Here is a 55,181-nt window from a genome sequence, read left to right as displayed (position 1 = left end):
TCACCGACGTCGCCTCCACTGAGGCCCTCGCCCAAAGGTGCGCCGACTTCGGGCAGGGGAGCATCGACGTCGTCCTTAATAACGCCGCCATTTACGCCACGGTGACCCGGACTCCGTTCGAGGAGATCGACCCGGCCGAATGGGACCTGGTGATGAATGTGAACCTCAAGGGCCCGTGGCTGGTGACCCGCGCCGCGAGCCCGTACCTGCCCGACGGCGGCCGCGTCATCAACCTGTCCTCCGCCACCATCTACTCCGGCTCCGAGCAGTGGCTGCACTACGTGGCGTCCAAGGGCGGCGTGGTGGCGATGACCCGGGTGCTGGCCAAGGAACTGGGTCGGCGCAACATCACCGTCAACGCAATCGCGCCCGGCTTCACCCTCACCGAGGCCAGCTACGGGCTGATGGAGAACGCCGAGAACTACGGCGTGGACCGCGGCGCGCTCAAACGTGCCAGCCAGCCCGAGGACATTGTGGGCGCGGCGCTGTTCCTGGCCGGGCCGGACAGCTCGTACATCTCCGGACAAACCATGGTGGTCGACGGCGGCCGCCAGTTCATCTAGGCACTGCAACCGAAAAGGAGAACCCATGCCTACGGTTCATTTCACCGACGCTGAAGGCGCCGTCCGCGACGTCGAAGGCAACCCCGGCGACTCGGTCATGGAAACCGCGGTGCGCAACGGCGTGCCCGGAATCGTGGCCGAGTGCGGCGGCTCGCTATCCTGCGCCACCTGCCACGTTTTTGTCCGCGAGGATATCCTCGACCAGCTTCCGGAGATGGAAGAGATGGAAGACGAAATGCTCTACGGCACGGCGGTGGACCGCGAGGACAATTCGCGGCTGTCCTGCCAGCTCAAGCTCTGCGAGGGCCAGGACATCTACGTCACCACCCCGGAAACCCAGATCTGATCATGGATACCACCACCACAACGACGACGGCGGTGCCCGCCGAGACAGCGGACGGCGCCGTGCGCACGGGACTGCTGATCATCGGCGCCAGCCAGTCCGGTGTCCAGCTGGCCGTATCGCTGCGGGCGCTGGGCTTCGACGAGCACATCACGCTGCTGGGCGAGGAAGACCACCGGCCCTACCAGCGTCCGGCCCTGTCCAAGGAGTTCCTGCAGGGCACGGTGGAGAGCGAATCGCTGATCTTCCGGTCCAACCAGTACTGGGAAGACCACAACGTGGCCCTGGTCAAGGGCGAGCGGATCGAGCGGATCGACAAGGAAGCCGACGGCTCCGGCGTGGCGCACGCGGCATCCGGCGCGGAGTTCCCGTTCCGCCGGCTGGCGCTGACCGTGGGCGCCCGGGCCCGCAAGCTGCAGGTGCCCGGCGCGGAGCTGGAGGGCGTGGTCTACCTGCGCAACGCCGACGACGCGCTGGCGCTGAAGGCCCAGCTGGACGGCGTCCAGGACGCCGTGGTGATCGGCGGCGGCTTCATCGGGTTGGAGGCCGCCTCCAGCCTGCACAAGATGGGTAAGAACGTCACCGTGCTCGAATACGGTCCGCGGCTGATCGGCCGGGCGGTGGGCGAGGAGACCAGCGAGTACTTCCTCACCGCGCACCGCGAACGCGGCCTGGACATTCGGCTCAATTCCCGGATCCAGGAGCTGGTTGCGGGCGACGGCGGCCGGGTGGCCGGCGTCGGGCTGGAGGACGGCACCGTGGTGCCGGCCCAGCTGGTGCTGGTGGGCATCGGCGTGGTGCCGAACACCGAGCTGGCCGAGCAGCTGGGCCTGGACGTGGACAACGGGATTGTGGTGGACCGGCACGCGCTGGCTTCCGACGGCACCACGGTGGCGGTGGGCGACGTGGCGAACATGCCGAACCCGTTGCCGGGCTCGCCGGAGGGCGAACGGATCCGACTGGAGAGCGTGAACAACGCGATCGAACACGCCAAGGTGGCCGCGTACTCGCTGATGGGCCGGCGCGAGGACTACGCGGGCATCCCGTGGTTCTGGTCCAACCAGGCCGACCTGAAACTGCAGATCGCCGGGCTCACGCTCGGCTACGACCAGACCGTGGTCCGCCGCGACGACGAGCGCGGCAAGTTCTCCGTGCTCTACTACCGCAGCGGCCAGATCATCGCCGCCGACTGCGTCAACGCGCCGCTGGACTTCATGGCGGTCAAGAACGCCCTGGCCAAGGGCCAGAACATTCCCGCGGAGGCCGCGGCGGACCCCGCCGTCGTCCTCAAGACCATTGCAACCGACGGCTCCTAAGCCGCCTTCGGCACTGCAACACCGCTAGGAGACCCTTCCATGAGCACGCCCGAGACCCAAGCCCCGGAGGCCGCAGACAAGGCCCCCGCATGGGCCAGCGCGGAGCCGTCCAACCACGCCGATGATCCCCGCGCGCAGGCCTTCGCCGCCGACCATCCGGTCCGGCCGCTGCCGGCCACCGGGACGGTGGACACCACGCCGATCGCGACCACGCCCGCCGCCGTTGGCGACCTGGATCCGATCTGGCAGGCGGTGGTGCGGGAGACCCGCAGCCGCGGCAACGACATCCACCTGCCCATCTCGCTGGCCTTCGCCGAACGGCTCTGCCGGGCCTACCCGGAAGCCGACGCCCAACTGGTCCGGGTGGCCATCCTGCTGCACGACACCGGCTGGGCGCACGTGGACGAGTCGAGGATCCTCTCCGAGGGCTTTACCGGTGACTGGCGCAAGGCCGCCATCCGGTTTGAGCACGAGGCCGAGGGCTGCAACGTGGCCCGCCGGGTGCTGCCGGGCCTGGGCTACGACGCGGAGTTCATTGACCGGGTCTGCGAGATCATCGACGGGCATGACACCCGGCACGTGGCGTACTCGCTGGAGGACGCGCTGGTCCGCGACGCCGACCGGCTGTGGCGGTTTGACCATGCCGGCATTGCGCTGGCGTCGACCTGGTTCGGCATGACGCCCGACGTGTACACCGACCGGTTGGGCGTGGAAATCATTCCGGAACTGATCACCGAGGCCGCCCTGGCGATGGGAACGGCGGACCTGGAGCGTTCCCGGGCCCTGCTGAAGACAGGAGTCATCCGATGACAACCATCCCGAACAGCACCGCCGCGGCACCCGGGGGAGCCCCGGCGCCGTCCGCCATGCCTGCCCTGGCCGCCCGCGAGGCCCTGGACCTGCCCTACACCCATGTGGACGACGTGTTTGTCGACGGGGCCTGGGTGCCGGCGCGGGGGACAGGCCGCAACCCGGTGACGGACCCGGCCACCGGAGAGGTCTGGGGATCGGTGCCGGATGGGACCGTCGAGGACGTCGACGCCGCGGTGGCCGCTGCCCGGCGGGCCTTTGATGCAGGCCCGTGGCCGAAGCTGGCGCCCTCCGAGCGCGCGGCATATCTGCTGCGGATCGCTGACGAGGTGGAGAAGCGGGCCGACGCGTTGTCCCTGACCAACACCCGGGAGAACGGGTCCCCGGTCTCGGAATCCTCCGGCGCTGCGGCCAACGCGGCCGGCATCTTCCGTTACTTCGCCACGCTCGCGGAATACCTGGAACGCGACGACGTGCGCCCCTTCCCGCGCGGCGGCGGCGAGTCGGTGGTGCGCCGCGACCCGGTAGGGGTGTGCGGACTGATTGCACCCTGGAACTTTCCGATCAACCTGATGGTGATCAAACTGGCGCCCGCGCTGCTGGCCGGCTGCACGGTGGTGATGAAGCCGGCCTCGCCCACGCCGCTGTCCTTCCGGTTGATTGTGGATGCCGTGGCCGCCGCGGGGGTGCCCGCCGGCGTGGTCAACCTGGTCACCGGGTCCGGGCGGCTGGGCGACACCTTGGTGAAGCATCCCGGCGTAGACAAGGTGGCCTTCACCGGCTCCACCCCGGTGGGCCGGAAGATTGCGGCGGCGTGCGGCGAGCTGTTGCGGCCGGTCACGCTGGAACTGGGCGGCAAGTCCAGCGCCGTGGTGCTCGAGGACGCCGACTTGCACGAAATGTCCAAGGTGCTCATCCGCTCCTGCATGCGCAACACCGGACAGACCTGCTACATCTCCACCCGGATCCTGGCCCCGGCCGCGCGCTATGACCAGGTGGTGGACATGGTGACCGCGACCATCGCCGCCGGGGTGCAGGGCGATCCGCTGGATCCGGCCACCGTGTTCGGGCCAGCGGCCACCGAGTCGCAGTACCGGACCGTGCTGGACTACCTGAAGTCCGCCCGGTCGGAAGGCGCCCGCGCCACCACCGGCGGACAGCCGGCGCGGCTCGGCGGCGGCCTGGAAGGCGGCTACTTTGTGCAGCCTACGGTCTTCGCCGATGTCACCCCGGAGATGCGGATTTCGCGCGAAGAGGTCTTCGGGCCGGTCATCTCCGTGCTGAAGTACACGGACGTGGACAACGCGGTGGCACTGGCGAACAACACGGAGTTCGGGCTGGGCGGGATCGTGTTCGGCCGGGACCAAGAGGCGGCGCTCGCCGTTGCCGACCGGATGGATACCGGTTCGGTGGGCCTGAACTTCTTCGCCTCCAACCACTCCGCCCCGTTCGGCGGCCGGCACGATTCCGGCCTCGGCACCGAGTACGGAATCGAGGGCCTCACCGCCTACCTGAGCTACAAGTCCATCCACCGCCGGTAGGACGCCCGGCCGGCGCGAGGGCCGTCGCGAGGGCCGGCCGCCGGGCTCACCGCTGACTCCCCGCCCTCAGTGTGCAATGGGGCGGGAAACCTGATCTGCTGGTGGGGGAGGTCGATAGATGAAGAAGTGGCTGCTCCTCGCCGGGGCGATCATGTGTGAGGTGGCAGCGTCGCTGTCGTTGAAGGCAGCGATGGAAACCCCGGCTCTGTACGCTGTGGTCGTCGTTGGCTATGCGATGTCGTTTGCCTTCCTCGCTGCCGTGCTGCGCGCGGGAGTGCCGGTGGGCGTGGCCTACGGGATCTGGGGTGCGCTGGGTGTTGCCCTGACGGCCGCCCTGGCGGCTGTCCTCTTCCACGAACCGCTCACCACCGTCATGGTGGCGGGCATGGCGCTGGCCGTTGCCGGGGTGCTGCTGGTGCAATGGGGCGCGCACCGGGCCGCCGCCGGTATCGTCGAGCAGGCATCCACCTGATGGCATGGGTCTTCCTGGGCATCGCGATCGTTGTTGAAGTGGCGGCGACCCTCTCGCTGCGGGCCAGCATCGACGGACGCAAAAGCTGGCTCGTGGCCGTGGTGGCCGGCTACTTCATCGCCTTTACCTGCCTGTCGCTCGCGCTGCGTGAAGGGCTCGGGCTGGGGATGGCCTACGGAATGTGGACTGCCTGCGGGGTGGCCCTGACCGCGCTGATCGGCAAGTTCCTCTTCGACGAACCGCTGACCAAGCTGATGGCGGCCGGCATCGTGCTCATTGGGGCAGGCGTGCTGCTGATCCAACTCGGTTCATCCTGACCCTCCGAACGGCAGCCGTAGGGTGCCGTGCCGGCCTGCTGAACCAGGCGGCGGGGGCGCGGCTAGAGTTGAGGGATGCCGTCTTTCCGCGCCCAGTTGAACATCACCGGCCTGCGGCCCGGCAACCAGCCTGAGGCGGTGATGGAGGCTGCAGTGGCGGCCGTCGGGTCCGCGCACATCGTGGAGGCCAACCAGTTGGACGTGGTCGCCGGCATCCCGCGAATCACAGTTCGCTTCACCGTTGATGCCAACGCTTACGCGGCGGAAAACCGCCAGGCGCTGCAGGCCGGGGCCAACATGCGGCATGCCGTTGAAGAGGTAGCCACCACAGCCAAGCTCGCGGTGCTGCGGCGCTCCCGCGGCAAATGGGGACCGGTCGGCTGACCCCTCGCCCGGGCAACGGCACCCCGCACCCAGGGCAGCGGCACACCGCACCCAGGGCAGCGGCACCCCGCACCCGGGGCAGCGGCACCGCGCACCCGGGGGACGTCCCGCGGAACCGGACGGCCGCCGTCGTTGGCTGTGGCTGCTCAGTCCAGCGGTTCACCGCGCCGCAGCGCGCGGCGTTCCGCATGCCCCGCCTGGAAATGCCGGGAGATGCCGCAGACCACCACGAAGAACAGTCCGAAGCCGGCGGCCATCGCCACCGGCGCGGACTGCGGATCGCCCAAAAAGCGGTCAAAGGTTAACCAGCCCAGCCCCCAGGCCAGAGCCAGTACGGCAGAAATCCGGCCGCGGCCGGTCATGGCCACCACCGCCCCGGCCAGCGACACGACGGCCACCGCGATGACGGCCCAGAGCTCGCCGCTCCAACCGAACCAGTGGATCCCGCGGACGGTCAGCCAGCTGCTGGCGTTCAGGGCAGCTGCCAGCAGGACCCAGCCGGTATAAAGGCCCAACGGCCCGTCCACCAGCAGCGCGTCCACCCGGTAGGGCGATGGGTAGCGCGTCAGACCGTCAATCACCCAAGCCAGCGCGGCAACCAGCACGAGGATCAGGATCAGGGTCAGGCCGATGTTGCCCGCCTGGGCGGCCAGGATCCAGGCGGCATTGAGCAGCATCGAGGCTGCCACCGCCCACCCGATGCGGCGCTGCCGTTGTGAAGCGCTGTCCGCCGGCCACCACTGGAAGATGGTGTAGCCCAGCAGGCCCAGGTAGATCACGGCCCAAATGCCGAAGGCCCGCGACTCCAGCGCCAGCAGGGTGAAGTCGGGGGCAAAGGCGCCGGAAGCGGCCTCCTTCATGCCGGTCCCGCCCAGCACGCCGGCGCCGTGCATACCGGCCAGCAGACAGAGCAGCAGCGAGCCGGTCACGGCGCATTGCCGGGCCAGGTCCGTCGCCAGCGCGGCCCGGATGGTGCCGGTGATGGGTTGCGCGGCTTTGCTGGCGGGCTGGGCGACGGCGGTTTCCGGTTTCACTCGGCTCCTAGTTCGGGGACAGGGGTGGCGGCGGCCTCGCGGACCGTGAGCGCGCCGCGGAGGCTGCGGCGCCGCCGGAAGCCGATCACCGTGGCGATCACCGAGCCCACCACAATGCCCACGGCTGTACCGATCAGGATGTTAACCCAGAACGGGAACATGGACACCCTGCCAGCCACGAAGCCCAATCCAATCATCCACGTGGCCCACAGCGCCGACCCGGCGGCCGAGGCCAGCAGGAACGGCTTGAACTTCACATCCGCCAGCCCGGAGGCCGCCACCGCCGCGGTCCGGCCGCCCGGAATGAAGCGGGCCGCCACTATCGCAGCGTAGGTGGAGGATTCGCCGGCTTTGCTCAGCGCCAGGGTCACGCCCCGGTCGAACCTCCGGCCCCAGCTATAGCGATTCAGCCAAGTGTTGATGCCGCGTTGGAAGAGCAGGAACAGCAGCAGGTCGCCCAGCCAACTGCCCAGCATCACGGCCAGGACCACCAACGGCAGGATCAGTTCGCCATTGGCCAGCAGGGTGCCGCCCCCGATCACCATGAATTCCGAGGGAGCGGCCGGCATCGCGGCGTCCAGGACGACCAGCAGCAGCGTCATGGGATAGTACACCCACTGCAGCGGCCCCTCCGGAATCTCCATTGGCCCAATCTATCGGGAATCGCGGCGCGGTGGCAGACTGGCAAACGTGGAGATCCGCATCCTTGAAGGCGACATCACGCAGCGCCAGGTGGACGCCATTGTGAACGCCGCCAACTCCAGCCTGCTGGGCGGCGGGGGAGTGGACGGCGCCATCCACGCGGCGGCGGGGCCGCAACTGCTTGAAGCGTGCCGTCGGCTGCGCGCCACCGAGTTGCCGGACGGCCTGCCGCCCGGCCAGGCGGCCGCCACCGAGGGCTATTTCCTGCCGGCCAAGTGGGTGATCCATACGGTGGGGCCCAATCGCCGCGCGGGCCAGACGGACCCGGACGTGCTGGCCGGATGTTTCCGGGAATCGCTGCGGGTAGCCGACGGACTGCGTGCCGAGACCATGGCCTTTCCGGCGATCGGCGCCGGCGTCTACGGCTGGGATGCGGAAACGGTCGCCCGCCGCGGGATCGGTCAGGTCCTGGAGTACGACGGCGGTGTGCAGGTGGTCGAATTCGTCCTGTTTTCTGCCGGGCTGGCAGAGACCTTCCGCCGGGTGCACGCCGAATTGAGCGCCTAACCTCGTTCCGGCCGTCAGGACGGCCCGCGGTCGATGGCTTCCCGCACCGCGGAAGCGATGCCGCTGCTGAAGGGCTCCCCATGGCCGGGTAACACCATGCGGGCATTGGTTTGCGCCAAAACCTGGAGCGAGTCGAGAGCTTGCCGGGTGTCGGCAGTGGCCGCCGCAGCCACGATGTGTGGCCCGTGGGCGCCGGTGTAGGGATCGAGCGTCACCAGCGCATCGCCGCTGATGACGGTGTCTCGCTCTGGGAAATGCAGGGCGCAATGGCCGGCAGTGTGCCCGGGAGTGGGCACGACGACCGGTGAACCGGGCAGCGATGCTGCCGTCCCGCCGTCGAGCGGCCGCAGGTCCGTGATCCCCTTGACCCTGAGCGCGCCGGCTACGGTCATCCGGCCGAGAATGGGAATGCAGCGGGGGTATTTGACTGGGTAGACCAAACGGCTTTTTTCATGCTTGTACCGGTACGGGTGGGCGGCGATGTAGTAGTCGTCGGGGTGGCAGTACACCGGCACATCGAGGTCATGCTGCACCCGGGCGGCGAAACCCAGATGGTCGAAATGTGCGTGTGTCAACACCAGGGCGCTGATGTCCCGGGGCGAGCGGCCGAGCTCCCGGATGGCTGCCACGGTCATCTTCCACATGGCCGGGAGGCCGGCATCGACCAGCATGATCCGATCGCCGTCTTCGACGATGTAGAGGTTCACATCCGCATGGGCGACGCGGTGGATGTTTTCGGCAATGTTGCGGTGGAACATTGGGTGCCTTCCGGGAAGGGGCCATTCCCGCGGCGCAGCGGCCGCGGGAATGCGAGCCGTTATTCCTTGCGGAGCTTGTCTTGAACTGCCCCAGCGGTCTTTTCGACCACGTTGGGAACCTCTGTGGTGCCGTAGAGGCGGGCGTCAGGATGCGTTGGCTTGGGCATCGGGGCGCTGGTGGTGGCGGAGTCGTGGTAGGTGAATTCACCCTTGCCGTCGGGGGTAGGTCCGCTGGCCCAAAAACCTTCTGCGGCCGCAGGACCATCGGAGAAGTTCTGGTACTGGTAGGCCACGTCCCGGTTCTCCTTCGACAGCGGGAAGTTGCTCGGCACGGGCAGGGTCTCGGAACCTTCCTCCTGCAGCTCCCGTGCGGCCGCGATCCACTGGTTCTGGTGCGTGGTGTCCCGGGCGAGCAGGAACGAGAGCATATCGCGGACCCCGTGGTCGTCTGTCATATGGTAAAGCCGGGCGACCTGCAGCCGGCCCTGCATCTCAGCATTGGCGTTGGACGTGAAATCCGCCAGCAGGTTGCCGCTGGCGGTGACGTATCCGCCTGACCAGGGATTGCCGTTGCTGTCCACTGGCCGAGCTCCCGCACCAGCGACGATGGCCTGCTGGACGTCGGTTCCGCCGATGACGGCGGCAATGGTCGGATCGGACTGAACCGCTTCGTCCGCGATGCCCAGCGGCGCCTTCTCCAGCAGCTGGGAGATCATCTTGGCCAGCATCTCCACGTGGCCGAATTCCTCCGCGGCGATGCCAAAGAGCAGGTCCTTGTACTTGCCGGGAATGTGGATGTTCCAAGCCTGGAAGCTGTACTGCATGGCCACGGTGATTTCACCGTACTGGCCCCCAACACCTCTTGCAGCTTTCTGGCGTAGACGGCGTCCGGCTTGTCCGGTTCGGCTTTGTATTGGAGCTCTTGCTTGTGAAAGAACATCTGCGGCGACCTCCGCTTTAAAATGGCCCAGCGTCGTTATTGCCAACTCATCGGTCTGGGTTAGCCCACGTCCCGGCCGGGTCCACCCCACGCTAAGCAAGGAAAATTTAATAAGCAACCTTAGGGAAGCCGCTTGGGGGTCGAGGCCATCGATGAGAGTGCCTCGGCTATTTCTGGTTGCGAGCCGTGGATTTCCGCTCGAGCGTCCGACAGAATGGGCTCACGTTCATCTCAAGCGCGGGAGGTGGCCCGATGAGCCCCGCGACGCTGGCCAACGCACAAGGACTGTTCAATGTGGTTCTGGGCGTGTGGCCGCTGCTGCACTACCGCAGCTTTGAAGCTATTACCGGCCCCAAGGCGGAGCCATGGCTGGTCAAGACGGTTGGCGGACTGATGGTTACCCTGGGCTCCGCCCAGATGCGCGGCGCAATGACCGACGACGGTGTTGCTGGCGCCCGGCGGCTGGGCATTGGGGCGGCGGCCACTTTTGCGGCCGTCGATATCTTCACGGCCGGGCCGGGGCGGATCAGCCGGATCTATTTGCTAGACGCCGTGGTGGAGTTTGCTTGGCTGGCCGGGTGGGCTGCGTCGGCGCGGCACCGGTGAAGGGCCGGCGTCGGTCCTAGGGGAGCCGCCGTTTCATGCCCAACCAGCAGCCGGCTACGGTCAGCCCTAGGAAAGCACCTCCGGCCAAGAGGCGGGTGCCTGCGGAGCGCCAGTCGCCGTTGACCCTGTTTGACGGCGGATCGGGAGCGTATACCGTACCTGCTGTCGGTGCAACGCCGCTTCCGTGAAGGGCCACGGTGTTCATGAGTGGCCGGGAGAAGCGGTCGTAGAGGCCCGGGATCCTGTGCTGGAACGGAATGAAAAGTCTTTGTGTCCGGCCTACCACAACCTGTCGTCGGGGTTTGTGCGCAAGGCGGGCAATAACCTTGGCTACCCGGTGCGGACTTGCCACCGGCGGGAGCGGACGCACTTTGCGGCCGGTGTAGTTGGCGGCATGCTGGAAAATCGGGGTGTCGATGGTGGCCGGGAGCACGGTGCAGATGTGCACGTCCTTCTCATCCAGCAACTCCTGCCGCAACACATTCGCCAGCCCCAGTAGTCCTGATTTGCTGGCAACATAGGCGGACACATAAGGCGTGGTCATCTTGGAGTAGATCGAGCCGACCAGGATCAGGACGCCATGCCGCTGCCGGCGGAACTGTGGCAGAACGGCGCGAATACTGCTGGCTTCGCCCAGCAGGTTGGTCTCCACCATCTTCCGGAACACATCAGCAGGCGTTTGCTCAAACGTTCCGTAGCCATACACCGACGCCGCCCCGATCCACACATCGAGGCGCCCGAACTCCTCTACCGCGGCCTGAACCAGTCTTTCCGAGGCCCCCTCTTCAGTGATATCAGTGGGGACTGCGATGGCGCGTGCACCGAGTCGGACACATTCGGCTCTCACTTCGTCAAGGCTCGAACGGCTTCGAGCAGCTAGCACCAAGGAAGCACCGCGCTTGGCCAGCCTCGTGGCCGTAGCCCTGCCGATTCCGCTTGAGGCCCCGGTAATCACCACTACCTTCCGGTGGGCTCGGCCTCGCCGCAGCCCCATCTATCGATACCCTTCGCTCTGGGTCTGTTCGTCCGCCACTCTGACCCCATAGTGATAAGCCAGCGTGCCGCCGAGATATCCGGAGGCGCCGAGCAGGGCAAGGCCAACGAGGCTGATGATGAAGGCGGTAATGCTGACCGTCTCGTAGTCGGCCGCGAATCGGATGAAAAAAGCGATGACGAACAGCGCAGTCACCGTTAGGTTCAGCACCATGTGCAGGGTGGCTGTCTTCCTGACTCGTGTGCCTGGGGCCAACTGCACATAGTCGAGGAGTCCCAGTGCGGCTGCGACCAGGGCGCCGATAATGCCAATACCTGTCAGCCACAGTGCGCCGCGCGCAAATGTCGCAGCGTCATCAGTGAAGATGCCTGCCAGGTCGAAAATGACCACGGCAATCCACGTACCGATCGGCACCGTCACGAGAATCGGATGGAATGGGTGTCCGTAGGTTCCGGCCACCATGCTGCGTGGGTGTTTGGCCCGCTGTTGGGCTGCCTTGTCTGTCAATGCTCCTCCTCGGCAAGGTCCTGCAGAGACTCATGTGACTGGCCTTAGCGTAGACGGTGGTGCCGCGGCTGGCTAGGAGCCCCGGCTGGCGTGCACTGTCGCTGGGATGACGGCGGTTCCTGACGCGACCATTGTGGAGTTGCTGCCTAACCGGATCAGCGCGCGCTTTCGGGGTGAGGACCCGCTGGTCCCGAACGCTGGCGTTCCACCTTGCGGGCCGGCGGGAGCCGCTAGCCGTCATCGCGGTGCCCCCTCGCTGAAGCATTTGCTGCCGCCAATTCGCTTGGCTCGGGCTGACCTCATCCTCAGGAGTGGGCCTCTTAACTCCTAAGCAGCCTTATTGTATCCTTGTGGGTGTCAAGAGCCATATCTACCGACGCCCAGAGGCCGCACCTGGCCGACGGCGCCAGACGGGAAGATTGCCATGACTGCTGAACGAAGCGTCCAAGCGCGCGGGAGGACCCCTGTCCAGTTGACGGCGCTGATCTTTGGCGCCGTCTTCTTGCTGATAGGAATACTGGGATTCATCCCCGGGATCACCTCAAACTACGACCAAATGATGGCCGCCGGCCACCAGTCCGAGGCCATGTTGCTGGGTATCTTCCAAGTGTCCATCCTGCACAACATTGTCCATATCTTGTTCGGCATCGCGGGACTGGTGCTGGCCCGGAGCGTCCCTGCTGCCCGCAACTACCTGATCTGGGGAGGCGTGATCTACCTGGTGATCTGGCTGTACGGGCTGTTCATTGACCAGCAGAGCGCAGCCAACTTCGTGCCCCTGAACACTGCCGATAATTGGCTGCACTTCCTTCTGGGCGTAGTCATGATTGCCCTAGGTCTGCTGCTGGTCCGCAAACGGGACACCGGCCTTCGGGGGACCCTTTCAGGCCACGCCTAGCCGGTTTTCGGGTCGCGCGCCTGCTTGGCTCTGGGGTGCTGGCTGGCTTCAGGCCGCGCCTCGCCAGGCGGGCGCTCCGGTGCAGACGGCGCCGCTCCTATCGTGCCGTCGGCGCGGACTGCCCATTCGGACAGGTCCAGCCGGCTGCGGTATTCCACCGGTTCGCCGCTGATCGGGTCGGTGAAGGAGATGCCGCGCGCCAACAGCTGCAGCGGTCGCTCGAAGTCGTCGGGGGCTTGGTCCAGCAACACTGGGTAGAAGGGGTCGTGCAGGATCCCGATGCCCAGAGAGGCCAGATGCACGCGCAACTGGTGCGTCTTTCCGGTAAGCGGTTCCATCTTGTAGCGGCCCATCCCGCCACGCTGTTCCAGCAGTTCGATCCGGGTCTCAGTGTTGGGTTCGCCGTCGACCACTTGGGCCAGCAGGTAGGTGCGGGACTTGGCCATCCGGTTCCGCACCGTCTGCGGGAAGTGCAGCTGCGGGTCCACCGGCGCGATGGCCTCGTATTCCTTCTGCACCAGGCGCTTTTCAAACAGCACCTGGTACTGGCCGCGGGTGGCGGGGTTGGTGGAGAAGAGCAGTACCCCGGCGGTGAGGCGGTCCAGCCGGTGCATAGGGATCAGGTCCGGGATATCCAGTTGACGGCGCAGCCGGACCAGTGCCGACTCCTGAATGTAGGTACCGCCGGGGGTGGTGGGCAAGAAGTGGGGCTTATCCACCACCAGGATGTGTTCGTCTTGGTGCAGGATGTTGATCTCCACCGGCAGCCGCTTCTCGCGGGGCAAGGTCCGGTAGTACCAAATGAAGGTGTGGGCATCCAGCGGGGTGGTCCGGCTGAGCACGGAGCCGCCTTCGCCCACAATTTCGCCGCGGTCGAACCGGTCCCTGATGCCGTCCGGATCCACATGGCCCCACCGGTGCAGCATGTAGTCCATCGCGGTTTCCCACGGGCCCTCGCCGGGCAGACGCAAGCGGGTGGCATTGACGCCGTCGCGCACGGGGAGCGGGGATTCCATCACCCATCAAGGGTACCCGCTGGCCGCCACGGGGCAGCCGGCACTGCTGAGGGGCAGCCGGTCGCTAGAGGCAGTCGGTGACTTAGGTGCAGCCGGTGACTCGATAGAGCTTGGCGTCGCCTTCGGAATCCACCAGTTCGAAACCGTTGGCCTCGGTCAGTTCCTGCAGGCCCGGCACGGATGACTTTTCGCCGGGATGGACGGAGCGGCTGCCGAAGTCCAGCACGAACTGCACATTCTGCGCCTTCACGGCCGGGCAGACGGCCGGATCGGTTCGCATCTGGTCCAGTTTGTCCATGATGAGCTTGCCGTCCACGCTGGGGGAGGTGGTGCCCGAGGGGACCAGCGCGCGGCGTCCGGTGTAGGCGTAGGCAAGCGAGGCCCCGGTCAGCGGATCGCCGGCGATCACCGCGCCTTCGGGCACCCGGTCAGGAAGCCGCTTGATCAGCGCGAGTTCATCGGCGGTGAGCAACTGCGATTTGTCCGTGAACCGGTACTTGGCGGCGGCCTCGGAGATGCCGCGCTGCACCGCAAACATCGGTACCACAACGAGGCTGATGACCACCAACACGCCGGTGGCAGCGGGGCGTAGCCATGCCGGCTGCTTCTTCTCGCGGCGGGCCAGCGACGCGCGGAAGAAGGAGCGCGCCGTTCCGGCCAGCGCGATGCCGCCGATGGACGCAATCAGCAGCCCGGCCACCGGAAGCATCGCGCTGATCCGGAAGAAATCGTTGTACCAGATGCCGGCCACCCACCAGCGCAGCTCCGGCATCGTCTGCCAGTTGCCGATCACGTACAGGGCGGCGCCCACGGCGTACATGGCCAACGCGAAGCGGTTTTTGCGCAGATTGAAGACGACGGCGGCGCCCACGATCGTCAAGACGGTCGCCAGGATGGAGATGGGGCGGTCGAGCGGCGAATTCAGCACCACGTCGACCAGGGCGCCCGCGGCATTGCCCATGTGGTCCCAGTTGGCGCTGCTGCTGCGGGCGGGACGGAGGTTGATCCACAGTGCCACCAGAACCACCAAAAAGGCGCCGGTGCCCACCCAGGCACGCAGCCGCCGTCGTCGTTCTGGGGCGCGCAGTGCCGGGTAGGCGGCCGCGATGACCGGCGGCACGGAGAGCGCCAGCAGCCCCATGATGGTGGCGGGATGGGAGAGCGCCATGCCCGGCAGCAGCCCGATCAGCAACAGCACGTTGCCTTCGGTGGACACGCGGGTGTGCACGCCCAAACGGAGCAGCTGGAACACCACGCCCAGGGCGGCCGGAAGCATCGCAATGGAGAGCATAAATGGATAGACGACGCCGAATTCCAGCAGCAAGTACGGGAAGCTGCTGTACGAGAGCGAGACCACCGCAGCGACCAGCAGCTGCATGGTGCGCTCGCCGGTGATGCGGCTGACCATGAACAGGCAGCCGGTGCTCCAGATGCCGGTGATCAGCACCAAATTGGTGATGTTGATGGCGGCCGCCGGCTGCAGTCCGGCGGTGATCATCACCAGCGAGACCACGTCGTGCCAGCCCGCCGGGTAGAAAACGCCCCGGTCCGTGGTGCCCAGATAGCCCAGCGTCAGCGAGGAGGCGTTGCCCGAGTCGGAAATGTAGCGCAGCGCGTTGAGATGGAAGATGTTGTCGTGCGACTGCGCAATGTTATCCGGGGCGCCGAAGATGAAGATCATGGCGGCGGCCAGCGGCACCGCGGACACCGCCCAGGCCAGCGCGACCGCCCGCCAGGGCGCCGGAACGCTCGGCTTCTCGGGATCCCGGTGCAGGCGGTGGCCCAGGCTGCGGCGGAGCAGCCAGAGTATCGCGGCGACCAGCACGGTGACGGCCACCAGTTGCGGCCACGCCCACCGCAGCCCGACCAGGCGGCCAAGTTCGGCGGCGAGCACAATGGCGGTGACGCCAAACGGGCCGGCTAGTGCCACCAAGGACAGCCGGCGCAAGCCGAGCACTGCGCCCCACAGCAGGCCGGGTCCGAAGACGAGGACGATGGCCACCAGCATGGCCGGAATCGTCTGCAGCCAGCTCATGGGCCCCCTTCGTCTCTCGTCGTCTCCATATTACGGTTCGTACTGCCCGGCCGCCGCCAGGACAGGCGGGAAGGGGGTGTGAGCGAGGTTTCACAGCCGGAGCAAAACAAGGGATCTGAGCGGGGTTTCGCGCGGCGGGAGCAGATCAAGAGGTGAGCGGGGTTTTGCGGGCAGGAGCAGATCAAGGGGGCCGGGGAACGCGCCGAGATACTCCCCCCGCAACCTCGGATCTCGACGCTATCCGGTGATCTCGAAGCCTGCCGGTGATCTGGGCGGCAGCCCCTGACTTGGGCGGCGGGAGGGCCAGGGCCGGCGCGCGGGTCACGACGCACGCACGCCTGTGGATTATGCCGCCGCGAGACCGGGCGGCAGCGGCTGGCAGTGCGGGCAGAAGTAGACGTCGCGCTGGTCGGCGTCGGTATTGCCTTGGAGGTCGTGGGCTATTGGGGTGCCGCAGCGCCAGCAGGGACGGCGGGCCCGTCCGTAGACCCAGAACGATTCGCGGCGGGTGGGGGATCCGGTGGTGCTACGGCTGCCGCGATCCTTGTTGACCTCCAGCAGTTGCTTGGACTTCAGCACCATGGCCGGGAGATCCGGCACCTGGCCCACCGGGGTGGACGGGTGCACCCGGGCGATGAAACAGACCTCGCAGCGGTAGACGTTGCCGATCCCGGCCAGATTGCGTTGGTCCAGCAGGGCCAGCCCGATCGGCCGGTCAGGCTCCTGGCGCAGCCGACGCAGGGCTTCATCGGCGTCCCAGTCCGGCCCGAGCAGGTCCGGGCCGAGATGCCCCACCAGGTTGTCCTCGTCCGCCCGCGGCACCACATCCAGCGCCGCCAGCGCGAAGCCGACCGCCGTCGTCGTGCTGGTCGAAAGGATGAGGCGAACTTGGAAAGCGGGTTTCCGCCAGCGCTCGCCGGGCTGGTAGACCTGCCAGCTGCCGTCCATGCCCAGATGGGAGTGCACGGTCAGTGCGCCGATCCGCATCAGCAGGTGCTTGCCGCGGGACCGGACTTCGTCCACTGTCTGCCCGGACAGGTCCAGTGTGGCATAGCGGGGCACCCGGAAGTCGCTGCCGGTGAGCTCCTGCCCGGCCAGCGCTGCGTGCAGGCGCCGGGCGGCACGCCAAATGGTGTCCCCTTCAGGCACGGAACCTCAGTCCCCGCGGCGTGGAGTAGAAGCCGGCATCCATCAGCGCACGGGCCAGCGGGGTGTCCAGAATGGGGCCGCCGTTGACCTTCTCCACCGCCATCTTGTCCGCGGCGCCGCGCCGGATCACCTGCACCAAGGCCCGGCCGCACAAGGCCAGCGACTCCTCGTCCTCGGTGAAGGCCAGCAGCGTCTTGCCGCCGCGTTCGGAATACAGTGCCAGCTCGCCGTCCACCAACACCACCAGAGCGCCCGCCTTGCGGCCCGGCCGGTGTCCCGACTCCTGCGCCGGCCAGGCCAGGGCCGCACCGTAGGGATTGGCTGGATCGGTCGCGGCCAACGCCACGGCCGACGGCGCCTGCTCGCCCAGCTGCGCGTCGCGGCTGAAGGAACGCAGCCGGTCCACCGTGGGGGAGACGGCGAACTGGGCCGCGCCAAGATGTTCAATGAAGTACCCGCGGCGGCAGCGGCCGGTCTCCTCCAGCTTGCCCAGTACCTTGTACATCAGCCCGAAGCCGCCGGGCACCGATTCGGCGGCAACCGAGCCGCGCGTGACCACCCCGTAGCGGTCCAGCAGCAGTTCGGCGGTGGCGTGTGCCCGTATGGTGGGGTCGGCTTCCGGGGCCGGCAGCAGCGACCACCGGCCGGCGGCGTTCGGCGGCGCGGTCCGCGGCCGGCCGGCGCCGGATCCAGCGTCCGCCCCGGCGCCCGGGCGCAGGCCCGCCCCGCTCAGTCCGTGCATGCGTCCGATCCTTCCCAGCCGTGCCGACCGTGCCCGCGGCGGCGCGTTGCGCTGCCTGTGGGCCGTGGTGCCGCCGGCCAGCAGCGTACGCACCGGGGCGAAGGTGTCGTTGGTGATCCGGCCGGCCCAGAGCAAGTCCCACAGGGCGCTGACGACGGCATCGTCCCCCGGCTGGGTGCCGTTGGCCGTCAGCACATCGGAGAGTTGGCGGAAGAAGTAGGCGCCGCCGTAGCCGCCGGCGCCGGAGAGCGCGCCCAGCAGTTCGTATTGCAGGACGCTGGGCTCGAAATCGGACTGTGGATTCAGCGTCAGCGGCGCGGTGTCGGCCAGATGCAGGCTGATCCAGCCGTCGTTGCCGGGCATCGAGCCCGCGCCGGCGATCAGGATTTCTCCCGTTGCGGTCAGCTCGTCCAGCATGGCCGGCGCGTAGTCGGACACGCGCGACGCGAGGATGAGCGGTTCCCATGCCGACGCCGGGATGGGGACTCCGGAGAGCTGGTCCACCACCGTGGCGACGCCGTCCAGTCCCCGCAGCTTGGCCCCGACGTTCTGCCAGGCCGGGAGGAACCGGCCGTAGGTAGCGGGGTCGACCGGTTCGACTTCCTTGCGCAGGGCGGCCAGCGACCGGCGGCGGATCTTGCGCAGCACTTCGACGTCGCACCACTCGGTCTGGCGCTGGTCCGCTGTGCCAGCCGCTGTACGCTCGCCGCTGACCGAGCCGTCGCCGTCGTTAGCGTCCGGCGCGCCGCCGGGCCGGAACTCGCCTTCCACCACGCGGCGGTCCTTGAGCAGGCGCTGCAACGCGGTAAGCACGACGGCGGGGCCCAGCCCCAGCCGGCGGGCGCACTCGGCGGCGGTGAAGGGACCATGGGTGCGGGCGTAGCGGCTGACCAGGTCGCCCAGCGGGTCGGCCACCGGCTCGATGAAAGCCAGCGGCACGCCTACCGGCAGCGGGACCCCGAGGGCGTCGCGGAGACGGGCGGCGTCTTCCACTGCCGCCCAGCGCTCGACGCCGGCGACGCCCACCTTCAGGACGCGGTTGGCTTTGGCCAGTTCGGCGATCAACGGCTCGACCGCGGTGGTCGAAGGAGGCACGCCGGGGACGGGTAGAGACCCGTCCACAGGGTTGCCATCCCCGGTGGTCGAAGGAGGCGCGCCAGCGCCGAGTAGAGACCCGGTCTCCGCGCGCTCGCTGGCGCTCGCTTTGTCGACCACCGGAGGCTGGACGCGGGCGGCGATCTCCGCCGTCGTGAGCGGTCCCAGCAGGCGCAGCAGGTCCGCGATGCCTTCGGCGCCCTTGACCTTGCGGTCCTCGGTGAGCCGCTGCAGTTCCCGCTCGGTCTGGGCGATGATGCCCTCGTCCAACAGTTCCCGCAGTTCGGCGCGGCCCAGCAGGTCGTTGAGCAGGCCCGGATCCAGGGAGAGCGCGGCGGCCCTGCGTTCGGCCAACGGGGAATCGCCCTCGTACAGGAAACTCGCCACGTAGCCGAAGAGCAGCGACCGCGCGAACGGCGAGGGCTGCTGCGTGGTGGTCTCCACCAAACGGAGCTCGCGGCGTTCGATGCCTGCGGCAATGTCCTTGAGTGCTGGCAGGTCGTAGACGTCCTGCAGGCACTCGCGCACCGTCTCCAAGATGATCGGGAACGTCGGATACTTGCGCGCCACATCCAGCAGCTGGGCGGAGCGCTGGCGCTGCTGCCAGAGCGGGCTGCGCTTGCCCGGGTTCTGCCGGGGCAGCAGCAGCGCGCGGGCGGCGCATTCGCGGAAGCGGGAGGCGAACAGCGCCGAACCGCCCACCTCCGCGGTGACTATTTGGTCCAGTTCCTCGGCGTCGAAGAGGAACAATTCGGCGCCGGGCGGTTCGTCCTCCATCATCGGCACCCGCAGCACAATGCCGTCGTCGGCGGCCATCGCGGACCCGTCCAGGCCGTAGCGCTGATGCAGCCGTGCGCCGACGGCCAGCGCCCAGGGGGCGTGGACCGGCATGCCGAACGGGCTGTGCAGCACCACCCGCCAGTCGCCGAGCTCGTCGTGGAACCGCTCCACCACCAGAGTGCGGTCGTTGGGAACGTCGTTGGTGGCTTGTTGCTGTTCGGCCAGGTAGGCCAACAGGTTCCCCGCGGCCCAGTCGTCCAGCCCGGCGCCGGCCAGCCGCTCGCGTGCCGGTTCCTCCGCGGCACCGGAGAGTTCCCGGACAAAGCGGCCCAGCGCGCGCCCGAGTTCCACCGGCCGGCCCAGCGAATCACCCTTCCAGAACGGCAGCTTGCCCGGCTGCCCGAAGGCCGGCGAGACCAGCACGCGGTCGTAGGTGATGTCCTCGATCCGCCAGCTGGTCGCGCCCAGCGCGAAGACGTCGCCGACGCGGGACTCGTAAACCATCTCCTCGTCCAGCTCGCCGACCCGCCGGCCGCCGCGGTTCTTCTCGTCCTCGGACCCCACCAGGTAGACGCCGAACAGCCCGCGGTCCGGGATGGTTCCGCCGGAGGTCACGGCCAACCGCTGCGCGCCAGGGCGGCCGGTGATGGTCCCTGCCAGCCGGTCCCAGACAATGCGAGGCCGCAGCTCGGCGAACTCGTCGCTGGGGTAGCGCCCGGCCAGCAGGTCCAGGGTGGCCTCGTAGGCGGAGCGCGGAAGCGTGGCGAAGGGCGCGGACTTGCGTACGACGTCGAACCATTCCTCCACATCGACGGCACCGAGCGCCGTAGCCGCCACGGTCTGCTGGGCGAGGATGTCCAGCGGGTTGGTCGGGATGAACAGCGGCTCGATCCGGCCGGCGAGCATCCGTTCCACTGTGACGGTGGTGTTGACCAGGTCCTGCCGGTGTTTGGGGAACAGCACGCCCTGGGAAGTTTCGCCGACTTGGTGCCCGGCGCGGCCCACCCGCTGCAGGCCGCTTGCCACCGACTGGGGTGATTCCACCTGCACCACCAGGTCCACGGCGCCCATGTCGATACCCAGCTCCAGGCTGGAGGTGGCCACCACGCAGCGCAGCCGGCCGGACTTGAGGTCGTCTTCGATCTCGGCGCGGGCCTCCTTGCTAACCGAGCCGTGGTGGGCGCGCGCCAGCACAGTATCCGCGCCGGACATCGACCCGGCCTGCGCCATGATCTGGGCCGGCGGTGCGGTCTGGGTGGTGGTACCAGCGCCGGTACCGGAGACGGTGCCGGGGGCACCACCGCCACCGGACCCCGGGCCCTGGCCGGACTCAGGGCTCTGGCCGGGTGCAGGGTCCCAGACGCCGTCGTCGGCTACAGACAGGGACTGGCGTTCGCTCCAGATTTCGTTGAACCGGGCGGTGAGCCGTTCGGCCAGCCGGCGGGAATTGGCGAAGACGATGGTGGACTGGTTCTCGGCGATCAGGTCGACGATCTTCTCTTCGACGTGCGGCCAGATAGATGCTGGCTGCGCGCCCGGACCCAGTTCTTCCTGACTGGGCGAGGCCAACGCCGTCATGTCCTCCACCGGGACGGTGACCGTCAGGTCCCACGACTTCTTGGCGGGCGGCGCAACAATCTCCACCGGTGCGTTGCCGCCGAGGAACCGGGCAACGGTATCCAGCGGTTCGACCGTGGCGGAGAGGCCGATCCGCTGTGCCGGCCGCTGCAGCACTGCGTCCAGCCGTTCCAGCGTGACCGCCAGGTGGGCGCCACGTTTGGTCCCGGCCACGGCGTGCACTTCATCAATGATCACGGTGTCCACCGAGGCGAGGGTCTCCCTGGCCTTGGACGTCAGCATCAGGAACAGCGATTCGGGGGTGGTGATCAGGATGTCCGGCGGATGCGTGAGCAGCCGGCGGCGCTCATTGGCCGGAGTGTCTCCGGAACGAACGCCAACAGTGATGGACGGGGCGGGCAGATCCAGCCGTTTGGCGGTTTGCGTGATACCGATAAGCGGCGCCCGCAGGTTCCGCTCCACGTCCACGCCCAGTGCCTTCAGCGGGGAAATGTAGAGCACACGGGTGCCGCGGGATTCCTTCTGGCTCCGTCCCCGCTTGGGCGCCGGCTCCGGCAGATCAAGCGGAAGCGCCGGCTCGGCGTCCGCAGCGGCAATGAAGGTGTCCAGTGCCCAGAGGAAGGCGGCCAACGTCTTACCGGAACCGGTGGGCGCCACCACCAAGGCGTGGGAACCGGCGGAGATGGCGTCCCAGGCACCGGTCTGCGCGGGGGTGGGCGCGCTGAAAGCGCCGGCGAACCACTCGCGGGTGGCCGGACTGAAGCGTTCGAGCACAGACGTCGTCATACCGATGGTTTGAGCCTAACGCCCGACGCCGACAGCGTGCAGTTCCGCGGCGGCGGAACAGCGGTTACGGGGCCTGGAACGTGGCCACCGTCATCAGCACCACCGAATCATCCGAGCAGCCGACGGTCTCCTGCTTGGCGATCAGAGAATCTTTGCGGTTCGGCGGGTAGACCTTCACGCCTGCCACATCCGTGAGCCCGCATTCTTCACCGTAGTTCTGCGCGTTCGTCTGGCGCAGCTGCGCCGCGGCGGTGCCGCCCGGCGCCACCGTGACCGTTACCGTTGTGGCGTCCGGGTCCCGATCGGCGGCGGCACCCACTTGCTTGCCGTTGCCGTCGACGTAGGAGACACCCGGATAGCCGGCCAGGGTGCAGGCCTTGTCGCCGGTGTTGGTGAGCACCAATGTGCGGTAGACGCTGCCGGCGGCGCCGCCGCCGGGTTCGGTTTCGATGGCAGCGGAGAGCTGGCCCGCGCTGCAGGAACCGGCATCGGCGCCGCCGCTGCTCTCCGGCACCGCGGCGGGGCTTTCGCTTCCGGCTGCGCTTTCGGTTGCCGGTGCCGGGGCCGGTGCCGAGGACGACGGCGCTGCGCCCGTTGGGCCGGCGGACGCCGGCGCTGTGCCGGGTTCCTGGGCCGCTTGGCCGCAGCCGGCCAGCAGCAGGGCGGAGCCAACGAAGAGGGCCGCGGCGGCCGGCCTCAGCCGGAAACGATTCATCATGCTCACATTAAACACCTCCGGCCGGTGGTCTGTCCGCAGTGGATAGACAACCGGCCGGAGGCGGCGCTACATGTGGACGATCAGCCCTTCTTCCGCGTCCGGGCCAGGGCAGCCACTCCGGCCGCCAGGCCGAGCACGCCGGCACCCAGCCCGGTCCAGCCGGCCACCGCCGCCGCTCCGTTACCCGGTGCCTCGGTGCCCGCCGCTCCATGACCCGCTGCCGAGGTGGTTTCGGCAGCGGGGGAGGCACCGCCGTCGTGCCCTCCGTGGTTGTCAGTGGATGCTTCGCCGATCACGAACGAAGGAGCCGGGGACTCCAGATCATGCGGGTCCTGGCCCTCCGCGGGGATCTCGGCCCAGTTGGTCTCGCCCTTCTCGCAGGTCTGCAGGACGGGGAACGCCAAGGTCTCGCCGGCGGACTCGGGCAGCAGCACCTGCAGCTGCAGCGTGTCGCGCAGCCCGTCGGCCACCGGTTCCTTGGCGGTGTAGACAACCTGGCTGACCCGCTCGGTGACGGTGGCGCCGCTGTCCAGGGTCTTGGGCGCATCGAAGGTTTCGCTGGCCTTCTCAACGTCCCAGCCGGGGTGCACGGTGGGCGTGGCGTCGACCAACTGGTCGGGCAGTGAGATCGCGATCTTGGTGGTCGGCGAGCCTTCGCAGCCGTGCGCGAAGGCGAAGGTCAGCACCGAGCTGCTGCCGGCGGCGTTCTCCTCCGGGGTGACGTGGACATGCGCTGAGGCGGCGCCGGCGCCAGCGGCCAGCAGGCCGGCGGTGGCCCCGCTGGCGAGGACGGTGCGGAGGGTAGTGCGCTGGATGGTTTTCACGAGGGTGCCTTTCAGGAGGCGCTGGGCAGGTTGCGGCCGCAGCACCGGAAGAAGTGGGAATTCAGACCAAGTGTCGGTCCGGAAGCGGAGAACTCACCGGCACCGGTGGTCCGCGGAGCGGCACCAGCGTGACCAGATACGCGGTGTGCAGCGGCAACGGTGCCTGGTCGGTGACGGGTAAGAAAGCGCGGACGGGCACCGCGGGGACGGCGGGCAGCTGGACCAGCGGACGCAGCCAGGCGGCCAGCGCCCACAGCGCGGCCTCGCCGCGAGCCAGCATCAGCGCAGTCAGGGCGGTCGCCAGCAGGTGGGCGGCAAGCATGCCCGGCGAATTTCCGGTGTGCGACGCGGCCACACACTCCAGTGCCACCGCCGCGTGGCCGGCGTGGCCGGCGTGCTCGGTCACGCCGGACGGCGCGCACTGGACCGTTCCGAACAGCTCAAAGGCCTGGTGCAGCGCCAGTTGGCCGCCGGCCAGTACCGCCAGGATGGTTGCCGGCGCCAGCTTCCGTCCGGCCAGGATCATCACCGGCAGCCAGGTGAGTGCGCCCAGCGCCAGGACGACGGCGGGCGGCGGTAAGGCGCCGCCGGCGGCGGTATGGGCGGCGGCGGCGAGACAGAGCACGGCGGCGGCGACGACGGCCGACCGGCCGAAGCGTAGTGCGCTACCCACGGTTATTCATGGTGGTAGGGCCGGCCGCCGGCAATCTCCTGGGCGCGGTAGAGCTGCTCCATGACGATCAGCCGGACCAGCTGGTGCGGGAAGACCAGCTTGGAGAGGGACCAGACAAAGTCTGCGCGGCGGTGGATCGAGTCGTCCACGCCGTAGGCGCCGCCGATGATCAGCGTGACGTTGCGGGAGCTGTCCAGCGGCTGCTGCAAGGTGCGGGCCAGCGTGGGCGAGTCGATGTTCTTGCCGCGCTCGTCGAGCAGGATCACGAAGTCGTTCGCGTGCTTGCCGGTGAGCTTGGCCAGCAGGGTTTCCGACTCTTCCCGGCGCGCGGCGTCATGCTCCCGGGCGGAATGGGGAATGGGCTGCCAGCTGACGTCGAAGGGCTTCTTCATCCGCTTTTCGTAGCGGTCGATTCCCTCCGCCACCCACGACTCGTGCTTGCGTCCGATGGTGAGGATGCGCAGGCTCATCCGCCGGCTGCCGGGAACTTGCGGACGGTCAGGATCTGCGCGGCGCGGCCCACCGGACCCTGTTCATCGAACAATGCGGTGTCGGTCAAGCCCACGCCCCCGGCGCCAAACGTCACGCGGGTGTCCAACCCGGTCCATTCGCCGTGCGGCTGGCGGAACAGGTGGATGGTCAGATCCACGTTGGGGAACATGTACTCGCGCGGGTCCTGCCGCACGGCCACACCGTTCGCGGTGTCCACGATGCTGACGAAGCGGGCCAGCGGGTGGATGTCCTCGTCCTGGACCAACGGGTGCAGCGGGCGCGCCCACACCGTGCGGTTGCCGGGCCCGCGGTCAGCAACGGTCCGGAACTCGGTGGCGCGGATGAAGCCGCCGTCCCAGACGCCCTGCATGGGCGCCGTCGGCAAGCCGTCCGGACCCGGCAGGCCCGGATGCACGGGACCTGCGACCTCCGCGGTATCGCCGGCCAGCAGCCGCCAGGCCTGGGCGCGGATGGCAGTGCGGCCCTGGGCGCTGAACGTGGCCTCCAAGAGTTCGATCGTCCGGCCCGGCCGCAGCACCCGGGTCTGGATCTCGAACTCGCCGCCGTGGATGATGCCCAGGATCTCGAAGTTGATCCGGCTCATCACCATCTCCGCGTTCGGATGGTTGCGCAGGAGTTCGTGCACCATCAGGCCGGACGCCGGGGCCATGTGCTGTTCGTGGTCGTTCCACGCGCCCTGGGAGTGCAGGGTGGAATGGAAGCGCCCGCCATCCAGCCGGACATAGTAAGCGTCCGGGACCGCACTCCCGTCGACACCCAGATGCTCGACGGCGGCAGTGGCAGTGGAATCGACCATGCCACCACTCTAACTAAATCCGCACGGGCCCATAGTCTATGGGCCGGCACGCTTAGCGCTGGTCCTTCGGGCGGGGATCGGCCGGGGTGGCCGGGGCAACGGGTTTGGCCGGCGGCGCCCAGTCCAGGATGGCCGGCACCGGTACGGCGGCTTCACAGTCCACGGGCTCAGGCTCTGCGGGCGGCTCCGGCGGATCCTCGTCGTTGTCCTCCGCCTCGTCCACGGCGTCCTGGTAGTCCTCTTTCGCTTGGCGGTAGTCCTGCTCCGCCTCACGGTTCTCCGCTTCGCAGGCGGCCAGGGCATCGCGGTAATTCGCCCGGGCGTTGTCCCGCCGCGCGAAGAACGCCGAGCGTTCCGCCAGTGCCTGTTGGTAGATCGCATATTCGCCCCAGTAGTCATCCCACTGCGCCGCGATCTTGTCCCAGGCCTTGTTCACCTTCGCCACGGCGGCGGCGTAATCCTTATACTCCTCCACTTTGGATTGGTACCGGTGGTAGGCGGTCCAGTAGTCCAGCACGCTTTGCTGCCATTTTTCGACGCCGGCGGCGAGCTTTTCCTCCGCGGCCTGAGTACGTTTCCGATTGGCGGCTGCAGCGGCGTCGGCGTCGAAAGGCACCGCGGCCATTCCGGTGAAGTTCCAACCACAGCCCGGGCCGACGGCGTCTCCGGCCAGCACCCTGACCTTGGCCGACGTGGCGGGCTGGTCCGCCGGACTCTGGGGAGGCTGGGGCACCTTTCGGGCCTCCGGCATCCGCGGCCAGACGGGATAGCTCGGCTCAGCCGCCGGGCTGGCAGCTTTGACCTTCAGGTCCGGCGCGGGCATCGGCACGGCGTGGTAGCCGGCGTCTGAGGGTTCCTGCGGGGGCGACACAGCGCGGATGGCCACCGTGCTGGTGCGGGTGAACGGCTTGTACCCTTGCGTCGACCACGGCGAGCGGGCGGCGTCGCCGGAGTCGGACTTCTGGTCGGTGCAGACGTCTTCCAGCGTGACGGCCAGTTTCTTGTCGAGTTGCCCGGCCAGCTTCCGCAGCCGCGCGTCGGCCTTGCCAACGACGAAGGTCAGCACGTCGCCGCGCCGGAAGGTCACCACCTGCATGGTGCGGCCGCCCTTGGTGGTGTAGGCCCGGTGCGCCTGGACACCGGGAGTGTCCAGATCCTCGCCGTCGACGTCGACCGAGCTCCCGGCACAATCGGACGCGTTGTCCAACATCTTGTCCATGGCTTCGGCGCCCAGGCCGGCGGTGAAGGCAGCGCTGACCACCTGCACTTTGACCTTCCCGACCCTGAACGAACGCGCCAAGGCGACGGACGGCGCCTCCCCGATCTCGCACGCGTACGGCACCGGCAGCGCAACTCCGCGCTCCAGCGGGCCGTCCGGCTTCCACTTTTCCGGTGGTTCCTCCAACAGTGTGGTCAACGACGTGGACGCCGGGCTGTCCGCGAGCACGGCGCTGATTGCCACCGGTGACGCTGCCTCGGCCACCGCCGGCGCCGGTTCGCGGGGGAGGACCATGGGCATGCCGGACAGCTGCAGTGCCACCAGCCCGGAGGCGGTGACGGAAGCCAGACATAGCGCACCGACGGCGAGGGCCACAGCCGGATGCTTCTCGAAGATGGACATCGGGGCTCCTACTGCTGGTCGGGGACCGTGATGGCGGTGTTGCTGCCAGCACTGAGCGTGATGGTCACTTCCTGTCGGTAGGCCAGGCTGCTGCCCGGCGGGGCCGACTGTTTCGTCACCACGTTCCTGCCGATTCGCGAATCCGGTTTGGCCGTCTTCTCTCTAATCACGGGAACCAAATTGTTGCGCAACAACACCGTGATGGCTTCGTTGACACCCAGACCGCGCAGATCGGGCATCGATCGCGACACGGCCACGCTGCTGGTCAGCGGATCGGCTTCCGGCATCGGCTCGGCCGGCAGGCCCTTGTGCAGGCCCTCCATGGTGTCCTTCCACACCGGGCCGGCCAGTTCGGAGCCGGTGAGGTCGCGGAAGATTTTGCCGTAGGCTTTCACCTTCTTCAGCGGGTACTGCGCGCCGCCGCGCGGATCGCCCAGCCACACCGCCGTCGCATACTGCGGCGTAACGCCCACAATCCAGTTGGCGGCGAAGTCATTGGTGGTGCCGGTCTTCGCGCCGGCCTTGCGGCCCTTCGGCATGCCCAGGGCGCCGAGGGTGCCGGCGGGGTTGAACGGTTCCTTGAGCGCGTCGGCCACCGTGGCGGCCACCGAGGGGTCGATGGCCTGGTGGCAGCCGGCCTCGGGAGCCGGGATCTTCTCGCCGGTATCGCTGCGGACGCCTTCGGTGATGGTGACCGGCCGGCAGAGGACTCCGCCGCTGACGAACGTGGAGTAGGCGTTGGCCATCTCCAGCGGCGAAATCTCGTATGCCCCGAGAGCCAACGACGCCTCCTTGCCGTGCAGATTGTTCGTGGGGATGGTGGTAATGCCCAGCTTTTCGGCAAGCTCGGCCACCTCCTTCACTCCGGTACGCTCGATCAGCCGCACGAAGTAGACATTCACCGAGGCGCGGACGGCCTGGTAGGCATCGATAGAGCCGTAGTTCGTGTTGCCGTAGTTGTGGAAGCCGCCCGGCGGGTTGTCCAAGCGGGAGTAGTAGGGGCCGTTGGCCAGCAGCTTCTCCCGCGGTGAAATCCCCTGGGTCAGCGCCGTGGCCAGAACAATCGGCTTCATCGCCGAGCCGACTTGGAAGGGACTGTCGGCGAAGACCACTTCGGTCTTGCCCTTGCCCTCGCCCCACGCGCGGTTCTGCACCACTCCCGCGATGTGCCCGGTGCCGGGCACAACGACGGCGGTGCCCAGCGCTGCGCGGTTCTTGTTGCCCATCGCTTTGCTCACCGCTTTCTGCGCCGCGGCCATCGCCTTGCGGTCCATCGCCGTCGTGAGGGTCATGCCGCCGCGGGAGAGCCGGTCCGCCCGTTCTTCCTGGGTCTGGCCGAAGGCCGGATCGGAGAGGATTTCATCCCGGACCAGGTCGCAGTAGAACGGGTAGTCGGAGTCGGCGCAGCCGGACGGCACGGAGCCCGGGTCGAGGCCCAGTCCGCTCTGGCGGGCCGCCGCAGCTTCCGCAGCCGTGATCGCCCCACGTCCCTGCAGCACGTCCAGCACAGTATTGCGGCGGTCAACCGCCCGGTCCGGGTATTTCATCGGATCGTAGTAGCCCGGGCCTTTGAGCAGTCCGACGAGCAGCGCCGACTGCGGCAGGTTGAGTTTGTCCGCCGTCGTGTTGAAGTAGATCCGGGCCGCCGCCTGGATTCCGTAGGCGCGGTGGCCGAAGTAGACGGCGTTGACGTACATGTTCAGGATTTGGTCTTTGCTCAGCCGGTTTTCCAGCTGGACCGCATACTTGGCCTCGCGGATCTTGGCGTTGTAGGTCTCGCCCACCGCCACCGACTGCTCGGTTTCGTCGCGCGCGTTGTTGACCAGGATGTTCTGCACCAGTTGCTGGGTGATGGTGGAACCGCCTTGGCGCTCGCCGCCCACGGAGTTGGTAACCATGGCGCGGGTGACCCCCAGCGCGTCCACGCCGTGGTGTTCGTAGAACCGGGCATCCTCGGTGGACAGCAGGGTGTCCAGAAAGGTCGTCGAGACGTGGTCCAGGGCCACATCGATCCGGTTCTCGCTGTAGAAGCGGGCGAACTCCTTGCCGTCTCTGTCCAGCAGGACCGTGTGTTGCGGCAGGGCGGTGTCCAGCGGCAACTCGGCCGGCAGTTCCTCCCACAGGTCCAGGACGGAATCAGTGGCTGCGGAGAAGGCGATCGCCCCCGGTGCGACCAGGGATCCTGCGCTGAGTGCCACCACGGCGACGGCGCCGGCCCAGGCGGCGAAACGCATCGCAGTGCCGTGCCGGGGCTCCGGTTGGGAAGCAGGCGACAGCAGGTCGTCCAGCCCCACGGTGTCTTTCCGGCGGCGCCACCACGGTTTCCGGTTGCTCTGCGCGAGCGCGGGATCCCGGTCCGGCGGCGCTGGTGCTTGCTTGGCGGGGGTATTCCCCGCGTCTCGGTTGGCGCCGTCGCCCTCCGGATCGCCCGTTGATTCGTCCACCTGCGGTCCCCCGTCCCCCTGAGCAGGCCCCGGACGTCCCCCAACGTCACCGTTCCCAACCTGCCGACGAATTACCTCCAGGAAGCCGCTTGGTGTACGCCGCCGCTCCCGGAGAGGTGGTCTTAGCGTACGGCTTAACAGCCCTGCCGCAACCCCTTTTTCGGGCGGTTTGCGATCGCTGCAGAAATGTGACGCCGATTACCTTTTGTGACTGATGTGAAAGGTCAGATGTGGCCCGAAAACGTTGACAGGACCGCTGCCTGGTACTAGGGCAGCGGCCCTGTCGGCAAGGGCGGAGCGCGCGTTAGCGGCGTTCCGCCGGGCGAAGCGATCGGGCCTCGCGGTAGGCCTTAATGGTGGCCAGTTGGTCCCACACGGTGACCGCCCAGATGAGTACGACGGCGGCGCCCTGGTACCAGCCCGGCTCAGATCCGGAACCGGTGAAGAGTGCAGGGTCGAGCACATCTTGGCTGAGGAATGCAGCGGTCAAGAAGACCGCGAAGGCAACGTCAGCCACGATCATCGTGGCGAGCATCGCCGTCGACCAGCGGCCGGAGGCCAGCCGCCAGGTTTCGATCAGTGCGAAGACCACCAGGAAGCCGAGGTAGGCCGGAATCCAGCCGTCCCACAGGCCCGGGTTGAGGAATCCGCCGCCATCGTTGAGGTGGCCCACGTAGAAGAAGGAGGTCGGCAGGAAGGGCACCAATGCCATGAGCGCAAGGATCACCAGCGAGGCGATCGGCTCCGGGCGGGCGATCTCCCGGACGGCCGGCTCGCGGATCAGGTCATCAACGCTCCATTGGGAGCGGGTGGCCGGTGCTGCCAGTTGGGCCTTGTCCTTCTCGGAGAGAATTCGTTCGGCCAGCGCCAGCAATACGGTGACAACGGCTAGGGCGATCAGGACCGCCAGCACGCCGTTGCCGACCATCGCGCCGATCATGCCGCCGACCGCGGGCTCCGGAGTCGCCAGGACATAGACCAGGGCGTTCACGGCCAGGGCCGAGACCGCTACGATCGGCAACAGCCACACCGTCAGCCGGGTGAAGACAGGAAAAAGCTCGGGCCCGATCACGTACCGCGGCGATTCGCTGTAGCGCAAAGCCAGGCGTGAGGGATCGCCGAGTTCTTCAAGGGCCGCCCGCTCGGCTGCTTCGGCTGAGGCAGGCGGCGGGTAGCCATCCCCGGCAAGCCGAGCGTCGGCCATGTCGGAGACGGTGGCGGTGATTTCGCGGGCAATGTCCGCCCGGTTGCCCTCGGGCAGGCGGCGCACCACCTGCGCGACGTATTTTTCGGTCAGGGAGCTCATACGGAATCGTCCTTCCACAGCGTGGTCAGGCTTCTGGTGAGGTCGGCCCATTCGTCGCGAAGTGAATTGGCCATCAGGCTACCGAGGTCGGTCAGCGTGTAGTACTTGCGAGGTCTGGCCTCGTCGGTGTTCCACTCGGCCTTGAGTAGTCCTTGTTTCTCCAGCCGCCGCAGCAGCGGGTAGAGGGTGTTTGCTTCGATCTGGAAACCGGCGTCGGTGAGGGTGCTGAGCAGTGCATATCCGTAACGCGGCGTCCGGCAGGCGGCCAAGCTCGCCAGGACAATGGTGCCGCGCCGCAGCTCCTGTTCATGGGTGGCAAGGGTGGCGGCGTCGTCGGTATCCATGCGTGACACGATAGTGTGTGGCACACACCATTGCAACAGGTCTGCGTGAGTAAATCGTTCCCGTTGGGCAAAGCAGTTGCCGCCCGGGTCCGGACAGTAAAAACCCCGCCGGCCGTGACGGCAGGCGGGGCATCTTGTTCGCTGCTGCGGTCGCTAGACTGCCCGCTGGTGAACGGATACAGACCCATCGGCCGGCACTTCGATCGGTTGTCCAACTCCCTGCAGGTAAACCACGAACCCCTTGCCGTCCTCGGTGCGGCGGAAAGCAGCCAGGGCACCTACGTACTCGTCCCCGTTGGCTTTTGTCACCGAAACGATCCGGCCTATGGTGGTCGGCTTCAACGTCTTGGCTGGGTCGGCCACGTTCTTACCTCCTGTGCGCGGACTTTTATGGACCAAGGCTACGCCCGCTGTGGCGGGTGGAAGCATCCTGGTGCTGAAAGTTCCCATTCAGCCGTCCACGGCTGGCTCCGCCGGAGGGTGTGCGTCCAGTGTGACCAATCAGATAGCGATCGGGCTGGACAGCACCGTCCGACTCAGTGTTTGAATTAAAAGGAACTATTCGCCGCCGGCACGGAACGGCGGGCGCTGAGGCGCCCGCATGTGGGGGAGTCGATCTGCGGGCGGGCGTTCCTGCTGTCCGCTGGGCTGCTATCACCACCTTCCTTAGCCTTCGCGCGCCACGGCGCGTGCCAGGAGTACCTCCATGAACTCGATGTACTACTACGACAACCACGGCCATACCTCAACACGGCCTGCCCTCATCCGGGTCTTCCCCGACGTCGCGCCCACTCCGCCAACTCCCGCCCCGCGCAGGTGGAACCACCCGGTCGGACTCCTGCTCGCCGCGATGTCCTTCGCAGTCGCGCTGACCTTAATCCCGGGCCTTCCGCCCCTGGCCGGGGTGTTCACCGCTCTGATCGGCTTCGCGCTTGCTGTCCTGAGTTTGGTTAGCCGGTGGTGGTGGTGGGCCGACAGCCGGGAACGCGCGGTGGCCGAGGGGGTGTGGGTAGCACGCCAGTCCGGCTACCGGGCAGACGCGGACGGCAACCACCTGCGGTGGCTCGATCAGGACGGCAAGGTCAAGCGCGCGACAATCGTGCTTGGCGACCGCGGCTGGAACCTGATGCTTTACGGTCTCGCGGCCGACGGCACCCAGCGTGGCTGACCGGCCGCTCTGACGCATCCCGGACGAGGTTCGCGCGCCTGTCGCGAGGCTACGAGAAACCGCGAGGCTATGAGAAACCGTGAGGAAATACAGACGCCCTCGCCACACAGGTATAAACTTCCCCTAGAGAACCGAAGCTGGGCGGAGTCGCCCGTTTGACGTCGGTGCGAGTGAGGCCACGCTTTCGTTCTCGCCGCAAGTCATGTCCTCCTGACCGACGACGCCCCGCGCGCCGACGGCCAGGTACAACCGGCGGTTTGCTTAGCGGACCAGCGCGGTGGGGACCGCCTCAGGGCCGGCTTCCTCACACAAAGTCGAACCCGTCATGATCGAGGCCGACTCAGGGAGCCCCGAGGTGCACGCATCGACTGGAACATAACTTTCGGTCGGCCCCTGGGCGAGGGCGCGGGGGAACGGCCTCTTCACCTTTGGACATCGCATGCGACCTCTCGTCATTCGCAGTGCTATCGTCGCCGCGCTCGGCGGCCTGATCTTCGGTTTCGATACCGCCGTGATCTCGGGGACCACAGTAGCGCTCGCCCAAGAGTTCAACCTCAGCCCGGCGGGCCTTGGATTCACCGTGGCCACCGCGCTCATCGGTACCATTCTGGGCGCCCTGACTGCCGGGATACCGGCGGACAGGTACGGGCGCAAGAAAATGCTCTTTGTGATCGGTGCGCTGTTCGTGGTCGGCGCGGTGGGCTCCGCATTGGCCACGAGCGAGATAATGTTCATCATCTTCCGGTTCCTCGGTGGCGTCGGGGTGGGCATGGCCAGCGTGTGCGCACCCATCTACACTGCCGAGATTTCTCCAGCCGCCCACCGGGGGCGTCTGGTGGGCCTGGTCCAGTTCAACATTGTGCTGGGCATCTTGCTGGCGTATCTGTCGAACTTCCTGATCCGGTCAGCACTGCCTGCCGATGTTGCGTGGCGCTGGATGTTCGGCGTGATGGCAATTCCGGCGATCGTCTTCCTGCTGCTGCTGTTCACCGTGCCCGAAACGCCACGCTGGTTGTTCAGTGTCGGCCAGGACCAGCGGGGCAACGAGATCGCGCGCCGACTGTCCTCTAACGAGGCCGAATTCGAGCTCGAAATCAGCGAACTCCGCGCCTCGCTGGCTGCGGCCGAGAATTCCCCCAATGTCCCGTTCTTCACCGCACAGCACCGCAGGGTCATCCTGATGGCCGTGGCCATCGCCGCCTTCAATCAGCTGTCGGGCATCAACGCGATTCTTTACTACGCTCCCGCGGTCCTCATCAAAGCGGGTGCGTCCACGGACACCGCCTTCCTGATGGCGGTCGCAGTGGGCCTGATGAACCTCATCGCCACCATGGCTGCGCTCGCGGTCATCGACCGGTTCGGACGGCGACGGCTGATGCTGGTTGGGTCGATTGGCTACCTGGTCAGCCTTGGCTTCCTCGCAGCCGTGATGTTCTACTACGAGCCGGTCTTCACGCCCACCTCCAGCGTCCTCGTGCTGGTCGGGTTGCTGGTGTTCATCGCTGCCCACGCCTTCGGCCAGGGCGCGGTGATCTGGGTGTTCATCTCCGAGATCTTCCCCAACCGCATCCGTGGGCGCGGCCAGTCGCTGGGCAGCCTGACCCATTGGGTGTTTGCGGCAATCACCTCGTGGGCATTCCCTCCGGTGATTGCGCTGCTGGGCGGTGGTTGGGCCTTCTCGCTCTTCTTCATCTGCATGATCGGGCAGCTGATCTGGGTCCTGAAGGTCATGCCGGAGACTAAGGGCGTGCCGCTCGAAGAGATGGAAGAAAAGCTCGGGCTCGCGCACTGGCGCACTTCCGCCTGAGCAAAATAGCGGAGGCAGCCCATGAAGAATCCACAGGTCCTGTCCCTTGGCGAGGCTCTCATCGACGTGGTTCGGCACGACGGAAAGTCTGAGGAGCATGTAGGGGGGAGCCTACTGAACGTCGGCTGCGGCTTGGCACGATTGGGCCATGACACGACAGTTGGAACGTGGTTCGGCCGTGACAACAGGGGCGAGCGGATCGTTCAGAGGGCACGGGCGGCAGGCGCCCGTCTGCGCGAGGGGAGTGACAGAGCCGAGCACACCTCGGTGGCTTATGCGACGCTGGACGCCGCCGGCAGCGCGTCCTACGACTTCGACCTGACGTGGCAACTTCCTGTGCTGGAGGACCTCGACACCGTCAATCACCTGCACACCGGGAGCATCGCGGCCACTCTCGAGCCGGGTGGCACCCAGGTGGTGCAGACCGTTCGCGCCGTCCGGGACCATGCCACAGTCTCCTACGACCCAAATGTCCGCCCCGCGCTGATGCACTCACCGCAGGCCATGATGCAGCGCATTGAGGAGCTGGTCTCGCTCTCCGACCTGGTGAGGGCATCCGATGAGGACATCGAATGGCTCTACCCAGAAAAGCCGCTACAGGCGGTCATACGCCGCTGGCGCGCCCTGGGGCCTGCCATGATCGTGATCACCCGCGGTCCCTGGGGAGCATGGGCGGCATTGGCGTCGGACAGCGACAACCTGGTCGTGGACCAGATGAACGTCAAGGTCGCCGACAGCGTAGGCGCCGGCGACTCCTTTATGGCAGGACTCATCTCCGGGTTGCTGGACGCAAACCTGCTCGGCGGAAGCCAGGGCCGCGAACGGTTCCGTGAGGCCCGCTGGGCCGACGTGCAGCCGGCCCTCCACCGGGCCGTTGCCACCGCAGGCCTGACCGTCAGCCGGCCCGGTTCCTACGCTCCTGACCGGGCCGAGGTCCAGGCGATGCTTGCGCACCCGCCGGCATTCGAGGACTGACCAGCGAGCATAGGTCGGCGCAACGGCACGCAACCCAGCCGAGTGCATCGGTCGACGCACTCAAACTTCGCTTGTGGCGCGCCAGAGTGCCAACGAGGTTGTAGCGCGGATCGTTGGCACGGGCCCAGTCTGGTCGGGCTGTAATCCGGAGCGAAATAGCCGGCCACATTGATCGATGCGGCCCACCGGTCCGGGTGCAGGACGGAGAACATGGTCGCGCACCAGCCGCCGGCGCTGTAGCCGGTGGTTGCCCAAGCACGCCCGGTTGTCCACAGTGCGCAGGTTTTGCCTGATCCAGTTCACCAGGTCCACGGCCACTTAAGACTCGTACCGTCCGTCGGAGCCGTTCACGCATTCGATGGGCGTGGACCGACTGGCCATGCTGCTGGCCGGAACCGATATCCGCGACGTGCTGAACTTTCCTTTCGGACTCCCCACATCGACCTGCTGAGACAATAACGGTTCAGCGGACCAGGCCGGCAACCAGGTTAATGCTCGTGGCCAGCACGATAGTACCCAGCAAGTAGGAGAGCAACGCATGGCGCAGGGCCGTGGAGCGGAATGCGTCGGTTTTCAAGTTGGTGTCCGAGACTTGAAACGTCATTCCAATGGTGAAAGCCAGATAGGCGAAGTCCCGGTAATGCGGGCCGCTGTCCTTGTTGAAGTCCACGCCGTCGCGGTCCCGGTAGTAAAGGAAGGCGTAGCGCAGGGTGAAGAGAGTTTGAACCAGGAACCAAGACAAGCTAATGCTGCCTAAGGCCACCGCTATAAGTCCCGCTTTCGCAATTCCCTCGGCGGAGCCGGCGTCGAGCAATATCAGCACGACGCCCCCGAAGCTGGCCAAGGTGGCGGCAAGGACGAGGGCGTCAGAGGCAGCGCGGCCGGTATCCTCCCGAGCCGCGTGGGCGGCCGTGGCAGCGGAGGAGAGGCGGCCGATGACGGGCCAGACCCAGATGAGGTAGGTCAAGGAGGCCGCGGCCCAGCCCAACGATGGAGCGTACGCCGCGTTCCCGGTCAGTCCGACTGCGAAAGCGGTAAGGGCGCCAACGGTGAGCATCACCGCCAGCCGCGCCGATGAACGGTGTTTCCGGCTGCGGAAGTTCTGCACCGACATGGCTACATTCTGGCAGAACGGCGCGGGAAATCAGCTGAAAGGAGGGGTCTGGCCTCCGAGGATGACTCCGGCGAGGGCGACCGCCGCGCGGAGACTTGGGTTGTGGCCGGTTCAGCGGCTCGCCCCCTATCGCCTCGAACTAGGGCGGTAGGGGGGGTCACCACCCGGGACGTGCTTCACCGGCTGAGTGGCCTTGGCGCCGCGATCGACGAGGTCAAGAATGCGCGCCTGTGGAGATCGAAGTGGACGCGAACGACGTGGCATATTCCAGTTCGTGCTCAAGCGACGTGGACTGCTACCTGCCCAAGATGGCAGTTCTAAGGGCGAACCTGCGCGACATCGTGGACCGCGTCCACGAACTATCCACCGGTCATGCCGTGGACGTGGTGCTGCTGGACTACTGGAGCGTCTGGCTTGGTAACCAGTATGCACGCGAGCAGGGACAAGCCTACGTGGAGGCGGCGGCGGCCGTCACCGACGAGGTCAACACAGTGATACGGGACGTCGCCGCGCAGACCGGGTCCGCTTACGTCGACCTGCGCGCGGCGTTCAAAGGCCCCGACTACAACTACGACGAAACCCATTACCTGGCCGCGGACGGCGAGCATCCCAACGCCGCCGGGCATCAGAAGATCGCTGCCGCCCTGCTCGACAGCCGCGATACAAGCTGAGCCGAGCGAGGAAAGCCGGACCGCCACGCGCCCGCGAGTGCTTGTATCGTGGGCTTATGGATGGGAGGCTGCCGGCGGAGCTGCGCCCGCCCGTACAGGTGGCGTTGGCCCGCGCCGTGGAAAAGATGCCGCGCCCTGGCTCGCTCCCAGGAGGAGCCTGGTACGAACCAAAATGGGACGGGTACCGCGCGGTTATTGGCCGCGAGGAGGATGAGACTTCCATCTGGTCCCGGCAGGGCAAGAACCTTTCACGGTACTTCCCGGATCTGGTGGAGGCGGCGGGGAATCAGTTGCCGCCCGGCTGCCTGCTCGACGGCGAAGCAGTGATCTGGTCGGAGGATCGGCTGAACTTCTCCGCCCTCCAGCAGCGGCTGAGCGCGTCAACAAAAACACTTCCAGGGCTGGTGCGGCAAGTGCCGGCCCACTTCGTGGCCTTCGACCTACTCGCCGCCGCCGGGCACGACGTCCGCTGTCAACCGTTCCGGGTCCGGCGGGAGTTGCTCGAAGAACTCGCCCGAGGCTGGTACGAAATCCTCGAAATATCCCCTGGCACCACTGACCCTGCCACTGCCGCAACGTGGTTCGAAGAACTGCCCGCCACCGGCATCGAAGGTCTCGTCATTAAGGGCGCCGGCCAACCCTACGAGGGCGGGCAGAGGCAGTGGCAAAAGATCAAACACCGCGACACTATCGATGTCATCTGCGCGGCAGTCATCGGTCCCCTTACCAGGCCCGAGGCCATCGTCGCCGGGCTGCCTATCGACGGCGAACTCCGTATCGTCGGACGTTCCGGGCCGCTGAAAACCGCCGCTAGTAAACTGCTGGGAGCCCAGCTGCAGCCAGCCGGCCCGGATCATCCCTGGCCGCACCGGGTGAAATCCACGCTCATGGACCGCTTCAACGCTGACGCAGGTGAAACGGAGCTGACCCTCGTGGAACCGCTTGTCGTCGAAGTGTCAGCCGACACCGCGATGTCCGGCACATCCTTCCGGCATGCAGTGCGGTTCCTCCGGTCCAGGCCGGAGCTAGACCCGGGATCGGTGAGCGCGCAGGCGGACTTTGTCTAGTGTCTGTGGGTGGTCGACGGTTGCCTTTGAGTATGGCTATGCCTAGTCTCGAAGAGAGGCGGACGGTCCGGTCGTGTCTTCTAGAAGCTTCTCTTAAGCAGTGGGAGTAGGGCTTCATTTTTGAAGGGTGGCTGCCATGAAGCCGCAAATCCCAACCAGCACCAGCCCCATCTCCATCGCCAGCATTGATTCCACCGTTTATCGGGGCCTGAGTGTGGAACGTTCCCCCGAAGTGCCAGCGGTAACAGGATTGCCAGCCAGCATGTCGCCCGCCCAAGCGAGGATGCTCGCGGAGGTTGTCAGCCGGTCCGGGGGAGCTGGAAGCTGCGGAGTGGGCGCTTGACCAGGCTAAAGCGGTGGCCGGCGAGCAGATTATCGCTGCCCTGTCAGCGGGTCTGTCCGCGGAGCAGGTCGCGGAAGCTGCAGGCGTCTGCGAATACGACGTAGAGGAGATCTTCGCAGCTCAGGCCCTTGCAGCAAGCTGATGCAGCCGCCTGCAATAGTGACCAATCCTGCGAGCCTGCGAGCCTCTTGCTCCTCAGAGCTTCTCTCCAACGATCTCCAAATATGCACCGGCGGGGCGCCGTCGAAGCGCGCACGGCGCCGAGGTGCATGACTATGTTGCCCTGGAATCACCGGTGCGCGCCCGGACAGACCGCCGTCGACCTCGGTCAGCGGCTAGCGAAGCGTGGCGCCGCGGTTTCGTTGTGCCGAGGCTGTTGGTCAGGTGAACCGTTGACTGTTATATAATAAGTTTGCTTATAATTCCTTATGCCTGATCTTTCCGCTTGGCCCATACCCCGGCTTTTGTCCACAGCAGCCAGACTCGTCGAATACAGGTGGAACGAACATCTGGCTTCTGTCGGCCTGACCCATGCCGGGGCTATTGTCCTGGAGATCCTGGCCATGGAAGGGGAGATGACCCAGGCGAAGCTGGCCAAGCAGGTGCGGGTGGAGCCGCAGACCATGGGTAAGACCGTGGGACGGCTGGAAACGACTGGTTACATATCCCGCGTTCGCAGCCAAAACGACCTGCGTCAGCAACGAGTGAGCATCACCGAACGAGGAGTGGAGGTTTTTCGGAAGGTGGCGCGGTTGGAGCAAGAGCTTTTGGGCGCGGACGGCGAGATGGAGCAGCTCAAAACGCAGCTTGCTCGTGTCATCCGCGACCTCGGGAATGAAAGGTTCGGCATTGTCGGATTTCGGCCGGCCTGACCCGAGAACCAATAACAGCACTCTTCCGTGCTTGCATGGTCACAGTCGTGGTCTTTCCCTGCGCTCGGTTTCGATCCGTTCCTTGCGGACCTGTTCGAGTACGGACTCCTGGTCCGTTACGGTGTCTTGGTCTAGCCTGACCCGATCGACGGGAACGGTTTGGGGCGGCCGTCTTCTGCAGCGGCGGGCGGGTGTTCTATGGCGAGGACCGCGATGTCGATGCGTCCCGGGGTCAGGCCGGTGCGGCTGAGGGCCCCGGTGATCTGTCCACGCACGGCCTGGGCGACTGTCAGGGCCGCGTAGGCGATGTCGGTGGCGATGTCGAGGTGGATATCGGCAACGCCGTCACGGACGGTGGCGAAGACACCGTCCCGCCGGGTGGGAGTGGAGTCGACGCGGTTTCTGCTGAGGATTTGAGCTGCTCCTGAACCCAGATGAGCGAGAAGGTTCTTCAGGGTCGGTTCGAGCCGAAGAACGCCGGGAGTATCGAGGGCGGCGCGGGCAGCTAGATCGGCCACAAGGTCGCTGTTGATCAACCGGGCTTCGAGGGGCCGCTCAGACATCGTAGAGATCCTCCACGACGATGTTGATGGTTCCGGCGTCGACTCCGACGTGTGCCGTGATCATGCCGGTGATCCGTTGACGCAGCAGGTGGGCCGCTTCGGGGATATAGGTGCCGGCGGCCACGGCGATCCGGAGGTCCACTGTGAGAACGGCGGTGCCGGCAGGGGGGCCGGGGTTGTCCGCGATCTCCAGGTTGTCGGAATGAGCGCGGCAGCGCCGGGCCCGCACCCCCGGAAGGGCGTCGGCTCCCAACCAGATGACTGTGGAGATGGCCTGTTCGCTGAGCTCGATGACCCCCTGTTTGACGTGGTGGACGGGGATCCGGTTGCCCCGCCGGACTTCGGCGCGGGCCACTTTCATGATGGCGTCTTTGACCGCACTGCGCGGCTGCAGGGCGGGGTTCTCTTCATCCTGCGCGCGCAGGGTGCGGGTGGCCTCCGAAAGCTGTGCCAGACTGGCCCGTGCCGTCCGGCACCTGTCGCAGTATTGCTCGTGGGCGTCGGGCGGCTGGTTAATGCTGGCCCACACCTCATCGATGCTGCGGCCGCAGCCGAGTCGGGGGGTGTTGTCGTCTAGCGCCATGGGCTCATCTTTTCCACGAGTTGTATTCGGGCTCTGGCCAGGCGGCCTCTGACTATCTGTTCACTCACCTGGAGCGTTGAGGCTATCTCAGCGTAGCTGCGCCCATGGATTTCCCGGAGCAGCCAGCAGGCGCGCTGGGTGGGCGGGAGGGTTTCCAGTGCTGCGGCCAAGCCATCCAGCTGCAGTGATATTTCCGCCGCGCAGGCCGGATCGCCTCCGGCCTCGGGGCCGCTGAAAGTGAAATCCGCGGTGGCTTCCAAGGTTGCAGGCTCCTGGACTATTTCCCGGTGGATGGAACGTCGGCGCAGAGCGTCGAGACATCGGTTGGTGGTCATCTGGTAAATCCAGCCGCCGAAGGCCTCCGCATGGGTCAGCAGCGGCAGTTTTCTCCAGCAGGCCACCAGAGTTTCCTGCACAACGTCCTCGGCTTCGCCCCGGTCGTTGAGCATGCGGAAAGCGAGGCGGAACAGTTTCCCCTGGTATTCCCCGACCAAGTATTCGAACGCACCCAAGTCGCCGTCCTGCGCCCGGGCGACGACGGTTGTTTCGTCCAGTTCATGGGGCCGTATCACGACAACGGGTTCACGCCTATCCATCTGAATGGCTTCGAACACTAGGACCGAGGGCTTATGGCCACTATCCCAGACGATGCCGGTGAGCGGAACGCCCAAGACCAAAGAGTTTTTGCTGGCTGCGTGATGTTTTGTGCTTACGTACGTCTTTCTCTTTGTAAGCAGCACATTGGTTGATTGAGGAGATGATTCCCGTGACCGAAGCCTCGAGGAACCCTGCACAGCCCGGCGGACAAGTGGCGACAGGGGAGGAGCAGAGGCTCAGCCCGGTCGATGAGCATCGCCGCAAAGCCGGGCCGCTGCACACAGAGCGCGGCGATACCACAATAGAGGAAACCGTGGTGCAGAAGCTCGCGGGAATGGCCACCCGTGAGGTTCCCGGGGTGTATACGATGGGCAGCGCGGCCCGGCGGGCGTTCAGCGCCATGGCCGAACGCATTCCCGGCGCCCAAACGAACGTCAGCGGCGGGGTCATGGTGGAAAAGGGCGAGCTCCAGACCGCCATCGGCGTCAGCATCGTCGTCGACTATGGAACGTCGATTGTTGAGGTCAGTCAGGGTATCCGGCGCAATGTGATTCAGGCTGTGGAGCGCGCGACCGGGCTGGAAGTTCTCGAAGTGAACGTCCATGTCACCGATGTCCATCTGCCGGAAGATGACCGGCAGGAATCCGAGACCAGAAAGACCCCTGAGCTGCAGTAGCAGCCTCCGCGCTCCGGGGCCGCCGTATTTGAAAGGAGGATTCCATGTCCTTTACACAATGGTGTCTGGCAGTTGGTCTGGTTTTGGGAATTGTCTTGGCCTTCGGAGGCTTCGTGGCCCTGCTGATAGTGGTCCTCTTTGGCCTGATCGGACTGGTCGTGGGCCGCATCGCAGAAGGCAAACTGGACGTGCAGGCCCTGTTCGGCAACGCGAGAAGCCGATGAATGCCCCGGCAACACGCGCGGGCTCTCTGCCGGATGCCGGTGGCCCGGAGTCGCGGGGACGCACCGTTTTGGACCACAAGGTGGTGGAAAAGATCGCCAGCCAAGTTGCCGGCGAGGAGTCCTTCGCCGGCGGCACCTCCGGGGGATTCCTGGGCCTAGGGGCGCATGCGGACTTTGCCGCCCGTCCCCAGGCCTCCGTGGAGCTCGCGGGTAATATCGCCGCCCTCACGGTGGAAGTTGGCCTGCTCTATCCCGTACCGCTGCGGCAGGCGACCGAACAGCTGCGCCGCAGGATCAGTGAACGCGTCACAGCCCTGACCGGGGTACAGGTGCGCCAAGTTGACATCACGGTGTCCTGGCTGAGACCTGCCGTTGAATCCTCCGGACGCCGGAGGCTGTTGTGAGCCGGCGGGATGGGAAGGCCACCTCCCTGCGGCACCGTCCCAGCCGCGCTGTACCGGCCCTGATCCTGGGAACGCTGCTACTGGCGGCCGGGACCGGACTGGTGTGGGCGGCAGTGTCGCGGATGCTCACGGGCTGGTGGCCGGCGTTTCTCGCCGGGCCACGGGACTGGCTCGCCGGTTTGACTTGGAACGCTCCCGCGGCCTGGGCGGTCGGGGCAATCGCTGCGGTGGTGGGTGTCGTCCTGCTGCTGGCAGCGTTGATGCCAGGTCGCTTCAACGCACTGCCGTTGGTGTCGACCGGAGACGGATCTGCACAGGTGGGGGGAACCCAGGAGACCATCATGACTCGCCGCTCAGTGGCGCGCCTTGCCGCCGCGCACTGTGAACATATCGACGGTGTCAGTTCCGCATCGGCCACGGTGTCACCGCATGCGGTCCATCTGAACGTGGCCACGGCCCTGCATGAAACAGCCGAGCTGCGCGGACGGGTCATTGCCGCGGTCAGTGAACGTCTGACAGGGGCCGGTCTAGATCCCGTCCCGAAGGTCACCGCTTCAATCCGGTCGAAGGAGTAAGAGCGGCAGCGACCCGTCCGTCTGCCCGTTACCGATAGGAGGCACCCTTATGCGCCAGCACGCCGGAGCCCTGAATCGTACCTGGCTGGCCATCCTCGGCATTCTCGTCCTGGCCGGCGGTGTCCTGATCCTGCTGGTCGCCAGCGGAATCCTGCAGACCATGAGCAGCGCCGTCGTCCCTGCCGGCAGCCCCGTCGTGACCGGGGACCTGCACGCCATTTTCAGCCCCGCTTATGCCACCGCCATTGTCCTTGTCGTCGGGCTCATCACAGGTGCCCTGGGATTGTGGTGGATATTGGCGCAGATTCCGCGGAAGAAACCCGCCGGCAAGTATCGGCTGCATCGGGATCCGGCTTCCGGAACCACATTGTGCGACGCCGCCGTACTGGCCTCGGCCGTGGAGCACCAGACCAATACATTGCCCGGTGTGATGGGCTCCTCGGCCCTGCTGCGCGGCACCGCCACGGAACCGGAACTGACCATGAAAGTTACAGTTAACAACCGAGCCGACGTCCAGGACGTCCTGCACCGGATCAATACCGAGGTCATTCCGGACCTGTCCACCGCATTAGAGACACCGATGCGGCGGACCGGAATCCAGATCGAGGTCAGCAGTCGCAACGCCCAATCCGGCACCACTGCGGAGACCACCGGAGCAGTGATCTACTGAGCTGAAGGCACGGTGGGCTACTCTCTGCTCCGCACTCCACGGTGGGGCAGAGAGTCGATGCGGGTCGGCTCGTACACCGCACCCCCGGGCAAACGACCTGTTCGGGCAGTCTCCGTCGGAGATCATGAGCCGGGCCTCGCTGACCGTTCGTGACCGGCGGGGCGGCCAGAGGGTACCGGGGGAAGGTGCGTGTTCTTGACAGCATCAAAACGACACCTGTGCTGCCGATCGGCGATTCCAAGGCCGCCTCCCAGCACCGCCAGCAGACAGCACCGCTCTCCGCGGCCGCTGCTTTCCCTGACGGTGCCGTGACCTCCAAACCCCGGTCTCGTGGGAGTTCGAGGTGGCAGGTGTCGGCGGCTTTGGGGCGGCTTCGGAATTCTGTTACTGCTGCGTTACTGCGAGGCAGTTTCAGAGGCAAAGCGAAGGCCCCGGTTCCCTTTGTTTGTGAGGGAACCGGGGCCTTCTCAGCTGGCGGTGACGGTGGGATTTGAACCCACGTTGGCTGTTACACCAAACAACATTTCGAGTGTTGCACCTTCGGCCGCTCGGACACGTCACCAACGCGTCAACTTTACCCGTTGTTGGCCCTGAGCCCCAAAACGGCCGGCGGGACGGCTGCGTCAGAGCCGGAGATCGCCGCGGTGGCCCGCAAAGAAGCCCCGCAACATGGCGGCCGACTCCTCCGCCCGGACCTCCGGGTAGACCTCCACCCAGTGGTTCAACCGCCGTTCGCGCAGGATGTCGAAGACGCTTCCGGCGGCGCCGGCCTTCTCGTCCCAGGCACCGAAGACCACCTGCGGGATCCGGGCCAGCACAATAGCGCCGGCGCACATGGCGCACGGTTCAAGAGTGACCACCAGGGTGCAGCCGTCCAGCCGCCAGGATCCGAGCTTTCGCGCCGCCTCTCGAATGGCCACCATCTCGGCATGTCCGGTGGGGTCGTGGAGCGCTTCCCGTTCGTTGCGTCCGGTCCCCAGCACCTCGCCGTCGGGCCCCACCACCACCGCGCCGATCGGGACATCGAATGTGTCCATCGCCAGGCGGGCCTGGTCCAGGGCAAGGCCCATCCAGTGATATTGCTGCGGATCAATTGGGCCCATGGCACCATTCTGGCAGGCCCGGTGTTTGTCCCTGCCATCCGGCTGCCGGTAGTTTTGGGGGATGCGCGTACTCGAAGTGGACCATCCTCTTGTTGCCCACAAACTCACCGTTCTCCGCGACAAGACCACTCCGTCGCCCGTCTTCCGCCAGCTCACCGAAGAACTGGTGACCCTGCTCGCCTACGAGGCTACCCGCGAGGTGCGCACCGAGCCGGTGGAGATCGAGACACCGGTGACCCTGACCATCGGCACCGCCTTCACCAAGCCGACCCCGCTGGTGGTGCCGATCCTCCGCGCCGGCCTCGGAATGCTCGAGGGCATGACCAAGCTGGTGCCGACCGCCGAGGTCGGGTTCCTGGGCATGGCCCGCAATGAGGAAACCCTGGACGTGATCACCTACGCCGAACGGCTGCCGGCCGACCTCACCGGGCGCCAGGTGTTCGTGCTGGATCCGATGCTGGCCACCGGCGGTACGCTGCGCGAAGCCATCAAGTTCCTCTTCGCACGGGGCGCCGCCGACGTGACCTGCATCTGCCTGCTCGCCGCGCCCGAAGGGCTGCAGGCACTGCGCGACGAACTGGAGGAAACCAACGTCTCCATCGTGGTTGCCTCCATTGACGAGAGGCTGAATGAGAAGGCCTACATTGTGCCCGGACTCGGCGACGCCGGCGACCGGCTGTACGGCGTGGCTGGCTGACCCCGCGGACCACTCGGACCAGTCGGTGTGGCCCGGCCCCGCACCTAGGAGGTACGTCCACATTTTGGACACCTTGCAAAGGTAAGCGTTTTCGTTCTAGACGCTCCTCTTGACTGCCTCTACGGTTTAGACGTGAATATTTATGCGGTCAAAGCTTGAAGCGCCGCTTTGGACCGATAATTATTCATCCCGTTTGGTGTGATCCCTCGCACAAAAACGCTGATTCGTCTCAGTATGTGAGATAAGCAGGCTTATATTACTTGCACGTAAGCTTTGTTACGAGGAAACTCATGGATGTGAACAACAACGCAACAGCATCTGCAGCCGCAGCCATCAGTGACGGGGTGTCTCCCCGCGAACTGACGGACTGTTGCCGAATGCAGGCCTAACTCACCACCCCCAGAGTTATCCAGGCAATTCAACTGTCCAATGGCGGGCGCCAGAAACACATCCCGTGCGGGCATGCCATGCATTCGCGCCGCGATGACGGCCATTCACACATGAGGTTCTCAATGTCAGTTTCATCCGGATACGTCCACATCTCCGTCCGTAACGCACAGAACCGGGCGGCCGCCGCCCAGCGTCAGGCCGCAGGACAGCACCCGCAGTTCGGCGGGCAACCGCACCAGGGGGAGCAGCAGCCCTACCGCGTGCTGCGTGCGGTGCCGGGCCAGTACGACGCCGGTGCCGCCAATCCGACCACGGCGCCGACTCCTGTGGTCACCCCGAATGGAATTCCCGGACCGCAGGCAGTCTCTAACGACACTGTTGCCCGCGGCTTTGTTCTCTACGTGGGCCTCGATGAGGAAGCCGCTGCTGCCCAGGGAACGTCGCTGAGCAAGCTGGCCGCCCAGGTCCGTGCCTATGTGCAGTCGCTCGCCGCGGGTGCCCAGACCCACGGGGCCGTTGCCTTGGCCCCGGCCGACGCGCCGGGCGAGAACATCGATGTGGTCCGCCAGGCCCTCGGTGACCCCACCGTCAGCCGGCGTCCGCGCACACCTGCAGTGGAGATCCAGCGCCAGCCGCAGCAGGCCTCGCATGCCAGCCGGCCAAGCGGCGTATTGATCGATCTGTCCCGCCGCGAGGTGCACCTGGACGGCGAGACGCTGAACCTGACGTTCAAGGAATTCGAGCTGCTCAACTACCTGGTGGAGAACGCCACCCGCACGGTGGGCCGCGAAGAGCTGCTCTCCGGGCTGTGGAAGAACGCCGAGGAAGTCCCGAACGAACGCACCATCGACGTGCACATCCGCCGGCTTCGGTCGAAGCTGGGCCGCTTGGCCAACACCGTGCGCACCGTTCGCGGCCAGGGGTACCGGTTCTACGAGCACCCGGAAGTAGTCGTTTGGGCTGCACCGGAGTACTCGATCTAGCATTTCCCTACATCGCTGGCCCGCGCTTTCCGAAAGCGCGGGCCAGCTGTGTTTTCGGCACCTCAGTTTCTCCGTTAGAGGCCGTATTTTTCGAGGAGGCGGAGCCAGACCTCGCTGATGGTGGGGTAGGAGGGGACAGCGTGCCACAGGCGGTCCAGCGGGATTTGGCCGACGACGGCGATAGTCGCCGCGTGCAGCAGTTCGCCGACGCCGGGTCCAGCGAAGGTCATGCCCACAATTACCTTGCGCTCCTCATCCACCACCATCTGGGCCCAGCCTTGGTAGCCGTCGGCGTAGAGCGAAGAGCCGGCGACGGCGATCGGCAGCTCGGTGGTCGAGATGCTCAGTCCGCGCTCCTTGGCTTGGGTTTCGGTCAGTCCGACGAAGGCGACCTCCGGATCGGTGAAAACCACTGAAGGAACCGCCGCGTCGTCGGCCGTGTTGGCATAGCGGCTCCACGGTTCCGGATCACCGTCCAGCTCGCCGGCAGCCCGGGCGGCGATTGCATCTCCTGCCGCCCGTGCCTGGTATTTGCCCTGGTGGGTCAGCTGCGCCTTGCCGGCCGCATCGCCCACCGCGTAAAGCCAGCCGCCGTCCACGCCGGTGACCCGGCCGCTGGCGTCCACGGTGAGATGCTTTGGATCCAGTCCCAGGTCTTCGAGCCCGAGTCCGGACAAGGCCGGGTGTCGTCCGCTGGAGACCAACAGCTTGGCTCCCGTGACGGTGTCCGACGTCCCCGTCTCCCCGTCCGAACCTGCCGCCGTCAGCGAGAGGGTGACGCCGCCGTCGTTAGCGTCCGCACGGGATGTTGCGGTGTGCAGGTGGATCCGCACTCCGTCGCGGCGCAAGCCGGCTTCCACCAGCCGCCGGGCCGGTTCGGGAAACTTCGTCAGCAAATCGCCGCGGGCCACGAGCGTGACATCGGTACCCAGCCGGGCGTAGGCCTGAGCCAATTCGCAACCCGAGACGCCGCCGCCCAGCACCAGCAGGCTCTCCGGGACCTCGCGCGCCGAAGTTGCCTCGCGGGTTCCCCAGAAATCGATCTCGGCCAACCCGTCCACCGGCGGAACGGTTGGGGCGGATCCGGTGGCCAGTACGACGGCGTGGCGCGCGGCGATGCGCGTCCGCGTCCCGTCGTCGTCCGTGACCGTCACATCGCGCGGGCCGCTGAGCCGGGCGGTGCCGCGGAGCAGTTCGATGCCGGCCCCGTCCACCCATTCCACCTGGGAGGAGTCGTCCCAGTGCGAGGTGAACGAATCCCTGCGGGCCAGCACCGCGTCTGCATCCAGGCTGCCGGTCACGGCTTGGGCGGCTCCCTGGACGCTGCGCGCGGCCTGCAGCAAGGTGCCGGGACGCAGCAGGGCCTTGGACGGCATGCAGGCCCAATAGGAGCATTCGCCGCCCACCAGTTCCGATTCCACCAGGATGGTCTTCAGTCCGCCGCTGGCGGTGCGCTCCGCCGCGTTCTCGCCGACCGCGCCGGCTCCAATCACCACTACGTCCGCTTCAAGTGTTTGCTCAGGCATGTGCCGAGCCTTGCACCGCACCGTTGAGGTGGCAAGGGGCCAACTACACTCGTGGTGTGAACGACCACCACCTGAAGAAACTGATGATCATGCGCCACGCCAAGGCCGCGTGGCCGCTGGGGGTCGAGGACCACGAACGGCCGCTGGCCAAGCGCGGGCACGATGAGGCGCCGCTGATCGGACGGTGGATGGTGGAGCACGACTCCATCCCCGACTTCATCTTGTGCTCCTCGGCGCTACGTACTCGGCAAACCTGCACTTGGGTGTGCAACGAGCTGGGGGAGAAGGCGCCGACGCCGATGCTCTCCGACGAGCTGTACGACTCGCCCGGGGCGAGGGTGCTGTCCGAGATCAACCAACTGCCCGACACCATCACCTCGCTTCTGGTGGTGGCCCACATGCCTGCGGTGCAGGACCTGGCGATGCGGCTGGCGTCGGTGGACTCGGACGAGGAGGCCGTGATGGACATGGCCACGCATTACCCGACGTCCGGCCTGACCGTGCTCCAGCATGCCAAGAGCTGGGCCGAACTGGACGGACGCGACGCGGCGGTCACCAATTTCGTGGTGCTGCGCTGAGCGGCACATCCACTATTCAACAGGTGCCCTTTCCAGCGCTGAAAAGGGCGTTATTTGAGCAGTCGAATTTCAGGGGCAGCGGCGCCGGTCAGACGCGGATGCGGCGCAGCTTGTCCGGGTTCCGCACCAGATAGATCTCCCGGACCAGGCCGCCGTCGATCCTGAAGCTGGCCACGGTATCCACCGCACCGTCAGCATCAACGGCAACCAAGGCAGGCAGTCCATTGACCTCGGTCACGTGCAGTTGGAACGGGGTGTCGGGCTTGCTGGTGACACCGAGCAGGAAGCGAAGCACCTTCTCCACCCCGAGGATGGGCCGCAGCGCCGCCGACTTCTGTCCACCGCCGTCGCTGGTGAGGACGACGTCGGGGGCCAGCAGCCCCAGCAGCGGCTCCACCACTCCGGTGGTGGCCGCGCGCAGGAACTGCTCGGTAATCCGCTTGTGCAGAGCCGGGTCCACCTGATTCCTGGCCTGCCGGCTGGCCACATGGGCGCGGGCGCGGGACATCAGCTGCCGCACCGCGGCCGGAGAGCGGTCCAGTGTGCTGGCGATCTCCGGCGCCGGATACCCGAAGACTTCGCCGAGGATGTAGGCGGCGCGTTCCAGGGGTGAGAGCTGTTCCAGAACCACCAGCATGGCCAGCGAAACGTCGTCGGCCAGCACGGCTGCGTCGTCGGGTGCAGGGGCGGCAGCCGCGGCCGGCAGACTGCTGACCGGTTCGGGCAGCCAGGGGCCCACGTACTCTTCGCGACGCCGCTGCTGTGTGCGGATCTGGTTCAGTGCCAGGTTGGTCACCGTCCGGAACAGGTAGGCGCGCGGTTCCCGGACTTCCTCAAGAGATACTTCGGAAAAGCGCAGCCAGGCCTCCTGGACTACGTCCTCCGCGTCCGCCGCGCTGCCCAGCAGCCGGTAGGCCGCACCAAAGAGCGGGCCCCGGTGCTGCTGGAACACGTCGAGGTTCGACTCCGTCGTCGTCACTTCAGCCTCCACTGCTGTACGTATCCTTGAACCTTGCCGTCATGGCTTCGGAATATTCCAGCACGTCACGCTCCGACTCGCTCTTCCCGGTGGCGGCGCGCCATTGGGGGGACCGACCGCAGCTTGTTGCCGACACGTTGGCCCTTAGCCGCAGCAACGGCACGCGCGCGGGCTGCACTCACCACCCGGCCGTGCCCGGGCCACCCTTGAACGGACCAACGATCTGCGTGGTGATCCAGCCGCCGTAGAAGTCACCGTCCTGGAAGGTCACCTGCTCGCCGTTGACCTCGCAGGAGTCCATGTGGCGCGGGTAGAGGGCCGCCCGGGTACTGAGCGGCAGGAAACCCGGGGCGGGTTCCGGGTACGTCCACCCGGCACGGGGAGCGACTACTCCGCCGGCAACGACGTCGAAGTAGTGCGCTTCTCCTTTGAACTCACAGAAGCTAGTGCCCTCGACCGGGACGAGTACACCGGCAGGGAATGAGTCCAGTGGCAAGTAGTAGACAGGGGGATGACTCGTCTCCAGGACGCGCACCGCATCGGTGGTGTCGGCAATCACCTCGCCGCCAAGCCGCACGATGACCCGTTCCGATCGCGGCTCAACCCTAGGCGGCCGGGGGTAGTCCCACACCGATTCTTGACCGGCCTTGGGTTTGATGGGCTGGGACGTCGGAAAGTGCCGGAAAAACCGTGAGCAGGAGTCATTCACCCATGCTGCCACCTTGCGCTGGGATCCAGCCGTGAAGAAGAACCGACGGCGGTCAAAAGGGCAAGAAAATGCGGCCCGGTCGGTGACCGGGCCGCATCTGTTGGTGCGCCCAGAGGGATTCGAACCCCCGGCCTTCTGTTCCGTAGACAGACGCTCTATCCAGCTGAGCTATGGGCGCTTGGCCTCGCGGCCGGATACAACTGTAGCGTGTTTACTGGACGGTCGCCAAATCGAGTAGCCGAACCCCGGTTCCGGCCCGGAATTCCGCACTTTACTGGTCCTCACTGCCGGCGGGCTCCCGGTGAACGCCATGTGAACTAGACCGGTCTATATGACCTTAATCACATTATTGACGACGGTCACATCCAAAAACCCCGGAATCGCGGGCCTCATCCTACTCGACCCCTCCGCAGCGGTATGTCTGGCCCCCGACTGGTCTAGCCGGTGGCCCATAGCATCGATACACACCACTGGCCCAAGAAAGGGATGAGTCATGGGCGATACAACGCGTCAGCCGGTTCTTGAGGAAACACTTGGGGACGCCCCAACTACACACGCAAAGCTTCTGGCCTGGGTGGCCGAAGTTTCCGAGCTGACGCAGCCCGACTCTGTGTATTGGGTGGACGGCTCCGAAGAGGAATACGCACGTCTGACCGACCACCTGGTCGAGGTCGGAACGCTGCAGCGGTTAAACCAGGAGCTGTTCCCCAACTCGTTCGTGGGTTTTTCCGACCCCAAGGACGTGGCCCGCGTTGAAGAGCGGACCTTCATCTGCTCCGAGAAGGAAGCAGACGCCGGGTTCACCAACAACTGGATGGACCCCGCCGAGATGAAGGCGATCCTCACGGAACGCTTCGCGGGCAGCATGCGCGGACGCACCATGTACGTGATCCCGTTCGTCATGGGTCCGCTGGATGCCGAACAGCCGCAGTTCGGTGTGGAGATCACCGACTCCGCCTACGTGGTCGCGTCCATGCGCATCATGGCCCGCATCGGCACCGACGTGCTGCGCAAGATGGAAGCCGAGGACGCCTTCTTCGTGCCCGCGCTGCACTCGGTTGGCGCCCCGCTGGAGCCCGGCGAGGCCGACGTCGCCTGGCCGTGCAACGAGGAAAAGTGGATTGTGCACTTCCCGGAGGAGCGCTCCATTTGGTCCTACGGTTCGGGCTACGGCGGCAACGCGCTGCTGGGCAAGAAGTGCTACGCCCTGCGCATCGCCTCGGTGATCGCCCGTGACGAGGGCTGGCTGGCCGAGCACATGCTCATCCTCAAGCTCACCAGTCCGCAGGGCAAGTCCTACAACATTGCGGGGGCCTTCCCGTCCGCTTGCGGCAAGACCAACCTGGCGCTGCTGGATCCGACCATCGAAGGCTGGAAGGCCGAGACCCTCGGCGACGACATTAACTGGATGCGCATCGGCAAGGAAGGCGAGCTGCGCGGGGTGAACCCGGAATACGGGCTGTTCGGCGTTGCGCCGGGAACCGGCTGGAGCACCAACCCGAACGCCATGCGCGCCATCGCCAAGGGCAACTCCATCTTCACCAACGTGGCATTGACCGACGACGGCGGTGTCTGGTGGGAGGGCATGACGGACGAAGCGCCGGCTCACCTGATCGACTGGGAGGGCAACGACTGGACGCCGGATTCGGGGCGACCCGCTGCCCACCCGAACTCGCGCTTCTGCACCCCGATCTCGCAGATCGACATGCTGGCACAGGATTACTACAGCCCCGACGGTGTGGAAATCCATGCGATCCTCTTCGGCGGCCGTCGCAAGACCACTATTCCGCTGGTCACCCAGGCCCGCTCCTGGAGCCACGGCATCTTCATGGGCTCCACCCTGTCGTCGGAAACGACGGCGGCCGCGGCCGGCGCGGTAGGCGTGGTCCGCCGCGATCCGATGGCGATGCTTCCGTTCATGGGCTACAACGCCGGCGACTACCTCAAGCACTGGGGCACCATCGAAGGCAAGGCCAACCCGGAGCGCCTGCCCAAGGTCTTCCTGGTCAACTGGTTCCGTCGGACGGCCGACGGCGGCTTCGCCTGGCCGGGCTTCGGGGAGAACTCCCGCGTGCTCAAGTGGGCCATCGAGCGCATCGAGGGCACTGCCGACGCCAAGGAGACCCCGATCGGCTACGTCCCGACCGGCGAGTCGATCGACCTGACCGGCCTGGACATGACTCCGGAGCAGGTGGAAGAAGCCGTCAAGGTGGATCCGCAGGAGTGGAAGGAAGAGCTCAAGGGCATCGAAGAGTGGTACGCCCGCTTCGGTGATTCCCTGCCCGACGAGCTTGCTGCCGAACTTCAGCAGTTGCAGGCCCGCTTCGCCTGACCGAGTAACGATGGCCGCCGTGACGGCCCCGGATGAGACCCTTGCGCATACATGCAGGGGTCTCGTCCTTTTAACCTCCCGGTTTCAGCTGTCTGCGCCAGGCTCGTCAGCGCCCCTGCGATTTTGCCCCGGCGGTCTAGACCACTGGAGGATCGGGCCCAGGCGCGGTAGCAGTGCTCCGGACCATAGACTCTGCCCGGTGCCATTGGTATGTTGATGCCCCAACTCGAGGCTCGGGAGCAACAACCTACATAGGAGGCGTTTCATGGCTGCTACTGATGGCGCGGATGTCGTCGACATCCTCACGGCCGACCACGAGGACATGATTGACCTGCTCAGCCAAATCGAGCAGACCGCCGACCCCGGCCAGCGCCGCGACCTGGCCGATACCGTCATCGCCGAGGTGATGCGCCACGCCGTGGCCGAGGAGATGCTCGTCTATCCCGTGATTGAAGAGCATGTTCCGAACGGCAAGGAAGAGGTCGAGCACGACAAGGAGGAACATGAGGAAATCGTCCAGCTCATGAAGCGGCTGGAAGACGTTGACTCATCCGCCCCGACCTTCATGGAATTGGTCAGGGAACTGGAGGGAAAGTTGCGCCACCACGCGAATGACGAGGAAATGGAGCAGTTCCCGAAGCTGCGCGCGCACATTCCCGAGGCCAAGCTCCTGGATTTGGCCGAAAAGGTCCAGAACGCCAAGAAGGTTGCGCCGACGCGGCCTCATCCCAGTGCGCCGCATTCTGAACTGTTCCACAAGACCATTGGCCCCGGCGTTGGCATGGTGGACCGGCTCCGCGACAAACTTTCGGGACGCCACACAGGCTGACAGCGGCCGGGCCAGCCTGTGGAGCCGTGCGGGTCAGGCCGGGCGGCGGGGGAACAAGGTCACCAGTACCGGCTCCATTTGTGACTGGTGCGGCAGTGCCGACACCACAACGGAGTCGAGTTCGAGGTAAAACGCCTCGCGCGCACGGCGCAGGGCCCGGCGCAGCCCGCAGTTGTTGTTCATCGGGCAGTCGCCGTTGGGCGACTCGCAATCCACCAGGTCCTCGCGCGCGTCCAGCGTGCGCAGCAGGCTGCCCACCGTCGCGGCCCGTCCGGCGGGGCTGATCCGGACGCCGCCGGACCGGCCGCGCACCGCCTCAATGAGTCCGAGTCCGCGTAGTTTCAGCACCGCCTTGCTGACGTGGTTGTACGGCGTTCCGACGCCGTCGGCAATGCTCTGCGTGGTCATCAATTCCCCGCCCGGGGCTGCGGAGAGCAGCATGAGCGCCCGCAGGCACACGTCGGAGAAGGCATTGATACGCATGCTTGCAATATTAGCCGTCAGTCGGCGGCCGGATTCCCTGCTGTGCCGCGCCTCACGGCGTGTCCCGGCACCCGTGCCGGCCGCATGACGGCGCGGGTGAGGCGGATCAGTCCGGGCCGGTGTCTTCGACTGGTTCCTGATCGGGCCAGACGAGACGTTCCTGCGGATCCACAAAGGGGTCCGGGTAGCTCCACTTGCCGTCGTCGTCGTGATGGTAGGGCTGGATGGCGGAAACGGCGACGCCGGTTGAGTGTTCCACCGCAATCTGGATCGCGTCGGCGTCCTCTTCGGGCAGGAAGATGTCGCTGATCACTGCGACGGCGCGGAAGTCGCCGCGTTCCTGCCGCAGGGTGGCATACAGATCATCGATCATGCCGTCCACGTTGACTTCGGCTGCCTCGGTTGCCTCCGCGTCCAGGTCATCGGGGGAGACCACCACCAGGCGCAGTCCGCCGTCGTGGGTGGTGACCAGCGCCGCGGGCAGGAACGCTCCGTGGTCGGTCAGCTGCTCCTGCGCCACGCCCAGTCCGGTGCCGAACAGGGTGTCGATGTCGGCAAGTACCTCGGCGGGAATGCCGTCGCGCCACGACGCACTCATGCTGCTTCCCGGACCCGGGCCAAGACATGTTCGCGGAGGGTGGTGAGCAGCGCCGGGTTGGTGGCTTCGGCGTTCAGGCGCAGGAACGGTTCGGTGTTGGAGGGGCGCAGGTTGAACCACCAGGAGCCGTCGTCGGCAATGACGGTGGTGCCGTCAAGGCGGTCCACGCTCACTCCGGCTCCAGCGTAGGCGGCGGGGCAGGTGGCGGCGGTGGCGGCGGTCCCGCCGGCGGCCGGGGCGGCGGCCAGCGCGGGGGCGAAGTCGGCCAGCACGCGGGCGACGGCGGCGGCCTTGTCCTCCACCTGCGAGTTCAGTTCCCCGGTGGCGTGGTAGGGGTCGTACTCGTCGGCCAGTTCCGAGAGCGGCGCCTGCTGTTCGCCGAGCGCGGCCAGCACGTGCATGGCGGCAAGCATGCCGGTGTCCGCGTTGTAGAAGTCACGGAAGTAGTAGTGCGCGGAATGCTCGCCGCCGAACACTGCCTTTTCTTCGGCCATGTGCGCCTTGATGAACGAGTGCCCCACCCGGGTGCGCACCGCCCGGCCGCCGGCAGCGG

General features: G+C 66.6%; 58 protein-coding genes, 2 tRNA genes and 1 pseudogene (1 of these 61 running past the window's edge). 28 read left to right on the top strand and 33 right to left on the bottom strand.

Features of this window, described 5'->3' with window-relative positions:
• The 8 genes from AC5RW2_RS24830 to AC5RW2_RS24795 all read left to right on the top strand — a co-directional run.
• Window positions 1-563 carry the 3' portion of an SDR family NAD(P)-dependent oxidoreductase gene (locus AC5RW2_RS24830; RefSeq protein ID WP_493963869.1) on the top strand. It extends 235 nt beyond the left edge of the window, so only the last 563 of its 798 coding nucleotides appear in the window; the start codon falls outside the window, past its left edge; it ends in the stop codon at window positions 561-563.
• A gap of 25 nt (window positions 564-588) precedes the next feature.
• Window positions 589-909 (top strand): 2Fe-2S iron-sulfur cluster-binding protein, encoded by a 321-nt coding sequence (locus tag AC5RW2_RS24825; RefSeq protein ID WP_493951995.1) that lies wholly within the window; start codon window positions 589-591, stop codon window positions 907-909.
• A 2-nt stretch (window positions 910-911) separates the two neighbouring features.
• Window positions 912-2,222 carry an NAD(P)/FAD-dependent oxidoreductase gene (locus AC5RW2_RS24820; protein WP_493963868.1) on the top strand — a complete coding sequence of 437 codons (1,311 nt, stop codon included), beginning with the start codon at window positions 912-914 and terminating at the stop codon, window positions 2,220-2,222.
• A gap of 39 nt (window positions 2,223-2,261) precedes the next feature.
• A complete protein-coding gene (locus AC5RW2_RS24815) occupies window positions 2,262-3,032 on the top strand; it encodes an HD domain-containing protein (RefSeq protein ID WP_493951993.1) in 771 nt (256 codons plus the stop codon).
• Window positions 3,029-4,573, top strand: a complete 1,545-nt coding sequence (locus AC5RW2_RS24810; protein WP_493963867.1) for an aldehyde dehydrogenase family protein — start codon at window positions 3,029-3,031, stop codon at window positions 4,571-4,573. Before AC5RW2_RS24815 ends, AC5RW2_RS24810 begins: the two co-directional genes overlap by 4 nt.
• Window positions 4,574-4,691: 118 nt before the next feature.
• Window positions 4,692-5,045, top strand: coding sequence for a DMT family transporter (locus tag AC5RW2_RS24805; RefSeq protein WP_493963866.1), 354 nt, complete (start codon window positions 4,692-4,694; stop codon window positions 5,043-5,045).
• Window positions 5,045-5,362, top strand: a complete 318-nt coding sequence (locus tag AC5RW2_RS24800) for a DMT family transporter (RefSeq protein WP_493963865.1) — start codon at window positions 5,045-5,047, stop codon at window positions 5,360-5,362. The genes AC5RW2_RS24805 and AC5RW2_RS24800 overlap by 1 nt, the downstream gene beginning before the upstream one ends.
• A 75-nt stretch (window positions 5,363-5,437) precedes the next feature.
• Window positions 5,438-5,746 carry a hypothetical protein gene (locus AC5RW2_RS24795; RefSeq protein ID WP_493963864.1) on the top strand — a complete coding sequence of 103 codons (309 nt, stop codon included), beginning with the start codon at window positions 5,438-5,440 and terminating at the stop codon, window positions 5,744-5,746.
• Window positions 5,747-5,892: 146 nt separating this feature from the next.
• On the opposite strand, the gene AC5RW2_RS24790 is transcribed toward AC5RW2_RS24795, so the two are convergent.
• Window positions 5,893-6,780 (bottom strand): TspO-related membrane protein, encoded by an 888-nt coding sequence (locus tag AC5RW2_RS24790; RefSeq protein ID WP_493963863.1) that lies wholly within the window; start codon window positions 6,778-6,780, stop codon window positions 5,893-5,895.
• Window positions 6,777-7,424: a DedA family protein gene (locus AC5RW2_RS24785; protein ID WP_493963862.1), complete on the bottom strand. Its 648-nt coding sequence runs from the start codon at window positions 7,422-7,424 to the stop codon at window positions 6,777-6,779. Before AC5RW2_RS24785 ends, AC5RW2_RS24790 begins: the two co-directional genes overlap by 4 nt.
• Window positions 7,425-7,470: 46 nt before the next feature.
• Here AC5RW2_RS24785 and AC5RW2_RS24780 point away from each other — a divergent pair, with 46 nt between their 5' ends.
• A complete protein-coding gene (locus AC5RW2_RS24780) occupies window positions 7,471-7,989 on the top strand; it encodes an O-acetyl-ADP-ribose deacetylase (RefSeq protein WP_493963861.1) in 519 nt (172 codons plus the stop codon).
• Between the two features lie 14 nt (window positions 7,990-8,003).
• Here the strand turns inward: AC5RW2_RS24780 and AC5RW2_RS24775 are convergent, their stop codons facing one another.
• Window positions 8,004-8,747, bottom strand: a complete 744-nt coding sequence (locus tag AC5RW2_RS24775) for an MBL fold metallo-hydrolase (protein WP_493963860.1) — start codon at window positions 8,745-8,747, stop codon at window positions 8,004-8,006.
• A gap of 59 nt (window positions 8,748-8,806) precedes the next feature.
• Window positions 8,807-9,687, bottom strand: a pseudogene (locus tag AC5RW2_RS24770) (manganese catalase).
• A 252-nt stretch (window positions 9,688-9,939) separates the two neighbouring features.
• Here AC5RW2_RS24770 and AC5RW2_RS24765 point away from each other — a divergent pair.
• Entirely contained in the window at window positions 9,940-10,293 is a 354-nt protein-coding gene (locus AC5RW2_RS24765; protein ID WP_493963859.1) for a hypothetical protein, read from the top strand.
• Between the two features lie 16 nt (window positions 10,294-10,309).
• Here the strand turns inward: AC5RW2_RS24765 and AC5RW2_RS24760 are convergent, their stop codons facing one another.
• Together AC5RW2_RS24760 and AC5RW2_RS24755 are read right to left on the bottom strand one after the other, a co-directional pair.
• The gene (locus AC5RW2_RS24760) at window positions 10,310-11,287 is read right to left on the bottom strand and encodes an SDR family NAD(P)-dependent oxidoreductase (RefSeq protein WP_493963858.1); all 978 of its coding nucleotides are present in this window, start codon (window positions 11,285-11,287) and stop codon (window positions 10,310-10,312) included.
• Window positions 11,288-11,794 (bottom strand): DUF2231 domain-containing protein, encoded by a 507-nt coding sequence (locus tag AC5RW2_RS24755; RefSeq protein ID WP_493963857.1) that lies wholly within the window; start codon window positions 11,792-11,794, stop codon window positions 11,288-11,290.
• Between the two features lie 424 nt (window positions 11,795-12,218).
• On the opposite strand from AC5RW2_RS24755, the gene AC5RW2_RS24750 reads away from it, so the two are divergent.
• Window positions 12,219-12,692, top strand: coding sequence for a DUF4383 domain-containing protein (locus AC5RW2_RS24750; protein WP_493963856.1), 474 nt, complete (start codon window positions 12,219-12,221; stop codon window positions 12,690-12,692).
• On the opposite strand, the gene AC5RW2_RS24745 is transcribed toward AC5RW2_RS24750, so the two are convergent.
• The 14 genes from AC5RW2_RS24745 to AC5RW2_RS24680 all read right to left on the bottom strand — a co-directional run bounded on the left by AC5RW2_RS24745 (window position 12,689) and on the right by AC5RW2_RS24680 (window position 31,475).
• Window positions 12,689-13,708, bottom strand: coding sequence for an RluA family pseudouridine synthase (locus tag AC5RW2_RS24745; RefSeq protein WP_493963945.1), 1,020 nt, complete (start codon window positions 13,706-13,708; stop codon window positions 12,689-12,691). The genes AC5RW2_RS24750 and AC5RW2_RS24745 overlap by 4 nt on opposite strands.
• 82 nt (window positions 13,709-13,790) lie before the next feature.
• Window positions 13,791-15,743: a DUF6541 family protein gene (locus AC5RW2_RS24740; protein ID WP_493963855.1), complete on the bottom strand. Its 1,953-nt coding sequence runs from the start codon at window positions 15,741-15,743 to the stop codon at window positions 13,791-13,793.
• A 345-nt stretch (window positions 15,744-16,088) separates the two neighbouring features.
• Window positions 16,089-16,892, bottom strand: a complete 804-nt coding sequence (locus tag AC5RW2_RS24735; RefSeq protein WP_493963854.1) for an Fpg/Nei family DNA glycosylase — start codon at window positions 16,890-16,892, stop codon at window positions 16,089-16,091.
• Window positions 16,885-21,873, bottom strand: coding sequence for an Lhr family helicase (locus tag AC5RW2_RS24730; protein WP_493963853.1), 4,989 nt, complete (start codon window positions 21,871-21,873; stop codon window positions 16,885-16,887). The genes AC5RW2_RS24735 and AC5RW2_RS24730 overlap by 8 nt, the downstream gene beginning before the upstream one ends.
• Before the next feature lie 64 nt (window positions 21,874-21,937).
• Window positions 21,938-22,591 carry a DUF4232 domain-containing protein gene (locus tag AC5RW2_RS24725; protein WP_493963852.1) on the bottom strand — a complete coding sequence of 218 codons (654 nt, stop codon included), beginning with the start codon at window positions 22,589-22,591 and terminating at the stop codon, window positions 21,938-21,940.
• Window positions 22,592-22,671: 80 nt separating this feature from the next.
• Window positions 22,672-23,415 (bottom strand): YcnI family protein, encoded by a 744-nt coding sequence (locus AC5RW2_RS24720; protein ID WP_493951975.1) that lies wholly within the window; start codon window positions 23,413-23,415, stop codon window positions 22,672-22,674.
• Between the two features lie 61 nt (window positions 23,416-23,476).
• The gene (locus tag AC5RW2_RS24715) at window positions 23,477-24,088 is read right to left on the bottom strand and encodes a hypothetical protein (RefSeq protein WP_493963851.1); all 612 of its coding nucleotides are present in this window, start codon (window positions 24,086-24,088) and stop codon (window positions 23,477-23,479) included.
• Window positions 24,089-24,090: 2 nt separating this feature from the next.
• Window positions 24,091-24,558 (bottom strand): 23S rRNA (pseudouridine(1915)-N(3))-methyltransferase RlmH, encoded by a 468-nt coding sequence (locus AC5RW2_RS24710; RefSeq protein ID WP_493963850.1) that lies wholly within the window; start codon window positions 24,556-24,558, stop codon window positions 24,091-24,093.
• Window positions 24,555-25,397, bottom strand: coding sequence for a thioesterase family protein (locus tag AC5RW2_RS24705; RefSeq protein WP_493963849.1), 843 nt, complete (start codon window positions 25,395-25,397; stop codon window positions 24,555-24,557). Before AC5RW2_RS24705 ends, AC5RW2_RS24710 begins: the two co-directional genes overlap by 4 nt.
• Before the next feature lie 52 nt (window positions 25,398-25,449).
• A complete protein-coding gene (locus AC5RW2_RS24700; RefSeq protein WP_493963848.1) occupies window positions 25,450-27,018 on the bottom strand; it encodes a hypothetical protein in 1,569 nt (522 codons plus the stop codon).
• Window positions 27,019-27,026: 8 nt separating this feature from the next.
• A complete protein-coding gene (locus AC5RW2_RS24695; RefSeq protein ID WP_493963847.1) occupies window positions 27,027-29,462 on the bottom strand; it encodes a transglycosylase domain-containing protein in 2,436 nt (811 codons plus the stop codon).
• A 304-nt stretch (window positions 29,463-29,766) separates the two neighbouring features.
• The gene (locus tag AC5RW2_RS24690) at window positions 29,767-30,768 is read right to left on the bottom strand and encodes an HAAS signaling domain-containing protein (RefSeq protein ID WP_493963846.1); all 1,002 of its coding nucleotides are present in this window, start codon (window positions 30,766-30,768) and stop codon (window positions 29,767-29,769) included.
• On the bottom strand, window positions 30,765-31,112 hold the full coding sequence (locus tag AC5RW2_RS24685; RefSeq protein WP_493951968.1) for a PadR family transcriptional regulator: 348 nt from the start codon (window positions 31,110-31,112) through the stop codon (window positions 30,765-30,767). The genes AC5RW2_RS24690 and AC5RW2_RS24685 overlap by 4 nt, the downstream gene beginning before the upstream one ends.
• Window positions 31,113-31,265: 153 nt before the next feature.
• Complete coding sequence (locus AC5RW2_RS24680) at window positions 31,266-31,475, bottom strand: hypothetical protein (protein WP_493951967.1); 210 nt, start codon at window positions 31,473-31,475, stop codon at window positions 31,266-31,268.
• 343 nt (window positions 31,476-31,818) lie between these two features.
• Between AC5RW2_RS24680 and AC5RW2_RS24675 the strand changes: the two genes are divergently transcribed.
• The 3 genes from AC5RW2_RS24675 (at window position 31,819) to AC5RW2_RS24665 (ending at window position 35,062) form a co-directional block, all read left to right on the top strand.
• Window positions 31,819-32,280 (top strand): hypothetical protein, encoded by a 462-nt coding sequence (locus AC5RW2_RS24675; RefSeq protein ID WP_493951966.1) that lies wholly within the window; start codon window positions 31,819-31,821, stop codon window positions 32,278-32,280.
• A gap of 439 nt (window positions 32,281-32,719) precedes the next feature.
• Window positions 32,720-34,087, top strand: coding sequence for a sugar porter family MFS transporter (locus AC5RW2_RS24670; protein WP_493963845.1), 1,368 nt, complete (start codon window positions 32,720-32,722; stop codon window positions 34,085-34,087).
• Window positions 34,088-34,108: 21 nt separating this feature from the next.
• Window positions 34,109-35,062: a carbohydrate kinase family protein gene (locus tag AC5RW2_RS24665; RefSeq protein ID WP_493963844.1), complete on the top strand. Its 954-nt coding sequence runs from the start codon at window positions 34,109-34,111 to the stop codon at window positions 35,060-35,062.
• Between the two features lie 463 nt (window positions 35,063-35,525).
• On the opposite strand, the gene AC5RW2_RS24660 is transcribed toward AC5RW2_RS24665, so the two are convergent.
• Window positions 35,526-36,176 carry a DUF1345 domain-containing protein gene (locus AC5RW2_RS24660; protein WP_493963843.1) on the bottom strand — a complete coding sequence of 217 codons (651 nt, stop codon included), beginning with the start codon at window positions 36,174-36,176 and terminating at the stop codon, window positions 35,526-35,528.
• Between the two features lie 230 nt (window positions 36,177-36,406).
• Between AC5RW2_RS24660 and AC5RW2_RS24655 the strand changes: the two genes are divergently transcribed.
• From AC5RW2_RS24655 to AC5RW2_RS24640, 4 genes are all read left to right on the top strand, one after another.
• On the top strand, window positions 36,407-36,847 hold the full coding sequence (locus tag AC5RW2_RS24655) for an SGNH/GDSL hydrolase family protein (RefSeq protein WP_493963842.1): 441 nt from the start codon (window positions 36,407-36,409) through the stop codon (window positions 36,845-36,847).
• Window positions 36,848-36,903: 56 nt separating this feature from the next.
• A complete protein-coding gene (locus tag AC5RW2_RS24650) occupies window positions 36,904-37,914 on the top strand; it encodes an ATP-dependent DNA ligase (protein WP_493951958.1) in 1,011 nt (336 codons plus the stop codon).
• A gap of 296 nt (window positions 37,915-38,210) precedes the next feature.
• Window positions 38,211-38,399, top strand: coding sequence for a hypothetical protein (locus tag AC5RW2_RS24645; protein WP_493951957.1), 189 nt, complete (start codon window positions 38,211-38,213; stop codon window positions 38,397-38,399).
• A 286-nt stretch (window positions 38,400-38,685) separates the two neighbouring features.
• Window positions 38,686-39,129, top strand: a complete 444-nt coding sequence (locus AC5RW2_RS24640) for a MarR family winged helix-turn-helix transcriptional regulator (protein WP_493963841.1) — start codon at window positions 38,686-38,688, stop codon at window positions 39,127-39,129.
• Between the two features lie 131 nt (window positions 39,130-39,260).
• Here AC5RW2_RS24640 and AC5RW2_RS24635 read toward each other — a convergent pair whose 3' ends face one another.
• The 3 genes from AC5RW2_RS24635 to AC5RW2_RS24625 are packed head-to-tail and all read right to left on the bottom strand — an operon-like array spanning window position 39,261 to window position 41,015.
• Window positions 39,261-39,692: a hypothetical protein gene (locus AC5RW2_RS24635; protein WP_493951953.1), complete on the bottom strand. Its 432-nt coding sequence runs from the start codon at window positions 39,690-39,692 to the stop codon at window positions 39,261-39,263.
• Window positions 39,685-40,275, bottom strand: coding sequence for an Asp23/Gls24 family envelope stress response protein (locus tag AC5RW2_RS24630; RefSeq protein ID WP_493963840.1), 591 nt, complete (start codon window positions 40,273-40,275; stop codon window positions 39,685-39,687). Before AC5RW2_RS24630 ends, AC5RW2_RS24635 begins: the two co-directional genes overlap by 8 nt.
• A complete protein-coding gene (locus AC5RW2_RS24625; protein ID WP_494074729.1) occupies window positions 40,266-41,015 on the bottom strand; it encodes an RNA polymerase sigma factor in 750 nt (249 codons plus the stop codon). The genes AC5RW2_RS24630 and AC5RW2_RS24625 overlap by 10 nt, the downstream gene beginning before the upstream one ends.
• Window positions 41,016-41,041: 26 nt before the next feature.
• Between AC5RW2_RS24625 and AC5RW2_RS24620 the strand changes: the two genes are divergently transcribed.
• From AC5RW2_RS24620 to AC5RW2_RS24600, 5 genes are read left to right on the top strand one after another with little or no spacing between them, the layout of a single operon-like run.
• On the top strand, window positions 41,042-41,548 hold the full coding sequence (locus AC5RW2_RS24620) for an Asp23/Gls24 family envelope stress response protein (RefSeq protein ID WP_493951950.1): 507 nt from the start codon (window positions 41,042-41,044) through the stop codon (window positions 41,546-41,548).
• Window positions 41,549-41,592: 44 nt separating this feature from the next.
• Window positions 41,593-41,772 (top strand): hypothetical protein, encoded by a 180-nt coding sequence (locus AC5RW2_RS24615; RefSeq protein WP_493951949.1) that lies wholly within the window; start codon window positions 41,593-41,595, stop codon window positions 41,770-41,772.
• Window positions 41,769-42,176, top strand: coding sequence for an Asp23/Gls24 family envelope stress response protein (locus tag AC5RW2_RS24610; RefSeq protein WP_493951948.1), 408 nt, complete (start codon window positions 41,769-41,771; stop codon window positions 42,174-42,176). The genes AC5RW2_RS24615 and AC5RW2_RS24610 overlap by 4 nt, the downstream gene beginning before the upstream one ends.
• Window positions 42,173-42,751 carry a DUF6286 domain-containing protein gene (locus AC5RW2_RS24605; protein WP_493963838.1) on the top strand — a complete coding sequence of 193 codons (579 nt, stop codon included), beginning with the start codon at window positions 42,173-42,175 and terminating at the stop codon, window positions 42,749-42,751. Before AC5RW2_RS24610 ends, AC5RW2_RS24605 begins: the two co-directional genes overlap by 4 nt.
• 49 nt (window positions 42,752-42,800) lie before the next feature.
• Complete coding sequence (locus AC5RW2_RS24600) at window positions 42,801-43,421, top strand: Asp23/Gls24 family envelope stress response protein (RefSeq protein ID WP_493951946.1); 621 nt, start codon at window positions 42,801-42,803, stop codon at window positions 43,419-43,421.
• Window positions 43,422-43,893: 472 nt separating this feature from the next.
• On the opposite strand, the gene AC5RW2_RS24595 is transcribed toward AC5RW2_RS24600, so the two are convergent.
• Both AC5RW2_RS24595 and AC5RW2_RS24590 read right to left on the bottom strand, forming a co-directional pair.
• Window positions 43,894-43,983: transfer RNA gene (locus AC5RW2_RS24595), tRNA-Ser, on the bottom strand.
• A 61-nt stretch (window positions 43,984-44,044) separates the two neighbouring features.
• Entirely contained in the window at window positions 44,045-44,524 is a 480-nt protein-coding gene (locus AC5RW2_RS24590; protein WP_493963837.1) for a nucleoside deaminase, read from the bottom strand.
• Between the two features lie 61 nt (window positions 44,525-44,585).
• Between AC5RW2_RS24590 and upp the strand changes: the two genes are divergently transcribed.
• Both upp and AC5RW2_RS24580 read left to right on the top strand, forming a co-directional pair.
• Entirely contained in the window at window positions 44,586-45,221 is a 636-nt protein-coding gene (upp, locus tag AC5RW2_RS24585; RefSeq protein WP_493951944.1) for a uracil phosphoribosyltransferase, read from the top strand.
• 512 nt (window positions 45,222-45,733) lie between these two features.
• A complete protein-coding gene (locus AC5RW2_RS24580) occupies window positions 45,734-46,594 on the top strand; it encodes a winged helix-turn-helix domain-containing protein (protein ID WP_493951943.1) in 861 nt (286 codons plus the stop codon).
• A 74-nt stretch (window positions 46,595-46,668) separates the two neighbouring features.
• Here the strand turns inward: AC5RW2_RS24580 and AC5RW2_RS24575 are convergent, their stop codons facing one another.
• Window positions 46,669-48,120, bottom strand: coding sequence for a dihydrolipoyl dehydrogenase family protein (locus tag AC5RW2_RS24575; protein WP_493963836.1), 1,452 nt, complete (start codon window positions 48,118-48,120; stop codon window positions 46,669-46,671).
• 56 nt (window positions 48,121-48,176) lie between these two features.
• On the opposite strand from AC5RW2_RS24575, the gene AC5RW2_RS24570 reads away from it, so the two are divergent.
• Window positions 48,177-48,698 (top strand): SixA phosphatase family protein, encoded by a 522-nt coding sequence (locus AC5RW2_RS24570; RefSeq protein ID WP_493963835.1) that lies wholly within the window; start codon window positions 48,177-48,179, stop codon window positions 48,696-48,698.
• Between the two features lie 88 nt (window positions 48,699-48,786).
• Here the strand turns inward: AC5RW2_RS24570 and AC5RW2_RS24565 are convergent, their stop codons facing one another.
• From AC5RW2_RS24565 to AC5RW2_RS24555, 3 genes are all read right to left on the bottom strand, one after another.
• Entirely contained in the window at window positions 48,787-49,689 is a 903-nt protein-coding gene (locus tag AC5RW2_RS24565; RefSeq protein ID WP_493951940.1) for an RNA polymerase sigma-70 factor, read from the bottom strand.
• A 166-nt stretch (window positions 49,690-49,855) separates the two neighbouring features.
• Complete coding sequence (locus tag AC5RW2_RS24560) at window positions 49,856-50,236, bottom strand: DUF427 domain-containing protein (RefSeq protein ID WP_493963834.1); 381 nt, start codon at window positions 50,234-50,236, stop codon at window positions 49,856-49,858.
• Window positions 50,237-50,487: 251 nt separating this feature from the next.
• A tRNA-Arg gene (locus AC5RW2_RS24555) sits at window positions 50,488-50,564 on the bottom strand.
• A 315-nt stretch (window positions 50,565-50,879) separates the two neighbouring features.
• On the opposite strand from AC5RW2_RS24555, the gene AC5RW2_RS24550 reads away from it, so the two are divergent.
• Together AC5RW2_RS24550 and AC5RW2_RS24545 are read left to right on the top strand one after the other, a co-directional pair.
• Window positions 50,880-52,718 carry a phosphoenolpyruvate carboxykinase (GTP) gene (locus AC5RW2_RS24550; protein WP_493951938.1) on the top strand — a complete coding sequence of 613 codons (1,839 nt, stop codon included), beginning with the start codon at window positions 50,880-50,882 and terminating at the stop codon, window positions 52,716-52,718.
• A gap of 265 nt (window positions 52,719-52,983) precedes the next feature.
• Window positions 52,984-53,547: a hemerythrin domain-containing protein gene (locus AC5RW2_RS24545; protein ID WP_493951937.1), complete on the top strand. Its 564-nt coding sequence runs from the start codon at window positions 52,984-52,986 to the stop codon at window positions 53,545-53,547.
• Between the two features lie 33 nt (window positions 53,548-53,580).
• On the opposite strand, the gene AC5RW2_RS24540 is transcribed toward AC5RW2_RS24545, so the two are convergent.
• From AC5RW2_RS24540 to AC5RW2_RS24530, 3 genes are all read right to left on the bottom strand, one after another.
• Entirely contained in the window at window positions 53,581-54,030 is a 450-nt protein-coding gene (locus AC5RW2_RS24540) for an RrF2 family transcriptional regulator (RefSeq protein ID WP_493963833.1), read from the bottom strand.
• A gap of 106 nt (window positions 54,031-54,136) precedes the next feature.
• A complete protein-coding gene (locus AC5RW2_RS24535; RefSeq protein WP_493963832.1) occupies window positions 54,137-54,628 on the bottom strand; it encodes a hypothetical protein in 492 nt (163 codons plus the stop codon).
• Window positions 54,625-55,181: phosphohexomutase domain-containing protein (locus tag AC5RW2_RS24530; RefSeq protein ID WP_494074728.1), on the bottom strand; the 557-nt coding region annotated here is incomplete at its 5' end. The genes AC5RW2_RS24530 and AC5RW2_RS24535, both read right to left, overlap by 4 nt.

This window comes from Arthrobacter sp. B0316-1-20, from assembly GCF_059091865.1.
The sequence above is the reverse complement of the archived record's forward strand: the minus strand, read 5'-3'. Positions and strand labels throughout refer to the sequence as shown.

Coding starts and splice junctions, on each gene's coding strand:
- AC5RW2_RS24825 (WP_493951995.1), top strand. CDS start 589: ATGCCTACGGTTCATTTCACCGACGCTGAAGGCGCCGTCCGCGACGTC.
- AC5RW2_RS24820 (WP_493963868.1), top strand. CDS start 912: ATGGATACCACCACCACAACGACGACGGCGGTGCCCGCCGAGACAGCG.
- AC5RW2_RS24815 (WP_493951993.1), top strand. CDS start 2,262: ATGAGCACGCCCGAGACCCAAGCCCCGGAGGCCGCAGACAAGGCCCCC.
- AC5RW2_RS24810 (WP_493963867.1), top strand. CDS start 3,029: ATGACAACCATCCCGAACAGCACCGCCGCGGCACCCGGGGGAGCCCCG.
- AC5RW2_RS24805 (WP_493963866.1), top strand. CDS start 4,692: ATGAAGAAGTGGCTGCTCCTCGCCGGGGCGATCATGTGTGAGGTGGCA.
- AC5RW2_RS24800 (WP_493963865.1), top strand. CDS start 5,045: ATGGCATGGGTCTTCCTGGGCATCGCGATCGTTGTTGAAGTGGCGGCG.
- AC5RW2_RS24795 (WP_493963864.1), top strand. CDS start 5,438: ATGCCGTCTTTCCGCGCCCAGTTGAACATCACCGGCCTGCGGCCCGGC.
- AC5RW2_RS24785 (WP_493963862.1), bottom strand. CDS start 7,424: ATGGAGATTCCGGAGGGGCCGCTGCAGTGGGTGTACTATCCCATGACG.
- AC5RW2_RS24775 (WP_493963860.1), bottom strand. CDS start 8,747: ATGTTCCACCGCAACATTGCCGAAAACATCCACCGCGTCGCCCATGCG.
- AC5RW2_RS24765 (WP_493963859.1), top strand. CDS start 9,940: ATGAGCCCCGCGACGCTGGCCAACGCACAAGGACTGTTCAATGTGGTT.
- AC5RW2_RS24760 (WP_493963858.1), bottom strand. CDS start 11,287: ATGGGGCTGCGGCGAGGCCGAGCCCACCGGAAGGTAGTGGTGATTACC.
- AC5RW2_RS24750 (WP_493963856.1), top strand. CDS start 12,219: ATGACTGCTGAACGAAGCGTCCAAGCGCGCGGGAGGACCCCTGTCCAG.
- AC5RW2_RS24745 (WP_493963945.1), bottom strand. CDS start 13,708: ATGGAATCCCCGCTCCCCGTGCGCGACGGCGTCAATGCCACCCGCTTG.
- AC5RW2_RS24740 (WP_493963855.1), bottom strand. CDS start 15,743: ATGAGCTGGCTGCAGACGATTCCGGCCATGCTGGTGGCCATCGTCCTC.
- AC5RW2_RS24730 (WP_493963853.1), bottom strand. CDS start 21,873: ATGACGACGTCTGTGCTCGAACGCTTCAGTCCGGCCACCCGCGAGTGG.
- AC5RW2_RS24725 (WP_493963852.1), bottom strand. CDS start 22,591: ATGATGAATCGTTTCCGGCTGAGGCCGGCCGCCGCGGCCCTCTTCGTT.
- AC5RW2_RS24710 (WP_493963850.1), bottom strand. CDS start 24,558: ATGAGCCTGCGCATCCTCACCATCGGACGCAAGCACGAGTCGTGGGTG.
- AC5RW2_RS24705 (WP_493963849.1), bottom strand. CDS start 25,397: ATGGTCGATTCCACTGCCACTGCCGCCGTCGAGCATCTGGGTGTCGAC.
- AC5RW2_RS24700 (WP_493963848.1), bottom strand. CDS start 27,018: ATGTCCATCTTCGAGAAGCATCCGGCTGTGGCCCTCGCCGTCGGTGCG.
- AC5RW2_RS24690 (WP_493963846.1), bottom strand. CDS start 30,768: ATGAGCTCCCTGACCGAAAAATACGTCGCGCAGGTGGTGCGCCGCCTG.
- AC5RW2_RS24685 (WP_493951968.1), bottom strand. CDS start 31,112: ATGGATACCGACGACGCCGCCACCCTTGCCACCCATGAACAGGAGCTG.
- AC5RW2_RS24675 (WP_493951966.1), top strand. CDS start 31,819: ATGAACTCGATGTACTACTACGACAACCACGGCCATACCTCAACACGG.
- AC5RW2_RS24670 (WP_493963845.1), top strand. CDS start 32,720: ATGCGACCTCTCGTCATTCGCAGTGCTATCGTCGCCGCGCTCGGCGGC.
- AC5RW2_RS24665 (WP_493963844.1), top strand. CDS start 34,109: ATGAAGAATCCACAGGTCCTGTCCCTTGGCGAGGCTCTCATCGACGTG.
- AC5RW2_RS24660 (WP_493963843.1), bottom strand. CDS start 36,176: ATGTCGGTGCAGAACTTCCGCAGCCGGAAACACCGTTCATCGGCGCGG.
- AC5RW2_RS24650 (WP_493951958.1), top strand. CDS start 36,904: ATGGATGGGAGGCTGCCGGCGGAGCTGCGCCCGCCCGTACAGGTGGCG.
- AC5RW2_RS24640 (WP_493963841.1), top strand. CDS start 38,686: ATGCCTGATCTTTCCGCTTGGCCCATACCCCGGCTTTTGTCCACAGCA.
- AC5RW2_RS24635 (WP_493951953.1), bottom strand. CDS start 39,692: ATGTCTGAGCGGCCCCTCGAAGCCCGGTTGATCAACAGCGACCTTGTG.
- AC5RW2_RS24630 (WP_493963840.1), bottom strand. CDS start 40,275: ATGGCGCTAGACGACAACACCCCCCGACTCGGCTGCGGCCGCAGCATC.
- AC5RW2_RS24615 (WP_493951949.1), top strand. CDS start 41,593: ATGTCCTTTACACAATGGTGTCTGGCAGTTGGTCTGGTTTTGGGAATT.
- AC5RW2_RS24610 (WP_493951948.1), top strand. CDS start 41,769: ATGAATGCCCCGGCAACACGCGCGGGCTCTCTGCCGGATGCCGGTGGC.
- AC5RW2_RS24600 (WP_493951946.1), top strand. CDS start 42,801: ATGCGCCAGCACGCCGGAGCCCTGAATCGTACCTGGCTGGCCATCCTC.
- AC5RW2_RS24590 (WP_493963837.1), bottom strand. CDS start 44,524: ATGGGCCCAATTGATCCGCAGCAATATCACTGGATGGGCCTTGCCCTG.
- upp (WP_493951944.1), top strand. CDS start 44,586: ATGCGCGTACTCGAAGTGGACCATCCTCTTGTTGCCCACAAACTCACC.
- AC5RW2_RS24580 (WP_493951943.1), top strand. CDS start 45,734: ATGTCAGTTTCATCCGGATACGTCCACATCTCCGTCCGTAACGCACAG.
- AC5RW2_RS24575 (WP_493963836.1), bottom strand. CDS start 48,120: ATGCCTGAGCAAACACTTGAAGCGGACGTAGTGGTGATTGGAGCCGGC.
- AC5RW2_RS24550 (WP_493951938.1), top strand. CDS start 50,880: ATGGGCGATACAACGCGTCAGCCGGTTCTTGAGGAAACACTTGGGGAC.
- AC5RW2_RS24545 (WP_493951937.1), top strand. CDS start 52,984: ATGGCTGCTACTGATGGCGCGGATGTCGTCGACATCCTCACGGCCGAC.
- AC5RW2_RS24540 (WP_493963833.1), bottom strand. CDS start 54,030: ATGCGTATCAATGCCTTCTCCGACGTGTGCCTGCGGGCGCTCATGCTG.
- AC5RW2_RS24535 (WP_493963832.1), bottom strand. CDS start 54,628: ATGAGTGCGTCGTGGCGCGACGGCATTCCCGCCGAGGTACTTGCCGAC.